This is a genomic window from Hydrogenophaga sp. SNF1 (assembly GCF_034421675.1).
GTDB classification, from domain to species: Bacteria; Pseudomonadota; Gammaproteobacteria; order Burkholderiales; family Burkholderiaceae_C; genus Hydrogenophaga; species Hydrogenophaga borbori.
This window is the reverse complement of the sequence record NZ_CP139793.1, coordinates 4504757-4559207: the sequence shown is the minus strand read 5'-3', so window position 1 is coordinate 4559207 and position 54451 is coordinate 4504757. Positions and strand designations below refer to the sequence as shown.

General features: G+C 70.7%; 56 protein-coding genes (2 of these 56 cut by a window edge). 28 read left to right on the top strand and 28 right to left on the bottom strand.

Annotated elements, in window-relative coordinates:
• From SOM08_RS21945 to SOM08_RS21890, 12 genes are all read right to left on the bottom strand, one after another.
• Positions 1-753, bottom strand: the 5' portion of a protein-coding gene (locus tag SOM08_RS21945; protein WP_322469754.1) for a hypothetical protein. It extends 42 nt beyond the left edge of the window; only the first 753 of its 795 coding nucleotides appear in the window; its start codon is at positions 751-753; its stop codon lies beyond the left edge, outside the window.
• Positions 754-775: 22 nt separating this feature from the next.
• Positions 776-1246 (bottom strand): hypothetical protein, encoded by a 471-nt coding sequence (locus tag SOM08_RS21940; RefSeq protein ID WP_147326247.1) that lies wholly within the window; start codon positions 1244-1246, stop codon positions 776-778.
• Positions 1243-1899, bottom strand: coding sequence for a hypothetical protein (locus SOM08_RS21935; protein ID WP_116960067.1), 657 nt, complete (start codon positions 1897-1899; stop codon positions 1243-1245). Before SOM08_RS21935 ends, SOM08_RS21940 begins: the two co-directional genes overlap by 4 nt.
• Positions 1900-2068: 169 nt before the next feature.
• Positions 2069-2668, bottom strand: a complete 600-nt coding sequence (locus SOM08_RS21930; RefSeq protein WP_116960066.1) for a hypothetical protein — start codon at positions 2666-2668, stop codon at positions 2069-2071.
• A gap of 321 nt (positions 2669-2989) precedes the next feature.
• Positions 2990-3307, bottom strand: a complete 318-nt coding sequence (locus SOM08_RS21925; RefSeq protein WP_322469753.1) for a hypothetical protein — start codon at positions 3305-3307, stop codon at positions 2990-2992.
• Between the two features lie 193 nt (positions 3308-3500).
• Positions 3501-4355 carry a hypothetical protein gene (locus SOM08_RS21920; RefSeq protein ID WP_322469752.1) on the bottom strand — a complete coding sequence of 285 codons (855 nt, stop codon included), beginning with the start codon at positions 4353-4355 and terminating at the stop codon, positions 3501-3503.
• 17 nt (positions 4356-4372) lie between these two features.
• Entirely contained in the window at positions 4373-4993 is a 621-nt protein-coding gene (locus tag SOM08_RS21915) for a hypothetical protein (protein ID WP_322469751.1), read from the bottom strand.
• Positions 4990-5385, bottom strand: coding sequence for a hypothetical protein (locus SOM08_RS21910; RefSeq protein ID WP_322469750.1), 396 nt, complete (start codon positions 5383-5385; stop codon positions 4990-4992). Before SOM08_RS21910 ends, SOM08_RS21915 begins: the two co-directional genes overlap by 4 nt.
• Positions 5386-5503: 118 nt before the next feature.
• Complete coding sequence (locus SOM08_RS21905) at positions 5504-6040, bottom strand: hypothetical protein (RefSeq protein WP_322469749.1); 537 nt, start codon at positions 6038-6040, stop codon at positions 5504-5506.
• A 223-nt stretch (positions 6041-6263) separates the two neighbouring features.
• Positions 6264-6869, bottom strand: coding sequence for a hypothetical protein (locus tag SOM08_RS21900; RefSeq protein WP_116960061.1), 606 nt, complete (start codon positions 6867-6869; stop codon positions 6264-6266).
• Positions 6870-6993: 124 nt separating this feature from the next.
• Positions 6994-8136: an SdrD B-like domain-containing protein gene (locus tag SOM08_RS21895; RefSeq protein WP_322469748.1), complete on the bottom strand. Its 1143-nt coding sequence runs from the start codon at positions 8134-8136 to the stop codon at positions 6994-6996.
• Positions 8137-8423: 287 nt separating this feature from the next.
• Complete coding sequence (locus tag SOM08_RS21890) at positions 8424-8918, bottom strand: Lrp/AsnC family transcriptional regulator (RefSeq protein WP_116960142.1); 495 nt, start codon at positions 8916-8918, stop codon at positions 8424-8426.
• A gap of 177 nt (positions 8919-9095) precedes the next feature.
• On the opposite strand from SOM08_RS21890, the gene SOM08_RS21885 reads away from it, so the two are divergent.
• The 5 genes from SOM08_RS21885 (at position 9096) to SOM08_RS21865 (ending at position 18611) form a co-directional block, all read left to right on the top strand.
• The gene (locus SOM08_RS21885) at positions 9096-12695 is read left to right on the top strand and encodes an indolepyruvate ferredoxin oxidoreductase family protein (RefSeq protein WP_322469747.1); all 3600 of its coding nucleotides are present in this window, start codon (positions 9096-9098) and stop codon (positions 12693-12695) included.
• A 91-nt stretch (positions 12696-12786) separates the two neighbouring features.
• Entirely contained in the window at positions 12787-13104 is a 318-nt protein-coding gene (yajC, locus tag SOM08_RS21880; RefSeq protein WP_070399784.1) for a preprotein translocase subunit YajC, read from the top strand.
• A gap of 120 nt (positions 13105-13224) precedes the next feature.
• On the top strand, positions 13225-15108 hold the full coding sequence (secD, locus tag SOM08_RS21875) for a protein translocase subunit SecD (RefSeq protein WP_116960058.1): 1884 nt from the start codon (positions 13225-13227) through the stop codon (positions 15106-15108).
• 21 nt (positions 15109-15129) lie between these two features.
• Entirely contained in the window at positions 15130-16080 is a 951-nt protein-coding gene (gene secF, locus SOM08_RS21870) for a protein translocase subunit SecF (protein WP_116960057.1), read from the top strand.
• 95 nt (positions 16081-16175) lie between these two features.
• Positions 16176-18611 (top strand): DUF1631 family protein, encoded by a 2436-nt coding sequence (locus tag SOM08_RS21865; RefSeq protein WP_116960056.1) that lies wholly within the window; start codon positions 16176-16178, stop codon positions 18609-18611.
• Between the two features lie 24 nt (positions 18612-18635).
• On the opposite strand, the gene dprA is transcribed toward SOM08_RS21865, so the two are convergent.
• Positions 18636-19742: a DNA-processing protein DprA gene (dprA, locus tag SOM08_RS21860; protein ID WP_322469746.1), complete on the bottom strand. Its 1107-nt coding sequence runs from the start codon at positions 19740-19742 to the stop codon at positions 18636-18638.
• Between the two features lie 5 nt (positions 19743-19747).
• Entirely contained in the window at positions 19748-20980 is a 1233-nt protein-coding gene (locus tag SOM08_RS21855; protein WP_116960054.1) for a LysM peptidoglycan-binding domain-containing protein, read from the bottom strand.
• A 273-nt stretch (positions 20981-21253) separates the two neighbouring features.
• Here SOM08_RS21855 and def point away from each other — a divergent pair, with 273 nt between their 5' ends.
• The 5 genes from def to SOM08_RS21830 are packed head-to-tail and all read left to right on the top strand — an operon-like array spanning position 21254 to position 24341.
• Positions 21254-21775: a peptide deformylase gene (gene def / locus SOM08_RS21850; RefSeq protein WP_116960053.1), complete on the top strand. Its 522-nt coding sequence runs from the start codon at positions 21254-21256 to the stop codon at positions 21773-21775.
• Positions 21776-21782: 7 nt separating this feature from the next.
• Positions 21783-22277 carry a hypothetical protein gene (locus SOM08_RS21845; protein WP_116960052.1) on the top strand — a complete coding sequence of 165 codons (495 nt, stop codon included), beginning with the start codon at positions 21783-21785 and terminating at the stop codon, positions 22275-22277.
• Between the two features lie 36 nt (positions 22278-22313).
• Complete coding sequence (fmt, locus tag SOM08_RS21840; RefSeq protein ID WP_116960051.1) at positions 22314-23273, top strand: methionyl-tRNA formyltransferase; 960 nt, start codon at positions 22314-22316, stop codon at positions 23271-23273.
• Entirely contained in the window at positions 23270-24013 is a 744-nt protein-coding gene (locus SOM08_RS21835; RefSeq protein WP_116960050.1) for an AzlC family ABC transporter permease, read from the top strand. Before fmt ends, SOM08_RS21835 begins: the two co-directional genes overlap by 4 nt.
• A complete protein-coding gene (locus SOM08_RS21830) occupies positions 24006-24341 on the top strand; it encodes an AzlD domain-containing protein (RefSeq protein ID WP_116960049.1) in 336 nt (111 codons plus the stop codon). Before SOM08_RS21835 ends, SOM08_RS21830 begins: the two co-directional genes overlap by 8 nt.
• 25 nt (positions 24342-24366) lie before the next feature.
• Here SOM08_RS21830 and SOM08_RS21825 read toward each other — a convergent pair whose 3' ends face one another.
• Positions 24367-25098 (bottom strand): phosphatase PAP2 family protein, encoded by a 732-nt coding sequence (locus SOM08_RS21825; RefSeq protein WP_116960048.1) that lies wholly within the window; start codon positions 25096-25098, stop codon positions 24367-24369.
• A 114-nt stretch (positions 25099-25212) separates the two neighbouring features.
• Here SOM08_RS21825 and SOM08_RS21820 point away from each other — a divergent pair, with 114 nt between their 5' ends.
• The 4 genes from SOM08_RS21820 (at position 25213) to SOM08_RS21805 (ending at position 30287) form a co-directional block, all read left to right on the top strand.
• On the top strand, positions 25213-25929 hold the full coding sequence (locus SOM08_RS21820; protein WP_322469745.1) for a response regulator transcription factor: 717 nt from the start codon (positions 25213-25215) through the stop codon (positions 25927-25929).
• The gene (locus tag SOM08_RS21815; RefSeq protein WP_116960046.1) at positions 25926-27248 is read left to right on the top strand and encodes a sensor histidine kinase; all 1323 of its coding nucleotides are present in this window, start codon (positions 25926-25928) and stop codon (positions 27246-27248) included. Before SOM08_RS21820 ends, SOM08_RS21815 begins: the two co-directional genes overlap by 4 nt.
• A 66-nt stretch (positions 27249-27314) precedes the next feature.
• Positions 27315-29021, top strand: a complete 1707-nt coding sequence (locus SOM08_RS21810) for a phosphoethanolamine--lipid A transferase (RefSeq protein WP_322469744.1) — start codon at positions 27315-27317, stop codon at positions 29019-29021.
• 66 nt (positions 29022-29087) lie between these two features.
• Entirely contained in the window at positions 29088-30287 is a 1200-nt protein-coding gene (locus SOM08_RS21805) for a phosphoglycerate kinase (protein WP_116960045.1), read from the top strand.
• 7 nt (positions 30288-30294) lie between these two features.
• On the opposite strand, the gene SOM08_RS21800 is transcribed toward SOM08_RS21805, so the two are convergent.
• Genes SOM08_RS21800 through SOM08_RS21785 form a run of 4 tightly spaced genes read right to left on the bottom strand, consistent with a single transcriptional unit; the run spans position 30295 to position 33720 of the window.
• Positions 30295-30687: a YbaN family protein gene (locus SOM08_RS21800; RefSeq protein ID WP_116960044.1), complete on the bottom strand. Its 393-nt coding sequence runs from the start codon at positions 30685-30687 to the stop codon at positions 30295-30297.
• Between the two features lie 39 nt (positions 30688-30726).
• Positions 30727-31428, bottom strand: a complete 702-nt coding sequence (locus tag SOM08_RS21795; RefSeq protein WP_322469743.1) for a fumarylacetoacetate hydrolase family protein — start codon at positions 31426-31428, stop codon at positions 30727-30729.
• A 13-nt stretch (positions 31429-31441) separates the two neighbouring features.
• Positions 31442-32500, bottom strand: coding sequence for a cupin domain-containing protein (locus tag SOM08_RS21790; protein WP_322469742.1), 1059 nt, complete (start codon positions 32498-32500; stop codon positions 31442-31444).
• 17 nt (positions 32501-32517) lie between these two features.
• Positions 32518-33720, bottom strand: a complete 1203-nt coding sequence (locus SOM08_RS21785; protein WP_322469741.1) for a 3-hydroxybenzoate 6-monooxygenase — start codon at positions 33718-33720, stop codon at positions 32518-32520.
• Positions 33721-33827: 107 nt separating this feature from the next.
• Here SOM08_RS21785 and SOM08_RS21780 point away from each other — a divergent pair, with 107 nt between their 5' ends.
• Positions 33828-34304, top strand: a complete 477-nt coding sequence (locus tag SOM08_RS21780; RefSeq protein WP_070399803.1) for a MarR family winged helix-turn-helix transcriptional regulator — start codon at positions 33828-33830, stop codon at positions 34302-34304.
• A gap of 21 nt (positions 34305-34325) precedes the next feature.
• On the opposite strand, the gene SOM08_RS21775 is transcribed toward SOM08_RS21780, so the two are convergent.
• Both SOM08_RS21775 and SOM08_RS21770 read right to left on the bottom strand, forming a co-directional pair.
• Positions 34326-35213, bottom strand: a complete 888-nt coding sequence (locus SOM08_RS21775; protein WP_322469740.1) for an alpha/beta hydrolase — start codon at positions 35211-35213, stop codon at positions 34326-34328.
• A 71-nt stretch (positions 35214-35284) separates the two neighbouring features.
• A complete protein-coding gene (locus tag SOM08_RS21770) occupies positions 35285-35887 on the bottom strand; it encodes a TetR/AcrR family transcriptional regulator (RefSeq protein WP_070399805.1) in 603 nt (200 codons plus the stop codon).
• Between the two features lie 116 nt (positions 35888-36003).
• Between SOM08_RS21770 and SOM08_RS21765 the strand changes: the two genes are divergently transcribed.
• Together SOM08_RS21765 and SOM08_RS21760 are read left to right on the top strand one after the other, a co-directional pair.
• Positions 36004-36495, top strand: coding sequence for a hypothetical protein (locus SOM08_RS21765; RefSeq protein WP_322469739.1), 492 nt, complete (start codon positions 36004-36006; stop codon positions 36493-36495).
• 10 nt (positions 36496-36505) lie between these two features.
• Positions 36506-37876 carry a GAF domain-containing protein gene (locus SOM08_RS21760; protein ID WP_116960038.1) on the top strand — a complete coding sequence of 457 codons (1371 nt, stop codon included), beginning with the start codon at positions 36506-36508 and terminating at the stop codon, positions 37874-37876.
• Positions 37877-37884: 8 nt separating this feature from the next.
• Here the strand turns inward: SOM08_RS21760 and SOM08_RS21755 are convergent, their stop codons facing one another.
• The 4 genes from SOM08_RS21755 to SOM08_RS21740 form a co-directional block, all read right to left on the bottom strand.
• Positions 37885-38628 carry a hemerythrin domain-containing protein gene (locus tag SOM08_RS21755; protein WP_116960037.1) on the bottom strand — a complete coding sequence of 248 codons (744 nt, stop codon included), beginning with the start codon at positions 38626-38628 and terminating at the stop codon, positions 37885-37887.
• Positions 38629-38803: 175 nt separating this feature from the next.
• Positions 38804-39214 (bottom strand): alternative ribosome rescue aminoacyl-tRNA hydrolase ArfB, encoded by a 411-nt coding sequence (arfB, locus tag SOM08_RS21750; RefSeq protein WP_322469738.1) that lies wholly within the window; start codon positions 39212-39214, stop codon positions 38804-38806.
• Positions 39215-39249: 35 nt separating this feature from the next.
• Positions 39250-39780, bottom strand: coding sequence for a cytochrome b/b6 domain-containing protein (locus tag SOM08_RS21745; protein ID WP_322469737.1), 531 nt, complete (start codon positions 39778-39780; stop codon positions 39250-39252).
• On the bottom strand, positions 39777-40040 hold the full coding sequence (locus SOM08_RS21740; RefSeq protein ID WP_116960034.1) for a PepSY domain-containing protein: 264 nt from the start codon (positions 40038-40040) through the stop codon (positions 39777-39779). Before SOM08_RS21740 ends, SOM08_RS21745 begins: the two co-directional genes overlap by 4 nt.
• A 127-nt stretch (positions 40041-40167) precedes the next feature.
• On the opposite strand from SOM08_RS21740, the gene mnmA reads away from it, so the two are divergent.
• Together mnmA and SOM08_RS21730 are read left to right on the top strand one after the other, a co-directional pair.
• Positions 40168-41385 (top strand): tRNA 2-thiouridine(34) synthase MnmA, encoded by a 1218-nt coding sequence (gene mnmA, locus SOM08_RS21735; RefSeq protein WP_322469736.1) that lies wholly within the window; start codon positions 40168-40170, stop codon positions 41383-41385.
• Between the two features lie 178 nt (positions 41386-41563).
• Positions 41564-43582: a sensor histidine kinase gene (locus SOM08_RS21730; RefSeq protein WP_322469735.1), complete on the top strand. Its 2019-nt coding sequence runs from the start codon at positions 41564-41566 to the stop codon at positions 43580-43582.
• Here SOM08_RS21730 and SOM08_RS21725 read toward each other — a convergent pair.
• Entirely contained in the window at positions 43469-43942 is a 474-nt protein-coding gene (locus tag SOM08_RS21725; protein WP_116960031.1) for an NUDIX hydrolase, read from the bottom strand. The genes SOM08_RS21730 and SOM08_RS21725 overlap by 114 nt on opposite strands.
• A gap of 88 nt (positions 43943-44030) precedes the next feature.
• On the opposite strand from SOM08_RS21725, the gene SOM08_RS21720 reads away from it, so the two are divergent.
• Genes SOM08_RS21720 through SOM08_RS21695 form a run of 6 tightly spaced genes read left to right on the top strand, consistent with a single transcriptional unit; the run spans position 44031 to position 49786 of the window.
• On the top strand, positions 44031-45176 hold the full coding sequence (locus SOM08_RS21720; RefSeq protein WP_322469734.1) for a Re/Si-specific NAD(P)(+) transhydrogenase subunit alpha: 1146 nt from the start codon (positions 44031-44033) through the stop codon (positions 45174-45176).
• A complete protein-coding gene (gene panD, locus SOM08_RS21715; protein ID WP_116960029.1) occupies positions 45173-45547 on the top strand; it encodes an aspartate 1-decarboxylase in 375 nt (124 codons plus the stop codon). The genes SOM08_RS21720 and panD overlap by 4 nt, the downstream gene beginning before the upstream one ends.
• A gap of 9 nt (positions 45548-45556) precedes the next feature.
• Positions 45557-45877, top strand: coding sequence for an NAD(P) transhydrogenase subunit alpha (locus SOM08_RS21710; RefSeq protein ID WP_070399816.1), 321 nt, complete (start codon positions 45557-45559; stop codon positions 45875-45877).
• Entirely contained in the window at positions 45874-47295 is a 1422-nt protein-coding gene (locus SOM08_RS21705) for an NAD(P)(+) transhydrogenase (Re/Si-specific) subunit beta (RefSeq protein ID WP_322469733.1), read from the top strand. Before SOM08_RS21710 ends, SOM08_RS21705 begins: the two co-directional genes overlap by 4 nt.
• 38 nt (positions 47296-47333) lie before the next feature.
• Positions 47334-49019 (top strand): long-chain-fatty-acid--CoA ligase, encoded by a 1686-nt coding sequence (locus SOM08_RS21700; RefSeq protein ID WP_322469732.1) that lies wholly within the window; start codon positions 47334-47336, stop codon positions 49017-49019.
• A gap of 14 nt (positions 49020-49033) precedes the next feature.
• The gene (locus SOM08_RS21695) at positions 49034-49786 is read left to right on the top strand and encodes a 5'-methylthioadenosine/adenosylhomocysteine nucleosidase (protein ID WP_116960026.1); all 753 of its coding nucleotides are present in this window, start codon (positions 49034-49036) and stop codon (positions 49784-49786) included.
• On the opposite strand, the gene corA is transcribed toward SOM08_RS21695, so the two are convergent.
• Positions 49778-50764 carry a magnesium/cobalt transporter CorA gene (gene corA / locus SOM08_RS21690; protein ID WP_070399820.1) on the bottom strand — a complete coding sequence of 329 codons (987 nt, stop codon included), beginning with the start codon at positions 50762-50764 and terminating at the stop codon, positions 49778-49780. The two genes, SOM08_RS21695 and corA, sit on opposite strands and share 9 nt — an antisense overlap.
• A 195-nt stretch (positions 50765-50959) precedes the next feature.
• The gene (locus SOM08_RS21685; RefSeq protein WP_322469731.1) at positions 50960-52210 is read right to left on the bottom strand and encodes a patatin-like phospholipase family protein; all 1251 of its coding nucleotides are present in this window, start codon (positions 52208-52210) and stop codon (positions 50960-50962) included.
• 299 nt (positions 52211-52509) lie between these two features.
• On the opposite strand from SOM08_RS21685, the gene SOM08_RS21680 reads away from it, so the two are divergent.
• The 3 genes from SOM08_RS21680 to SOM08_RS21670 form a co-directional block, all read left to right on the top strand.
• Complete coding sequence (locus tag SOM08_RS21680; RefSeq protein ID WP_245981041.1) at positions 52510-53742, top strand: MFS transporter; 1233 nt, start codon at positions 52510-52512, stop codon at positions 53740-53742.
• A 147-nt stretch (positions 53743-53889) separates the two neighbouring features.
• Positions 53890-54219, top strand: a complete 330-nt coding sequence (gene hpf / locus SOM08_RS21675; RefSeq protein WP_070399823.1) for a ribosome hibernation-promoting factor, HPF/YfiA family — start codon at positions 53890-53892, stop codon at positions 54217-54219.
• A gap of 143 nt (positions 54220-54362) precedes the next feature.
• Positions 54363-54451, top strand: the start of a protein-coding gene (locus tag SOM08_RS21670) for a PTS sugar transporter subunit IIA (protein ID WP_116960023.1). Its footprint extends 382 nt past the window's final position; the window shows 89 of its 471 coding nt (coding positions 1-89); its start codon is at positions 54363-54365; its stop codon lies beyond the right edge, outside the window.

Here is a 54451-nt window from a genome sequence, read left to right as displayed (position 1 = left end):
CCACTCCAGTTGGCCCTTGACCGTCAGCGGAAAGCGCAACTCGGGCGCGGGCTTGCCGTTCTCCGGCACCGGGAGGATCGCCACCGCGCGCGTCTCGCCCGGCAGGATGGGCAGGTCGGCCGGCGCCATCTCCACGCGCGTGCCGAGGGCGTCGGTGCCATTGACGAAGCCTTCCAGCCGGCCGTGGGCATTGCCGCTGTTGCGCACGTCGACCACGGCGGTGGGCTGGCCCTGCACCGTGACCACGCGCGTGCCGGTGATGGCCAGCTGCGGCGCGGCGTCGCCGATGCTGGCGTAGACGATCACGCCGATGCGCCCGCCCACGGGGAAGTTCAGGTCGCCCTGCACGCGCGTGGTGTCCAGGCCTTCGATCATCAGCGCGAAGCGGCACTCGCGCGCCGGCGTGCCTGGCGGCGGCGTGATCTCGAAGCGGTAGCGGTAGCGTGCGCCGGGCTCGATGGTGAGCTCGCGCCGCTCGATGGCGACCCAGGGGCGGCAGCTGTCGGGCGCCAGGGCGTCGCTGAAATCCACGGACTGGTCGGCGCGCAGGCTCCAGTCGTTCGTGTAGAGGCGGTAGCTGCCCTTCTGCAGGCCCGCGTGCTGGATCTCCACCACCTGGCGCGAGGCCTCGCCGGCGTTGAGCCGCAGCTCGAAGCGGGGCGGTGTGATGTAGGCGGCGAAGCCCTGCGCCCCGGCGGGGGCGGCCTGGAGGGTGAGCGCGCCGGCCCCGGCGGCGAGTAGCAGGCGTGTCAAGGAGGCGATGCGCATGGGGCGTTCAGTCCACGTCCAGTTCGAAATGGAAGTCCAGGCGGCGGCTGTTGGAGGTCCAGTCCGGGTTGGCGCGCAGGCGCACCTGCAGCTGGTCCTGCAGCGTCGGTCCGGGGATGGGGCCGGCGTAGACCAGGGCCCGCTCGCCGGACAGCAGCCGCCCGGCCAGCAGCCGGCCCTGGGTGGTCCAGACGGCCTCGACGCGGGAGGCCTGGTCCGAGGGCAGCACCATGTAGACGCGCCCGCTGCGGCCCGCCCACGGGCCCGTGTCGATGCGCACGTTCACGCGCAGCCAGGCCTCCATGCCCTGCCCGAAGGGCTGGCCGGGCTTCAGCGGCAGCCACTGCATCTGCACATTGGGCGGCACGGTGTAGCTCTGGCTGTCGTCCAGGCGGTGCGGGTTGGCCGCCGCCGGCAGGGCCAGGGCGGCGCCCAGCAGGGCGCTGGCCAGGCAGGCCATGGGTCGCGCGCGGCTCATGGCGCGCTCAGGGTGTAGGTCACCCGCCCGTTGTAGGTGCCCGCCGCGCGCACGGCGTTGTTGGCGTAGCTGAAGGTGTGGCAGTTCTCGATGTAGGTGTTGCCGGGCACCGTGGCGAGGGTCTGCGTGGCGCCGCTGAAGGTGCCGGCGGGGATCACGTTGGGCACGCCGCTGCCCGGGGCCGAGACGGTCCAGCTGATTTCGGTGAAGGGGATCGTGTCGCCCGCGGCGCTGGTGAGGTTGGCGGGCGAGGTGACGCCCAGCGTGGCGCTGGCCGAGCCGCCGTTGCGGCGGTAGCCGGCGCCCACCATCACCTGGCTGGACGGCGTCGGGCAGGTGTTGTTGCCGTCACCGTACAGGCTGGTGGACTGGGTGCTGTTGCTGGTCATGGCCAGGTCGGTGCCGTTGCCCAGCTGGGCCGCCGGCACCGTGACCTGCACCAGGTTGATCGCGCCGTTGGTGCCCGTGGCGCCGTTGAAGTTGCCATTGGCATTGCTCACCGAGCCATTGCCCACGTGCAGGAACAGGCGGCGGCTGCCGGAACTGACGCTCAGCGACCAGGCGTGGGCGGCGGCCATTTCCGCCAGGCCCAGCAGCAGCAGGCCGGCTCCGGCAGCGGTTCTCAGGGTGCGCGAGGGCGCGGCGCGCGGCATGGTGTCTCGGGGCCTAGGGCTTCCAGGGCGGCTCGTGGAGCGTCCCATCGGGGGGCGGATCGGGTGGGGAGGCCGGGCGAAGAGGGATGGTGTGCCCCCTTCGTTCGCCGGCGCTGGCCGGGGGCCAGGCGTCACAGCGTGGTGAACCGCTGCGGCCGGGCCCGCGCCTTCAGGGCATGGACGCGGTGTAGGTGACGCGGCCGTTGGTGGTGCCGTAGGTGCCGGGGGCCACCACGGCCGAGTTGGCGTAGCTGAAGGTCCAGTTGGCCGAGCGGTCCGTGACCTTGGTGCCGGAGGACAGGGAGACGTTGCTCGCCGCGCCCGCGCCGGTGTTCGGGATGACCGGGCTGGGCAGCGTGGCGGCCTGGTTGCTGGTGGCGGTGATCTCGGACCACGCGATGGTGTCGGCGCTGGCGTTGGTCAGGGCGCCGGTGGTGGAGGCCGCCAGGGTGATCTGGCCGTTGTTGCCGATCACCCGCACCGGCACCACGTTGCCGGTGATGGTGCCGGCCGCCGCGCCGGTACCGACGGCCGCCGGGTTGGCGGTGAAGTCGAAAGTGACCGTGTCGATGGTGGTGTTGTTGGCCGGGGTCGCGGCGGCGGCGCCGGTGCCCACGCCCAGGAACAGCACGCGCGGCACGATGACGCGGAAATCCAGGCGGGCGGCGGCGTTGCCGGCGCCGGTGACCAGCTGGGATTCGGCCGAGGCCATCAGGGGGGTGGCCAGGGCCAGGGCCAGGGCCGAGCGGAGCAGCAGGGAGTTCTTCACAAGGGTTCCTTCAGGTCTGAAAGATGGAGTACTTTATGGCGTACCACTTTGGTTCAATGTTGGGCCGAATACTAGGCGCCGAAACTCCCTGTGACAATTCATCAGACAGGAAAAAGTCACGTTTTTCAAGCACTTGAGGCACATAGGTGACTTAGCGGTCGAAATTCGACCACAGGTGGGTGACGGTTGTGCTCAAGTTTTGACGGGTATTGCCGTGTGCGTACCTTTGTCCGGCAGGCCGTCAGGCAAAGGCAGTGCGCCACCGGCCGGGGCCTCGGCCCGCCAACGGCCGATCCCGTCGCGCTGGCGCGCGTGACCGGGCTACAGCAGCACGGTGTCGGTGCGCAGCGGCCAGCGCCCGGCGAATTCGGCGCCGAACCGGTGTTCGATCTGCACCGCATAGGTGCCCTGGCGCAGCGTGCACAGGCGCCAACCGTCCCCGTGGGCCTGCAGCGACACCGCCTCGCCGCCGACCGCGCGCAGTTCCCAGGCGGCGGAGGAGGCGCCGGGCACCCGGCGGGTGAGCTCGACGCAAGCGCCCTGGCGGACATTGGTGTGCAGCACGATGCGCTGCAGGGCCGTGATGGGCCCCGACCCCGCCGCCAGCGTGGACGGGTGGCTGTTCTCGAGGAGGTTCACCACCGGAGGAACCGTCACGCGGATAGTGACCCGGGCCGACGCGCTGGGCCGGTTCCGGGCGACGGTGGATTCCGGCCAGGCGGCCGGCGACAGCAGGGACAGGGCCAGCAGGACGGCCTGCGCGTGAACTCGGCGAGGGTGTGCCATGTCCCGGTTCTCGACCCGCCGGCCGAGAACTTGAACCTGGCCGGGCTCACGGCAAGGTGGCCTCGATCTTGAAGGCGCCCTCGTCCCAGTCCAGGGTGCCCGACACCCGCAAGGGGAAGCGCAGCGGCGCGGTGGCGCCGTCCTTGCCGCGCGCGGCCAGGGCCAGGGTGCGCGTCTGGCCCGGCAGCACGGGCGCGCCCTCGGGCACCAGTTCCAGGGCCTTGTCGTCGGCATCGCGCACGGTCAGCGCGCCGTCGAGCCGCCCATGGGCGTCGCCGAGGTTGCGCACCACCAGCACCGGGCGCCGCTGGTTCTTCAGGCTGTCGGTGCCGATGCGCACCAGCTCCAGCTGCGGCCTGGCGCCGCCCACGGCCACGTACACGGTGATCGCGATGCGCCCGCTGATGGGCAAGCTGAGCGCCGAGCCGCCGCTGTTGAGGGCCGTCACCTGGGCCGGGTCCACGCCCTCGATGGCGATCATGAAGCGGCACTCGCCCCGGGGCGCGTCGGCCGGCACCGACACCTGGAAGCGGTACGGCTCGTTGGCGCGCGCGCCCAACTGCCGCGTTCGGCGCTCCAGCGCCACCCAGGGCCGGCAGCTGCCGGGCAGCAGCTCGGGGTGGAACTGCAGTTCGCCAGCCTCGGTCAGCGACCAGTCCATGGTGCGAAAGGCCAGCGTATTGACCTGGGTGCCGACGTTGTAGATGCGCAGGGACTGGCCCAGGCGCTCGCCCGGCTGGGCCTGCAGCTCCAGCCGGGACGGCGAGGCGGCGACCTCGAAAGGCGCCGTCGCCGGCTGGGCCAGCGCAGCGCCGCACAGCAGCGGCGCCGCCAGGCCCAGGGCGAGGCGCCCGGCCCCGAGGGGCCGCCGACGCCAGAGGGGGGGACAAGCGGTGGGCATGGAGAACTCCTGGGCGTCTAGGGCGTGGCGGCCGAGAACGTGATCCGGCCGGTGTAGACACCGGCGACCGGCGAGGCGGCGGGGGTGTAGCGGAAGGTCCAGTTCGCGGCCCGGTAGGTGAGCAGGGCGGGCGCGGCCGAGGTGCCGCTGCCCCCGGGGCTGACGTTGACGCTGCTGCCGATGCCACTGTCGGGGATGGGCGGCGCGGGCAGGCTGGCGTTGTCGGAGCTCAGGCCGATCCGCGACATCGGGATATGGTGCGGGCCGTTGGCCAGCGGGCCGCTGGTTTGGGCGCTGAGCTGGATCTGGCCGACGTTGCCACGCACCTCCACCGGCAGGGCGACGGCCTCGGGGGCGCCATAGGTCGGCGCGGCGCCGGGAACGTGCCAGGGGGTGAGCGTGAAGTCCACGCCGCTCAGGGTGGCGCTGGCCGAGGGCCCGCCGCCGTTGTCGGTGCCCGCGTGCGAGCCGCCGGCGCCGACGCGCAGGAAGATCATGCGGTCGATGCCGAGCTCGAAATTCAAGCGGGCGCCGGTGGTGATGCGGCCGCCGGCGCCTTGCGACTGCGTTTGTTCGGCCTGCACCGCCGGCGGTGCCAGCAGGCTGGCCGAGACGGCGAGGCAGGGCCAGAGCCTCATGGCAGGGTCACCAGCTCGAAGCCGGGTTCGATGCCGAAGGCGCCCCCGTTCCACGGGCCCAAGGCGTCGAGCTCGAGTTCCAGTTCGAGGTCGATCGCCAGCGGCGTCAGCGGGGCCGTGATGGTGCCGCTCCAGATCGGCTGGCGTTGGCCAGGCCCGAGCTGGCCGTCCAGGGCGCCGTCCAGGCCGCGCCAGCGAAAAACCAGGCCATTGCTGCGCTGCAGGCCGTTCACCAGGGGCGGCAGCACGATGTCGATGCGCGCGCGTCGCTGCAGGAAGCCGCCGGTGCCCAGCCGGTACTCGACCCGGCCGAAGCGGGCCAAGGCCCGCCGCGCGAAGGGATTGAGCGCGAGCGCCTGGCCGTTTTCGTCGGTGACCTGCCGGGCGGCCACGCGCTGTCGCGGCGAGGCGGCGCTGTCCAGCCGGTGGGGGACTTGCGCCCGCGCCAGACCGGGGGCGCCGCAGACGATCGCGGTCGCGATGCAGAGGGCGTGGCAACAGCGCTTCACGCTACTCGATCACGGCGGTGAAGGTGACCGTGCCGCGGTAGCGGCCGGCCGGGTACAGGGTGGTGTTGCCGTAGCTGAACACCAGGGTGTTGGCGACCTCGACCGACCGGTTGGTGAAGCAGCAGATCATGCCGACCAGCTGCTGCGCGGTGCCGCCATCGAAGCCGCCGCTTTGAATGTCCCAGCCGGCATAGCCTGGCGCGGACTCCCGTTCGTGCGAAACCCAGCGGACGGTGGTGAACGGGATCACGGTGCTGCCGCAGCCGCTGCCGGCCACGCAGGCCATGCCGGCGGCCGAGTCGACGAGCAGCCTGAGGGTCTGGTTGCCGGAGGCCCATTGGCCGCGCAGGCGCACGCGCACGCCGCCGCTGGGCGTGGTGGCCGGGGCCAGCGCGTCGGGCACACCCGGCACGGCCTGGGGCGTGGGGCTGGTGTGGGCCCCGGTGACCCGAAAGCCGACGGTGTTGACGGTGCCGCCGCTGGCGCCCACCTGCAGTTGAATGAAGCGCGGGCTGGCCAGGTCAAAGAAGGTGAGCACGGCCGACGCCGGACCACAGGCCAGCGCGAGGCCGAGCAGGGTCAGCGCGCCGCGGACGCGCGACAGGCGGGCGCCGGGGCGGGGCTTTAGGGCGCGGAGCCCCCGGGGTGCGGATGGCAGGCACTGCATGGCCGGATCACGGGAAGAGGGCCAGCCGGACCCGCGGGCGCCGGCTGGCCGATGGTCGGATCCGGGCGGCGCGGGATGCGCCGCCCGGGCCCGATCAGAGCGCCGAGGCGGTGTAGGTCACCGTCTGCGAGAAGGCACCGGCGCTGGCGGCCGCGGCGGCGGCGGCGTCCACGCTGTAGGTCCAGGTGCCGGTCTGCAGCGTATTGGCCGGGATCGGCTGGGTCGTGAAGCCGCCGGTGTTGGCGCCGGGGTGCTGCAGCGAATCGGCCGCGTTGGCGCTGACCAGGATGCTGGCGGCGGTAAGGCCGGTGGTGCCGGTGTCGGGCGTGCTCACCGCGCCGGTGAGGGTGGCGCCGCTGGCGTTGGTCCAGGCGAAGGCGTTCAGGCCGGCGACGGTCGAGGCGGTGAAGGTGGGCGCGGAACCGTCCCAGGCGAAGCCTTGGCTGTCGCCGTTGCCGAAGGTGCTCGAGCTGGGCGTGAGCGCGATGTCGACGTTGTCGACGGTGGCGCCGGCGGAGCCGACGCGCAGCATGATCAGCTTCGGGATCGAGACGTTCACGTTCACGCGGGCGGTGGCGCTGACCGCGCCGGTGCCGGCCGAGTTGTAGCCATAGGTGCTTTCGGCGTGCAGCGCCTGGGTGCTGAGCAGGGCGGCGGCTGCGGCGGCGGTGGCGGTGAGCAGTCGGGCGGGAGATTTCATGGATGTCCTATGAAAAGCAGGAAGGGAAACAAGAAACCAGCGGGGCTGGCGACGAACCGGACAAGCCTCCGGTGGGCATGGGCGCTTGGGTGAACTTCATCGCGGCGGCCTCATTCGGGGGTGCTCACTGGGGGCTGACCACCCCCAGCGGGGCGATGGCCTCGCCGCGCAGCGGCACATCGACGACGGTGCGGCTCTGCGGGCCTTCGCCCCAGGGCAGCGGTATGGATTCGGGGCGCAGGCTCAGGCGCTGGCTGCCGGTGCGCACCTGCGCGAATTCGAAGCGGCCGCGCGGATCGGTGACGGCGCGCTCGCGGTTGTTGAGCAGCACTTCCACGCCCGGCACGCCGGCCTCGTTGGCCTGCTGCACGCCGTCCCGGTTGGCGTCGAGAAAGACCACGCCGCCGATGCGGCCCGCGCCCGCGCCGTGCGCGGCGCCGGCGGTGTCGGAGAACCCCCGGCCGCGCTGGCCTTCGTAGCGCAGGTAGACGAGGGCGGTGCGCTCATGGCTGCGGCTGACCTGGGCGGCGGCATAGCGCTGGTCCTCGAAGCGCCGTGTCAGCCCCAGCCAGGAGAGTGCGCCGCCCAGCGGCTCGACGCTGGCGTAGGGGCCGCCTTCGAACTGGCCCCGCCGGCCCCAGCCGGCACGCACATCGGTGCTGTCGGTGAACACCCGCAGCGAAGCGCCACGCAGCACGCTGTTGCCCAGGCTCAGCCGCTGGCCGCGGGTCAGGCCGTCGGTGACCTCGCTGTGGAGATCGCCCAGGCCGATGTCGGCGAAGCTGGACGGCGAAAGCGGCAGGCCCAGGTTGCGCAGGGTCAGCCGGGCGCCGCTGGTCGATTGGGCCGCGGCGTTGAACGCGCCCCAGGCGCCCAGGGCCGTGTCCCCGCTGTGGCGTCGCGCATCGGCGGACACCTGCCACTGGCCGTGGCTCAGCGTTTCCTGCTGGTATTGCAGGCGCAGGCCCGACTCGCTCAGGTGCTGCGGCGCGGCGCCGGATGGCTGCCGCTGCGTCCAGTTCAGCTGGGTTTCCACCAGCCAGTACCGCAGGCCTGGGGGTTCCGCGTCGGTGGGGTTCGCCTCGCCACCCAGCAAGGGCCCGTCGTCGGCGCTCAGAAACTGGTCGTCGTAGGCGGGCGGTTGGCGGCGCGCGAGCTCGCGCAGGCGCTCCTGTTCGGCCTGGAGGCGGTCAAGCGATTGGATCTGCGCGCCACCGCCCGGTGCGGCCTCGGGCGCGGGGGCCTGGCCCCAGGCGGCGGTGCTCACCAGTGCCCCCACGGCGAGCGAGCGCCATCGCCCCGGCCGTGGGGCCAGGCGACCAGGGCGCGGTGCGGCGGCACGGGCAAGGCGGGGCATGAAGTGTGGCGGCACATGGGGCGCGGACTGTGTGGGGGGCCCTGGGCGCCCGGGCGACAGCCGGAGGCGGCCAGGTGGCGCACAAAGAAGACGGCGGCGACGATGCTTCAAAAGTAGTCATTTAGACCCCATTTTTTGATTGGGCGGCGTGTTTTCTGGGCTGAGAGTCGCGGGGATCGTGCCTGGGCATTAGGTCTTTAGGCTGAGTTCTTCGGCAGGGTCGCGAAGTGGCTCAGGGGCAGCGCGCCGCCCGCCTTGACCTCTCCCAGGGAGAAGCTGGTGTGCAGGTCCTTGACGTTGGGCAGGTTGAGCAGGACCTCGCGCGCGAAGGCGCTGAAGTGGTGCAGGTCGCGACTCACCACCTGCAGCTCGAAGGTGCCGGAGCCGCTGATGTAGTGGCAGGCCACCACCTCGGGAATGGCGCGGATGGCCTGTTCGAGCTGGCGCGTGGTGTCGCCGTTGTTGCGGTCGGCGTCCAGCCGCACGAAGGCCAGTACCCCCAGGCCCAGCTTGTCGCGGTCGAGCACGGCGCGGTAGCCCTGGATGAAGCCCCGCTCTTCCAGTGAGCGCACGCGCCGCCAGCAAGGCGCCGGCGACAGGCCCACGCGCTGCGCGAGCTCGGCGTTGGTGAGGCGGCCGTCGGCTTGCAGTTCTTGCAGAATCGCGAGGTCGAACTTATCCAGTGTTTCCATGATGGGCAGAAAGAAGAAATATTCTTTCTGGATGATGCGAATTCCGGGCATGAAAAGCAAACACCTATCGGAAGCTGGGGCATACACTGCGCGGCAGACTGGGGGCCGGCCCCTACCCGGGGCCGGCCCCCGCACGCCTGCGTCCACGAGACGCCCCGCCCACGAAGGAGACAGAACATGAACGCGCCGCTGCCCGAGCACATCCGCCAGGCCCTGGAAACCGTCACCCTGGACGACAAATACACGCTGGACCACGGTCGCGCCTTCATGAGCGGGGTGCAGGCCCTGGTGAAGCTGCCCATGCTGCAGCGCCAGCGCGACGCGCTGATCGGCAAGAACACGGCGGGGTTCATCAGCGGCTACCGTGGCTCGCCGCTGGGGGGCTACGACCAGTCCCTGCAGAAAGCGGCGCCGCACCTCAAGAAGCAGAACATCGTCTTCCAGCCCGGCGTGAACGAGGAGCTGGCGGCCACGGCGCTGTGGGGCACGCAGCAGCTGGGCTTCGCGCCCCCGGGCACGAACCGCTTCGATGGCGTTTTCGGCATCTGGTACGGCAAGGGCCCGGGCGTGGACCGCTGCTCCGACGTGTTCAAGCACGCCAACATGGCCGGCACCAGCCCCTGGGGCGGCGTGATCGCGGTGGCCGGCGACGACCACGTGGCCAAGAGCTCCACCGCGGCGCACCAGAGCGACCACATCTTCAAGGCCTGCGGCCTGCCGGTGTTCTTTCCGGCCAGCGTGCAGGACATCCTGGACCTGGGCCTGCACGCCTTCGCCATGAGCCGCTTCTCTGGCGTGTGGACGGGCATGAAGACCATTCAGGAGATCGTCGAATCGAGCTCCACCGCGCTGATCGATCCCGAGCGTGTGCAGATCGTGGTCCCCGAGTTCGAGATGCCGCCCGGCGGCCTGCACATCCGCTGGCCCGACCACGCGCTGGAGCAGGAGGCCCGCCTGTTCGACCACAAGTGGTACGCGGCCCTGGCCTACGTGCGCGCCAACAAGCTCAACCACAACGTGGTGGCCGGCCCCAACGACCGCTTCGGCGTCATCGCCAGCGGCAAGGCCTACAACGACACGCGCCAGGCGCTGGTGGACCTCGGCCTGGACGACGCCACCTGCCGCCGCATCGGTTTGCGCGTGCACAAGGTGGCGGTGGTGTGGCCGCTGGAGGCACAGACCACGCGCGAGTTCGCCACCGGCCTGCGCGAGATCCTGGTGGTGGAGGAAAAGCGCCAGGTCATCGAGTACCAGCTGAAGGAAGAGCTCTACAACTGGCGGCCCGACGTGCGCCCCAACGTGCTCGGCAAGTTCGACGAGTCCGAGGGCGACTTCAGCGGCGGCGAGTGGTCGCGGCCCAACCCCAGCGCCAACACCCTGTTGCGCGCCAAGGCCGACCTCAACCCCGCGCTGATCGCGCGCGCCATCGCCCGGCGCCTGAAGAAGCTGGGCAATGTGCCCGAGGACGTGATGGCGCGCATCGACGCGCAGCTGGCCATCCTCGACGCCCAGGAGCGTTCGCTGCAGACCCTGTTGACCCAGGGCGTGCCCGGCGCCGAGCGCCAGCCCTGGTTCTGCTCCGGCTGCCCGCACAACACCAGCACCAAGGTGCCCGAGGGCTCGCGCGCCATGGCCGGCATCGGCTGCCACTTCATGAGCATCTGGATGGACCGCGCCACCGTGGGCTTCACCCAGATGGGCGGCGAGGGCGTGCCCTGGGTGGGCCAGCAGCCCTTCAGCACCGACAAGCACATGTTCGCCAACCTCGGCGACGGCACCTACTTCCACTCGGGCATCCTGGCGATCCGCCAGAGCATTGCCTCGGGCGTGAACATCACCTACAAGATCCTCTACAACGACGCCGTGGCCATGACCGGTGGCCAGCAGGTGGGCGAGCGCCCCGAGGGCCACAGCGTGGTGCAGATCGCGCAGAGCATGCGCGCCGAGGGGGTGAAGAAGATCACCATCGTCACCGACGAACCCGAAAAATACGATGGCGTGACGGGCATTCCCGACGGCATCGCCATTCAGCACCGCGACACGCTGGACGCCGTGCAGCGCGAGTTCCGCGAGATCGAGGGCACCACGGTCATCATCTACGACCAGACCTGCGCCACCGAGAAGCGCCGCCGCCGCAAGCGCGGCACGATGGCCGAGCCGAACCAGCGCGTGGTCATCAATGAGCTGGTGTGCGAGGGCTGCGGCGACTGCGGCGAGAAGTCCAACTGCCTGTCGGTGGAGCCGCTGGAGACGCCCTTCGGCCGCAAGCGCCAGATCAATCAGAGCACCTGCAACAAGGACTTCTCCTGCGTGAACGGCTTCTGCCCGAGCTTCGTCACGGTCGAGGGCGGCCAGCTGCGCAAGAAGAAGGGCGCGGCCAATGCCGGGTGGGAGGGCGGCGCGCTGCCGCACCCGACGCTGCCCGCGCTGGGGCACGACGCCTGGGGCATCATCGTTGCCGGCGTGGGCGGCACGGGCGTCATCACCATCGGCCAGCTGCTGGGCGTGGCCGCGCACCTGGAAGGCAAGGGCATCGTCACGCAGGACGCGGCGGGCCTGGCACAAAAAGGCGGCGCCACCTGGAGCCACGTGCTGATCGGCGACTCGCAGGAGCGCATCCGCACCACGCGCGTCTCGGCCGCCTCGGCCGACCTGGTCATCGGCTGCGACCCCATCGTGGCCGCCAACAAGGAGACCTGGCAGCGCCTGCGCGAAGGTCGCACGCACGTGGCCCTCAACAGCAGCGCCACGCCCACGGCGGCTTTCGTGAAGAACCCCGACTGGATGAGCCCCGCGCAGGCCTGCGTGGACACCCTGGTCAACCACCTGGGCGGCGAAGCGGTTGGTGTGGTCGATGCCGAAACCATCGCCACCCGGCTGCTCGGCGACAGCCTGTACACCAACCCGCTGATGCTGGGCTACGCCTGGCAGAAGGGCTGGATCCCGCTGGGCCAGGCCGCGCTGATGCGCGCGATCGAACTCAACGCCGTGGCGGTGGAGCAGAACAAGGCCGCCTTCGAGTGGGGCCGCCGCGCCGCGCACGACCTGCCGGCCGTGCGGGCCGCCTGCGGTCTGGCCGGTTCGGCCGCCCAGGTCATCCAGTTTCAGCCGCGTGAGACGCTGGAGCAGCTCATCGCCCGCCGGGCCGACTTCCTCACCGGCTACCAGAACGCGTCCTATGCCCGCGAGTACCGCGACTTCGTCGAGCGCGTGCGCCAGGCCGAGTCGCAGGCCCTGGGCAAGACCGCGCTGAGCGAGGCGGTGGCGCGCTCGCTGTTCAAGCTCATGGCCTACAAGGACGAGTACGAAGTGGCGCGCCTGCACACCGACGCCGCCTTCCACGACAAGATCGCGGCCCAGTTCGAAGGCGACTTCTCGCTCAAGGTGCACCTGGCGCCGCCGCTGTTCGCCAAGAAGAACGAGCGCGGCGAACTGATCAAGCGGCCCTACGGTCCCTTCATGTTCACGGCCTTCCGCTGGCTGGCGAAGTTCAAGGGTCTGCGCGGTGGCGCGCTCGATCCCTTCGGCCGCACCGCCGAGCGCCGCATGGAGCGCGCCCTGATCGCCCAGTACCGCGCCGACGTCGAGGCCCTGCTGTCCGGGCTCACGCCCGACAGCCAGGCGCTGGCGCTGGAGATCGCGCGCCTGCCCGAGCAGATCAAGGGCTTTGGCCACGTGAAGGAGCGCCACGCCCAGGCCGCCGCCGCGCGGCGCGAGGCGCTGCTGGCGCGCTGGCGTGAGGGCGCCGCCGCGGCGCCGGCGCGCCAGGCCGCCTGAGGCGGCGGCGGCTTCAGCGGTTGGGAAACCCGCCTCTGTCAAGGGGGCGGCATACAATCGCCGGTTGTTCTGAACCCGCTGGAGACCGCCTGTGTTGATTTCCCCCGCCTACGCCCAAGCCGCCTCTGGCGGCACCGAGTCCACCCTGCTGGGCCTGCTGCCCCTGGTGTTGATGTTCGTGGTGCTGTACTTCGTCATGATCCGCCCGCAGCTCAAGCGCCAGAAGGAGCACAAGGCCATGATCGAGGCCGTGGCCAAGGGCGACGAGATCGTCACCGCCGGTGGCTTCCTCGGCAAGGTGTCCAAGATCGGCGACACCTACATCGGTGTGGAACTTGCCGCCGGCCTGGAAGTCCAGATGCAGCGCACCGCCGTCGTGCAGGTGCTGCCCAAGGGCACGATCAAGTAAACCCCGCACGGGCCGGCTGACACCGGCCCGTGTCCCCGTCAAGGGGGCCACGCGAGCGGACCGGCGCAGGCCGGTCCGCCGCGTTTCTGACCAAGACCTCGCGAGCGCCGAAGGCCCTGTATGAACCGATACCCGCTGTGGAAGTACGCGATCATCGTGATCGCCCTGTTGGTCGGCGCGATCTACGCGCTGCCCAACCTGTTCGGCGAGGCGCCGGCGGTGCAGGTGTCGGCGGCCAAGGCCACGGTGCGCGTGGACACGGGCACGGTCGCGCGGGTCGAGCAGGCGCTGTCGGCGGCCTCGATCACCCCCAGCGCGCTCTCGCTCGAAGGCGGCTCGGTGCGCGCGCGCTTCGATGACACCGATACCCAGCTGAAGGCGCGCGATGCCATCGACCGCGCGCTCAACACCGACGCCGCCGATCCCAGCCATGTGGTGGCGCTGAACCTGGTGCCGCGCACGCCGGCCTGGCTGTCGGCCCTGCACGCCCGCCCCATGTACCTGGGCCTGGACCTGCGCGGCGGCGTCCACTTCATGCTGCAGGTGGACATGAAGGCCGCGCTGGAGCGCCGCGCCGACGTGCTGGCCACCGACCTGCGCAACGCCCTGCGCGAAAAGAACATCCGCCACGGCGGCATCCAGCGCAGCGGCCAGACCATCGAGCTGCGCGTGCGCGACGAGGCCACGCGCAACGCGGTGGTCGACCTGGTGCGGGCGCAGTTCACCGAGCTGGTGCTGAACGAGACGGCCGAGGGCAGCGACACGCGCATCACCGCGACCATCCGCCCCGAGGCCGCGCGCGCCGTGCAGGACCAGGCGCTCAAGCAGAACATGACCACCCTGCACAACCGGATCAACGAGCTCGGCGTGGCCGAGCCGGTGATCCAGCAGCAGGGCGCCGACCGCATCGTGGTGCAGCTGCCGGGCGTGCAGGACACCGCCAAGGCCAAGGACATCCTGGGTCGCACCGCCACGCTGGAGGTGCGCCTGGTCGACGAGAGCGCCGATGGACTGGCCGCCGAGCGCGGCACGGGGCCGGTGCCTTTCGGCTCCGAGCGCTACCTGGAGCGCAACGGCCGTCCCGTCATCGTCAAGCGCGAGGTGCTGCTCACCGGCGAGAACCTCACCGACGCGCAGGCCGGCTTCGACGGCCAGTCGCACGAGCCCGCGGTGCACCTCACGCTCGACAGCAAGGGCTCGCGCATCTTCCGCGACGTCACGCGCGACAACGTGGGCAAGCGCATGGCCATCATCCTGTTCGAGAAGGGCAAGGGCGAGGTCGTGACGGCACCCGTGATCCGCACCGAGATCGGTGGCGGGCGCGTGCAGATTTCCGGCGCCATGACCACCATGGAGGCCAGCGACACCGCGCTGCTGCTGCGTGCGGGCTCGCTGGCCGCGCCGATGGAGATCATCGAGGAGCGCACCATCGGCCCCAGCCTGGGCGCCGAGAACATCTCCAAGGGCTTCCACAGCGTGACCTGGGGCTTCTTGGTGGTGGCGGCCTTCATGTGCGTCTACTACATGATGTTCGGCGTGTTCTCCGCCATCGCGCTGGGCGTCAACGTGCTGCTGCTGGTGGCCGTGCTGTCCATGCTGCAGGCCACGCTCACCCTGCCCGGCATGGCGGCCATGGCGCTCGCGCTGGGCATGGCCATCGATGCCAACGTGCTCATCAACGAGCGGGTGCGCGAGGAGCTGCGCCGTGGGGCCACGCCGCAGGCGGCCATCAACGCGGGCTATGACCGCGCCTGGGCGACCATCTTCGACTCCAACGTGACCTCTCTGATCGCGGGCCTGGCGCTGCTGCTGTTCGGCTCGGGCCCGGTGCGCGGCTTCGCCGTGGTGCATTGCCTGGGCATTCTCACCAGCATGTTTTCCGCCGTGTTCTTCTCGCGCGGCCTGGTGAACTTCTGGTACGGCCGCCAGAAGAAGCTCAAGACCATCTCCGTCGGCACGGTGTGGCGCCCCGAGGGCGACGCCACCCCCGCCAAGGCCGACTGACCCCCGCACCCGGAGCCCACGATGGAGTTCTTCCGCATCCGCCGCGACATCCCGTTCATGCGGCACGCGATCGTGCTGAACGCGATCTCGTTCATCACTTTCCTGCTGGCCGTGTTCTTCCTCGTGACGCGCGGCCTGCACCTGTCGGTGGAATTCACCGGCGGCACCGTGGTCGAGGTGGCCTACGAGCAGCCGGCCGACCTCACCGCCGTGCGGCGCGTGGTCGAGGACCTGGGCTACCTCGAGGTGCCCGTGCAGAACTTCGGCAGTTCGCGCGACGTGCTGCTGCGCCTGCCCGCCGTGCAGGGACAAAGCTCCGGTCAGCAGGCCGAGGCCCTGTTCGCCGCGCTCAAGGCCCAGAACCCGGCCGTCACGCTCAGCCGCACCGAGTTTGTCGGGCCCCAGGTGGGCGAGGAGCTGCTGCACAACGGCCTGATCGCCCTGGCCCTGGTCATCGGGGGCATCATCATCTACCTGGCCGTCCGCTTCGAGTGGAAATACGCGGTCTCGGCCATCATCGCCAACCTGCACGACGTGGTCATCATCCTGGGCTTCTTCGCCTTCTTCCAGTGGGAGTTCTCGCTGGCCGTGCTCGCGGCCACGCTGGCGGTACTGGGCTATTCGGTCAACGAATCGGTGGTCATCTTCGACCGCATCCGCGAGACCTTCCGGCGCCAGCGCAAGATGACGCCCCAACAGGTGGTGGACCACGCCATCACGTCCACCATCAGCCGCACCATCATCACGCACGGCTCGACCCAGATCATGGTGCTGTCCATGCTGCTCTTCGGCGGCCCCACGCTGTTCTACTTCGCCCTGGCGCTGACCATCGGCATCCTGTTCGGCATCTATTCCTCGGTGTTCGTCGCGGCGGCCATGGCCTTGTGGCTGGGCATCAAGCGTGAAGACCTGGTGAAGCCATCCAAGAGCGAAGGCGATCCGGACGACCCGAACGCCGGCGCCGTGGTGTAGTCCGTGGCGTAGTTGCCATACCAAGGCCGCCCAACGGCGGCGTCCGGGGGTTTCGCGGGCATGGAACGCAGGGTCTTCGTGTCATACTGAAAAGCATGGTGTCGCCTTCCCAACCGACGGGGTTTGCCCTTGCCCAGCAGGCGCGTGAGCGCCATGTGCTGCACGTGGGGCGGTCGCTGCCGGACCTGGCCAAGGCCATCGAACAGCGCCTGACCGTGCTGCTCGACCAGCCGGGCACCTCGAGCGACGTGCAGATCCGCCGCGACACCTGGGCCGCCTTCAAGAAGCGCCAGACCATCTGGGTCGAGGACTGCCGCAACGCGCTGCGCAAGCACCTGGCCGCCCGCGCCGGCCTCACCGAACCCGCCAGCCTCTCGGGCCAGCTCGAACTGGTGACCGAAGGCGCCATCGACGACCAGATCCTGGCCTCGCGCATGGCCATGCGCGTGCTCGACAAGACCTCGTCCGAGCTCAACGACCTGCGCCTGCGGGTGCAGCACCTGGAGCGGCGCACCGAGCTGTCCAAGAGCGACATCCTGCTGCCCGACGTGCTGGCGCGGCTGCTGGTCGAGCAATGGAAATCCGCCGGGCTCGAGCGCGAGGGCCTGGGCCTGGTCCAGGACCACATCGCGCCCATGCTGGGCGCCATCCTGCTCGATGGCTACAAGGCCGCCAATGGGCACCTCGTGGCCAACGGCGTGATGGAGAAAATCGACCTGCAGGCGCTGGTGCGCCGCAGCCCGTCCGGCACGACGGCGCCCGCGCCGCCCACCACCCGGCCGGGTGCGCCCGGCGGGCCCACCACGGGCGGGGGGTTGCACACCCCGTTCCGGCGGGTGCAGGAGCCGGGCCGCCCTGGCGGCCCCGGCGCGGGGCCCGCCAGCCAGGCCGGCGGTGCCAGCGGCCTGTCCGGCCATGGCCAGGTCCACACGGGGGGCCGGGCCGCCCCGCACAGTGGCTACCCTGGCTCCTCCGGCATGGGCGTGAACGACGAAACGCGCATGCTCACCGGCACCTCGCCCCTGGCGCGCGCGCGCATGCGGGCCCAGGGCGTGGTGGGCCGTCTGCGGCGCATGCTGATCGACCGCGTGGGCCCCGAATTCGAGGCGACCGAGATCCTGCCGCCCTCGCCCGCCCTGCAGCAGGTCATGGCGCGCCAGGTGTCCTTTCCCAGCACCGGTTCCGGGTTGGGCGGGGTGGCGCCCACCGGCGGCGGTGCGGTGTACGTGGATGCGGGCACGGTCGAGCGCACGGCGGTGGCGCTGCGCGAACGCACCCAGGAGCTCAAGCAGGCCGCGTCCACGCCCACCGAGAAGGCCACCATCGAGGTGGTGGCGCTCATGTTCCAGGCCATCCTGGCCGAAGAGCGCATCCCGCCGAGCGTGCGCGTGTGGTTCGCCCGCCTGCAGATCCCCGTGCTGCGCGTGGCCCTGGCCGAACCCGAGTTCTTCAGCGCCCTGCAGCATCCCGCGCGCCGGCTGATCGATCGCATGGGCTCCTGCGTGATGGGGTTCGAATCCAACGTCGGCTCGGTCGCGCTGGAGGCCGAGATCAAGCGCGTGGTGCAGGTGATCGAACAGTACCCGGAGACCGGGCGCCGCGTGTTCCAGCTCGTCTACGACGAGTTCCAGAAGTTCCTTTCCACCTATCTGAGCGAGCAGAGCAGCGCCAGCCGCTTCGTCAGCGTCGCCCAGCAGGTCGAGCAGAAGGAAACGCTGTCGGTGCAATACACCATCGAACTGCGCAAGCTGCTCGATGACGTGCCGGTGCGCGCCGAGGTGCGCGACTTCCTCTTCAAGGTCTGGGTCGACGTGCTGGCCGTGGCCAGCGTCAAGCACGGCGTCAAGCACCCGGACACGCAGGCGCTCAAGCAGGCCGCGTCCGACCTGCTGTGGGCCGCCAGCGCCAAGCCCAGCCGCGACGACCGCGCGCGCGTCATCCAGCAGCTGCCGGGCATCCTGCAGCGGCTGCGCCAGGGCATGGCCCTGCTCGGTTTCCCGCAAGGCTTGCAAGACCAGCACATCAAGTCGGTGAGCGACACCCTGGCCGACGCCTTCATGTCGCGCACCGAGTCGATCGCGCAAAGCCAGCTCGACGCCCTGTCCAAGCGCCTGGCCAACCTCGAGGACTACCTGCCCGAGGGCGGCGTGGGCGATTTCGATCTCAACGCCGACAGCATCGAGCTCATCACCGGTGTGGACGCGAGCAACATCGAGGTCATCAACCAGGGCGGCAGCCAGCCCAACGAGGCCATGCGCGCCTGGGCGGTGGAGTTGCAGATCGGCGCCTGGTTCGGCCTGGACCACAACGGCAAGCTGGTCAGCGTACAGCTCGCCTGGCGCAGCCAGCATGGCCAGCTCTACCTGTTCGTGAGCAACGCGGGGCGCTGCTTCCTCATGCCCGCTTCGCGCGTGGCCGCCTACCTGCAGGCGGGCCTGCTGGTGCCGAGCGAGGACGAAACGCTCACCGTGCGCGCCACGCGCGAGGCGCTGGCCAAGCTCGACGCCAACCCCGAGCGCCTGCTGGCCTGAGGCCCGGGCCCATGGGGCGCGGGTTCAGCCTTGCGCGACGCGCTGCAGCAGGCCGCCTGGCAGGCGCGCCACCAGACCCTGCAACTCCAGTTCGAGCAGCCGCGCCTGCAGCGCGCTGGTCGGCAGGCCGGTGCGCGCGAGCAGGTCGTCCAGGCCCACGGGGTCGTGGCCCAGGGCGCTGAGCAGCTCGTCGTCCGCCCCGCCGCTGGGCAGGGGCGAGGCCTCCTCGGCCGCGCGGGGGGGCGGATCCGCCAGCCGCAGCTCTTCCAGCACGTCCTGCGCCGACTCCACCAGCTTGGCGCCCTGGCGGATCAGCGCGTGGCAGCCGCGCGACTGTGGCGCATGGATGGAGCCGGGGATGGCGAACACCTCCCGCCCCTGTTCGCTCGCCAGCCGCGCGGTGATCAACGAGCCCGACTGCAGCGCGGCCTCGACCACCAGCGTGCCCATCGACAGCCCTGCGATCACGCGGTTGCGCTGCGGGAAATGGTGTGCCAGCGGCGGCGTTCCCAGCGGGTACTCGCTGATCAGCGCGCCTTGGGCGACGATGCGGTGGGCCAGGTCGCGGTGGCGGCTGGGGTACACGCGGTCGAGACCGGTGCCCACCACCGCCAGCGTGAAGCCGCCCGCGCGCAGCGCGCCCTCGTGCGCGGCGCCGTCGATGCCCAGGGCCAGCCCCGACACGATGGTCAGGCCGGCGGCCGCCAGCGACTGCGCGAAGGCCTGCGCGTTCTGCGCGCCCTGCGGCGTGGGGTTGCGGCTGCCAACGATGGCCAGCCGTTGCGCGTGCGACAGCGCATCCAGGCGTCCGTGCACGAACAGCACCAGCGGTGGGTCGGCCGTGTCCAGCAGCGAGGCGGGGTAGCGCGGGTCGGCCAGCGTGAGCGCGTGGCGCTCGCCGCCCTGCGCCAGCCAGCGCTCGTGGGCCAGCACGGTCTCATCGAAGCCCTGGGGGGGCTGCGCCATGGCCTGGGCCAGGGCGGGCTCCACGACGCGACCCCAGGTGTCGGGCGCCTGGGCCCAGATGGCGTCGGGCAGACCGAAGGCCGCCAGCAACTGGCGGGCGGTGGTGCGGCCCAGGCCGGGTGTCAGGAGCAGCCGCAGCCAGGCGGCCAGCTCATCACGCGGCATGGGGCTCAGGGGTTGAGGAAGCGGTCGCCCACCTGCACGCCGTCGTCGATCTCGAGCACGATGGCATAGGACACGCGGTCGAAGGTGCGGAACACCATCATGAGACCGTTGCGCTCGCCGGGCAGGCGGATGTCGGGGCGCGAGGAATCGGTGGTGTCCTTGACGAGGTTGCTCTCGCGCAGGAGAGCCAGCACGTGGCCGGGTTCCAGGCCGTTCTGCTTGCCGCGGTTGATGGTGACCACCATGTTCTGGGCCGCGTAGTTCACGGCATTGCCGTACACGGAGACCACGTGACCGGATTGCGGGCCCTGTGGCGCGCGCGGCACGAAATTGAGGAACTCGCGCGGCGGCTCGGGCAGCAGGCGGTCGCCCACGCGCATTTCCTCCTTCGCGGCGACGATGTCGATGCCGGCCGGCACGATTTCCTCGACCTTGTTGCCCTTGGCGTCCACGCCTTCGCGGCGGCGTTCGTTGGAGACCACATTGGCCTTGCCCACGTACTGCGCCTCGTAGCCCAGGATTTCGTTGGTGATGGGGTCGCGCAGCGGCGTGGCGTTGCGGAACACGCGGTAGCCGATGGAGCGGCCATCGACCACGGCCAGGGGGTCGGCGTTGGGCTGCTCGCCGGAGATGGCGCGCGCGTAGGCGCGGTCGCCACGGCTGAGCAGCACGCGGTTCTCCTGCGTGGCCACGATGCGCGGCGCGCGCTTGATCGCGTTCTCGTCGACGATCAGGGGCTCGGTCAGGAAGGATTCGATGGTCTGCAGCGAGATCGGCGGGATCGCCGTGTCGGCCAGCGACTCATAGCGGGTGCGCGGCGAGACCTTGATGGTGCCGGGCTCGCCGCTGCCGCCCGGGCGCGTGCTGAGCGTGGCGCGGCCGTCGGTCTTGATGAGGTACAGCGTCTGCCCCGGGTAGATGCGGTGCGGGTTCTTGATGTCGTCGAGGTTCATGCCCCACAGCTCGGGCCAGCGCCACTGGCTGCGCAGGAAGACGCCGGAGATGGCCCAGAGCGTGTCGCCGCTTTTCACGGTGTAGCTGTCGGGGGCGTTGGGCGCCAGTTCGGACAGTGGCACGCCGGCCTGAGCGACCTGGTTGGCGGTGGCGCGCTGGCCGGGGGTGATGGGGTAGCGCTGCTCGGCCGGCATGGGGCCGCTTTGCGCGAGGGCCGCCTGTGCGGCGCAGGCCAGGCCGACGGCGCTGGCGATGGTGGAGATCAGGCGGGTGTTCGATCGCATGTTCGGAGGCCCCTGGGCGGCTGCCGTCGGCCGGTGCGATGACGCCGCGGGAGCCGGCGTCTCAACCACCGCCTGGGGCGCGCGAGTCTTGACAAAACGCGTTTGATTCTGCGCGCAAGCCTTTGATTGCGCAATGTTTATGGCGGCGTGCAATTTCGCGTCGTCGCAAAAGTGGCGAAAATAGCGACATCGGTTTCCGCTCGTCAGCGTGCCACCGCCTGCTGTCGTTCCCGACCCCAACGGAGACCGCTTGAGACCCCGATCCGATCAGCCATGAGCGCCCCCGACACCCTGCCCATCCTGCGTTACCCCGACCCGCGCCTGCACACCGTCGCCCAGCCCGTCGCGGCGGTGGACGGGCGCATCCGCGCGCTCATTCCCCGCATGCTCGCCACCATGTACGAGGCCAACGGCATCGGCCTGGCCGCGACGCAGGTCGACATCCACGAGCGGCTCATCGTCATCGATGTGAGCGAATCGCGCGACCAGCCGCTGGTGCTCATCAACCCGGTGATCGAATGGGCCAGCCCCGAGACGCGCAAGGGCGAAGAGGGCTGCCTGTCGGTGCCCGGCATCTACGACGGCGTGGAGCGCTCCACGGCCGTGCGCGTGCGCGCGCTCGACGGCGAAGGCGCGCAGCGTACGATCGAGGCCGAAGGCCTGCTCGCGGTCTGCATCCAGCACGAAATGGACCATCTCGTGGGCAAGGTTTTTGTCGAGTACCTGTCGCCGCTCAAGCGCAACAGGATCAAATCCAAGCTCGTGAAAGCCCAGCGCGAAGCCCTGCGCGAGTGAGCCCGCCATGAAGCCTGTTGCCGTATTGCGTTGCATCGCCCTGCTGGCCCTGGTATGGCTGGCGGGTTGCGCGGGCATGCCCGAGCGTTTGCCGTCCGGCGCGTCGCGCGAGCAGGTGATCGAGCGCCTGGGCCCGCCGAGCGCCGAGTACGCCCTGGCGGACGGCTCGCGCCTGCTGTACTCGCGCCAGCCGCTGGGCCGCCAGGTCTACAACGTCGACTTCGGTCCCGACGGCCGCCTGCGCCGCGTGGTGCAGGTGCTGGACACGAACTGGATGCTGCAGCACATCGCGATCGACCGCTGGACGCGCGACGACGTGCTGCGCCACCTCGGCCGGCCGGCGCTGGTCGAACGCGTCGCGCGCTTCGACGGCGACATCTGGACCTACCGCTACCTCGAGAACAACAACGAACGCCTTGCGCACGTGCACATCGACCGCGCGGGCGTGGTGCGCAAGCTCCTCTTCCTGGACGAGTTCATCCCGCCGTCCGACCGTTCCTGATCCCGCGCCGGCTCCCGCCGGCCGGTCCCTGTCCTGATGAAACTCATCTTCGCCGGCACGCCGGTTTTCGCGCGTGTCGCGCTCGAACGCCTGCTGGGCGCGGGCTTTGACGTTCCCCTGGTGCTGACGCAGCCCGACCGCCCCGCCGGACGGGGCATGAAGCTGCAGGCCTCGCCGGTGAAGGCGCTCGCGCTGGAGCACGGCATCGCCGTTGCCCAGCCGCGTGGCCTGCGGCTCGACGGCAGGTACGCCGACGACGCCGCGGCCGCGCGCGCCGCGATCGAGGCCGTCGGGGCCGACGCCATGGTGGTGGCGGCCTACGGGCTGATCCTGCCGCGCTGGGTGCTGGACGCGCCGCGCCTGGGCTGCCTGAACATCCACGCCTCGCTGCTGCCACGCTGGCGCGGCGCGGCGCCCATCCACCGCGCCATCGAGGCCGGCGACGCCGAGACCGGCGTGACCATCATGCAGATGGACGAGGGCCTGGACACGGGCGGCATGCTGCTGCGCGAGCGCCTGCCCATTCGCGGCGACGACACCACCGAGCGCCTGCACGACCGCCTGGCCGCGCTCGGCGGACGGCTCATCGTCGAGGCGCTGGAGCTCGCCGCCTGCGGTGGTCTGCGCGCCGAGCCCCAGCCCGCGGAGGGCGTGACCTATGCGCACAAGATCGAGAAGGCCGAGGCCGTCATCGACTGGGCCCAGCCGGCGGCGCTGATCGAGCGCCGCGTGCGCGCCTTCGACCCCTTCCCCGGCGCGCACACCACCCACGCCGGCGAGGCCATCAAGGTCTGGGCCGCCGAGCCCGTGGCCGGCGCGGGCCGAGCGGGCGAGGTGCTGGCCGTCGGGCCAGAGGGCATCACCGTGGCCTGTGGCGAGGGCGCGCTGCGCCTGACGGTGCTGCAGCGCGCGGGCGGCAAGCGCTTGCCCGTGGCCGACTTCCTGCGCGGCTTCGCGCTCGCGCGCGGCGAGTCGCTGGGGGGCGGCGGCGCATGATCCTCTTCCTCAAGCGCGAGCACCGCGCGCGCCCCGAGTATTTCGAGGGCATCCGCGACCAGTTCTCGGTGGCCATGGGCATCGGCGCCTGGGGCCTCATGACCGGCGTCGCCATGGTGCAGTCCGGCCTGTCGCCGCTGGAGGCGGTGCTGATGACGCTGATCGTCTACGCCGGCAGCGCGCAGCTCGCGGCCATTCCCATGATGGCCGCGGGCGCGCCGCTGTGGGTGATCCTGGTGGCGGCTTTTTGCGTCAACCTGCGCTTCGTGGTGTTCTCGGCCCACCTGCGGCCCTACCTCATGCACCTGCCGCGCTGGGAGCGCCTGGCCAGCGGCTACGTCACGGGGGACCTGAGCTACGTCTTCTTCGCGCGCCGCTACCCGCACCCCAGCGACAACCCCGAGCAGCGCGCCGCGCAGCAGGCCTATCTGATGGGCAACTGCGCCGTGAACTACGCCGCCTGGATGGGCACCAGCCTGCTCGGCGTGGCGCTGGCCAACGCCATCCCGCTGGCCTGGGGCCTGGGCTTTGCGGGCATCCTGGCGCTGCTGGGCGTGATGTGCTCGCTCGCCACTTCGCGCCTGCGCGTGGTCTCGGCGGGCGTGGCGGGCGCGGCCGCGGTGGTGGCCTGGGCGCTGCCGCTCAAGCTCAACATCCTGGTGGCCATTGCCTGCGCGGTGGCGCTGTGCCTGCTGCTCGAGCCCCTGCGCCCCGCGCGCGAAGGGACCGGCCGTGTTTGACCTCGATCCCTGGACGCTGCTGACCATCCTGGCCCTGGGCGCGGTCACCGTCATCGCGCGCGGCTTCTTCTTCCTGTCCGACAAGCCCTGGACGCTGCCGCGCTGGGCGCAGCGCGGCCTGCAGTACGCGCCCATTGCCGCGCTGTCGGCCGTGGTCGTGCCCGAGGTGGTGATGAGCCACGGCGCGCTGGTGAGCACCTGGCAGGACGCGCGCCTCTACGCCGCCGTGGCGGGCGCGGCCTGGTTCTTCTGGCGCGGTGGCGTGCTGGGCACCATCGTGGCCGGCATGGTGGTGTACCTGCCGCTGCGCATCGGCCTGGGCTGGTAGCGCCGCGCGCGGCGCCTCGGGGGTGCTATTCGCCAAGGCGCGCGCGCGCCTTGGCCGTGCCCAGGTGGGACCGCACGAACTGCCAGCCCGCGAGCGACACACTGGCGCAGATCAGCAGTGTCCACATCGTGTGGCTGGGAAAGTGCGCGCCGCGCAGCGTCTGCACCACGCCCGAGAGCAGGCCCACGCCCAGCGCGGCGGCCAGCCAGCGCAGGCCGACCACGCGCCGCCGCTGCACCCCTTCGGGCGGCAGCAGCCAGGGCAGGCACAAGGCGAGGAACGCGAAGCCGCTGGACGCGTGGCCGCCAGGGAAGCAGCGGCCGGTGCCGCCGTCGGCCTGACCCCAGGCCCAATGCGACACCCATCGGGCGTTGCGGCCGAAGGCCTCCAGCTCCCAGGGGCAACTGGTCAGGCTGTTGTACTTGACCAGGTTGACCGCGAGCAGCGACAGCACGGCCAGCGCCAGCACGGCGACCCGCTCGCGCCGCGGCAGATGGGCGCGCGGCCACAGGGCCCAGCCGCACAGCAGCACGAAGGCCGCGACCATGGTCTTGTGCAGGCCGTCGTGCAGCACACGTTCCAGCAGCCAGTCGTGGCGCAGCGCAAAGCCCTGGGGGCTGCCCACGGCGCGCATCACGGCCATGTCCAGGCCGGACAGGTCCCACAGCAGGGTGAAGGCAAGAAAGCCGCCCAGCCACAGGAAGGGGCGGGGCAGGGCGAAGACGGGGGTGGTTGCTGACGGGGGCGTGGTGGGCATGGCGCGGCACTGTTGGGCGCCACCGTTAACCCCAGCTTAAATTGCTTAATTTGCGGCTAAGGTGGCTGCCCATAATCGATGGCCTCGATCCCCAGAACCTCAGGACGGTCCGATATGCGCGCACTCGTGGTGGAAGACGACCCCGGCATCGCCAGCGGCTTGGAGCTGGCCTTGCGCCGCGCGGGCTATGCGGTGGACCTGTGCGCCACGCGCGACGCCGCCTGGCACGCGCTGTCGGTCGAGCCCTTCGACGTGCTGCTGCTCGACCTGGGGCTGCCCGACGGCGAGGGCATGGACCTGCTGGTGCGCCTGCGCCAGCAGCCGGCGCCGGTGGCCGGTCGCCAGACGCTGCCGCACAAGGACATGCCGGTGCTCATCATGACCGCGCGCGACGGCGTGAGCGACCGCGTCGTCGGCCTGGACGGCGGCGCCGACGACTACCTCGTCAAACCCTTTGACGCCAACGAACTGCTCGCGCGCCTGCGCGCCATGCTGCGGCGCGCCGGTGGGCGCAGCAACCCGCTCATCGAGCACGGCGAACTGGTGATCGACCCGGCCGCGCACACGGTGCTGCGCGCGGGCCAGCCGGTGGCGCTGGGCGGCAAGGAGTTTGCGCTGCTGCTCACGCTCATGCAGGCGCGCCCGCAGGTGCTGTCCAAGACGCGGCTGGTGTCGGCGCTCTACGGCTTCGGCGAGGAGCTGGAGAGCAACGCCATCGAGGTGCACATCCACCACCTGCGCCGCAAGCTCGGCGAATCGCTGATCCGCACGGTGCGCGGCGTGGGCTACTTCATTCCGCGCGACGACGCGGCGGCGGACGGGCCGCGATGAAGGCGCCGCGCCTGCTGCGGCATTACCTGCTGCGCTGGACCCTGGGCATGCTGCTGATCCTCTGGTTGGCGGTGGTGGCGCAGGCCTGGACCACCGCCTTTCGCGAGGCGCGCAAGTTCTCCGACGGTCAGATGGTGGCCGTGGCCCGGCTGTGGCTGGTCGCGTCGCCCATCGGCGAATCGCGCCCCCTGCCGCAGGCCGGCGCCGACCTCGAGCACGAGTTCCTCCAGGACGTGGCCGTGCTGGCCTGGGAGGGTGGCCGCCTGGTCAGCGACACGCACGGGCTGGCGGACAAGCTGGACCTGGCCGCGTTGCCCGCCGTCGGCTTTTTCTCGGTCGAGCTGAACGCACCGCACCTGCCGACCGCCTGGCGGGCGTTCTCGGTGCAGACCGGCGAAGGCGCCGAGCAGCGCCGCGTGCTGGTGCTGATCGACCGGCGCCAGCGCTTCGAGCTGGGCACCGACATCGCCATGCACGTGGCCGAGCCCGCCTTGCTGGTGCTGCCCGTGGTGCTGCTGCTGTTGGGCTGGGGCGTGCGCCGCGGCCTGCGCCCGCTCGACAGCCTGTCGCGCGAGGTGGCCGCGCTCGACGGCTTCGCTGGCGAGCGCCTGAGCACGGAACGCCGCTTCCGCGAATTCGCGAGCACCGTCACCGCCATCAACGCGCTGGTGGACAGCCTGCAGGCGCGCGCCCAGCGCGAGCGCGAGTTCGCCTCCGACGTGGCGCATGAGTTGCGCACGCCGCTGGCCGCGCTGACGCTGCAGGCGCGCGCGGCGCAGCACGACCCCTCGCCGCAGCGGCTGGAGCAGCTGGAGCAGGAGTCGCTGCGCGCCGGGCGCATCCTGCAGCAGCTGCTGGACCTGGCGCGCGCCCAGCGCAACCAGGGCGCCGAGGATGGCGTGCCGGTGGCCCTGGGCGAGCTGGCGACCCGGCTCGTCGCTTCGCATGCGCCGGCGGCGCTGGAAAGCTGGCAGGAGATCTCGCTGCAGCAGCCCGACGAACCCGTGGTGGTGACCGTGCAGCCCATGCTGCTGGAGCTGGCCCTGCGCAACCTGATCGAAAACGCGCTGCGCCACACCCCCCCGGGCACCCAGGTGCTGGTCGAGGTATGGCGCGACGCCGCCTCGGTCGGGGTCTCGGTCAGCGACGACGGCCGCCGCCCGACCGCCGCCCGGGTGCGGCCGGCCGAATCGGGCGGCCTGGGGCTGGGCTTGCGCCTGGTCCAGCGCATTGCCGAGCAGCTGGGCGCCCGCCTCGACACCGACGGGGCCCAAGCCCCCATGACCACGCGTTTCGCGCTGCGCTGGCCGCGCGCCTAAGGTTCAGCTAATCCGGGGCGCACACGCTCTCGGGGGCCGCGACAAGCGGCTTCCCGAGAGCCGTTCATGCCCACCCCGTTTTCCTTCCCTTTCGCGCGCGCCCTGCGCTTTTCAACCGCCGCGGCGCGCGCGCGGGTGCCGCGTGCCGCGGCCATGGTGTGGGGCCTGGCGCTGTGGCTGGCCCTGGTGGGCAACCTGCCGCTGTGGCAGCGCATCCAAGGCCTGGGCGGCTCGCTGGGGTACCGCGTGGCGCTCATCGCGGGGCTGGGGGCGCTGCTGACCTGCGCCATCGCCGCGCTGCTGTGGTTGTTCGCCTGGCCACGGGTGTTCCGGCCGGTGGCGAGCCTGCTGCTGGTGGTGGCCGGCGCCAACTCCTATTTCATGTGGCGCTACGGCGTGGTGATGGACCCGACCATGCTGGCCAGCACGCTGCACACCGACGTGCGAGAGGTGCGCGACCTGATGTCGTGGTCGCTCCTGGGAGCGCTGCTGCTGGTGGCGGGCCTGCCGCTGTGGGCGCTGTGGCGCCAGCCACGCTTTCTGCACGGCGGCTGGCGCCGCGTCGGGCACAACGCCGCGGGCCTGCTGGCCGCCGTCGCGCTGCTGGTGTTCACCGCGCTGATGAGCTACCAGGGCCTGGCCTCGCTCATGCGCAACCACAAAGACCTGCGCTACATGGCCAACCCGCTGAACAGCGTCTATGCCGCCACCTGGGTGGCGGCGGAGCGCCTGCCGCGCCAGGCCAAGCCCCTGCTGCCGGTGGGCGAGGACGCCCGTCTGGGCGCCAGCTACGACCACCAGGCCCGGCCGCCCCTGCTGCTGCTGGTGATCGGCGAGACGGCGCGCGCACAGAACTTCGGCCTCAATGGCTATGCGCGCGACACCACGCCCGCGCTGGCGCGCTGGCGCGCGGGCGGCGACCTGGTCAACTTCAGCCAGGTGCGCTCCTGCGGCACCAATACCCTGGTCTCGGTGCCCTGCCTGTTCTCGCCGCTGTCGCGCGCCCAGGGCGGTGACCAGCCGGCCGACCGGGAGAACCTGCTCGACGTGCTGCAGCGCGCCGGCCTGGCCGTGCTCTGGATCGACAACCAGGCGGGCTGCAAGGGCGTGTGCAACCGCGTGCCCCACGTCTACACCAACGAGCAGCCGGTGCCCGCCCTGTGCCCGGGCGGCGAATGCCTGGACGCGGCCATGCTCGACGGCCTGGACGCACGCCTGGATGCGCTGGATCCGGCGCGCCGCGCGCGTGGCGTGGTGCTCGTGATGCACCAGATGGGCAGCCACGGACCCGCCTACGCCGCCCGCTCGCCCGACGGCGCCAAGCCTTTCCTGCCCGAGTGCCGCAGCAACGCGCTGCCCGAGTGCTCGCAGCAGGAGCTGGTCAATGCCTATGACAACTCCATCGCCTACACCGACCGCTTCCTCGACCAGGCCCTGCAATGGCTGAGCGCGCGCGCCGCGCAGGGCCGCAACGACACCGGCCTGGTCTACGTGTCGGACCACGGCGAGTCGCTCGGCGAGAACGGCCTGTACCTGCACGGCGTTCCCTACGCGCTGGCGCCCGATCAGCAGACCCACGTGCCCATGGTGGCCTGGTTCTCGTCCGGCCTGCGCCAGCGCGCGGGCCTGTCCCTGGACTGCCTGCGTGCGCGCTCGGCCGAGCCGCTGTCGCACGACAACGTTTTCCACACCGTGCTGGGCCTGATGGACGTGCGCACCCGCGTGCGCGAGCCCGCGCTGGACGCGCTGGCGCCCTGCTCCAGCGCTGGCTGAGCGCCGGCGGGCGCGCGCGCTTTCCTACAATCCCGGGGTTTGTCCACAGAACCCGGGATTGCCGCCATGACCGCCTTCATCCGCTTCGCTGACCTTTGCGCGCAGGGCCGCGCCAAGGGCCAGCGCGTCTTCATCCGCGCCGACCTCAACGTCCCCCAGGACGAACAGGGCCGCATCACGGAAGACACGCGCATCCGCGCCAGCGTGCCCGCCATCCGCCTGGCGCTGGACGCCGGCGCGGCGGTGATGGTCACCTCGCACCTGGGGCGCCCGACCGAGGGCCAGTTCAAGCCCGCAGACTCCCTGCAGCCCGTGGCCACGCGCCTGGCCGAACTGCTGGGCCAGCCGGTGCGCCTGATCACCGACTGGGTCGACGGCGACTTCGCCGTCTCGCCCGGCGAGGTGGTGCTGTTGGAGAACTGCCGGCTGAACGTGGGCGAGAAGAAAAACAGCCCCGAACTGGCCAAGAAGCTGGGCGCCCTGTGCGACATCTTCGTGCACGACGCCTTCGGCACCGCGCACCGCGCCGAGGGCACCACCTATGGCATCGCCGAGACCGCGCCCGTGGCCTGCGCGGGCCCGCTGCTGGCGGCCGAGATGGACGCCATTGCCAAGGCCCTGGCGCAGCCGAAGCGCCCGCTGGTGGCCATCGTGGCGGGCAGCAAGGTCAGCACCAAGCTCACCATCCTGCAGAGTCTGGCGAGCAAGGTCGACCAGCTCATCGTGGGCGGCGGCATCGCCAACACCTTCATGCTGGCCGCGGGCCTGAAGATCGGCAAGAGCCTGGCCGAGCCCGACCTGGTGGGCGACGCCAAAGCCGTCATCGAGGCCATGAAGGCGCGCGGCGCCGAGGTGCCCATCCCCACGGACGTGGTGGTGGCCAAGCGCTTCGCCGCCGATGCGGAGGCGACGGTGAAAAAGGCCACCGACGTGGCCGACGACGACCTGATCCTGGACATCGGTCCCGAGACCGCCGCGAAGCTGGCGGCCCAGCTCAAGCAGGCCGGCACCATCGTGTGGAACGGCCCGGTGGGCGTGTTCGAGTTCGCGGCGTTCGAAGGCGGCACCAAGGCCATCGCCCGCGCCATCGCCGACAGCGCGGGGTTCTCCATCGCGGGCGGCGGCGACACGCTCGCGGCCATCGCCAAGTACGGCATCGAGAAGGACGTGGGCTACATCTCCACCGGCGGCGGCGCCTTCCTGGAGGTGCTGGAAGGCAAGACGCTGCCGGCGTTCGAGGTGCTCGAACGGCGCGCGAAGGCCTGAATATCCTTCAGGGCCCGCGCGTGGGAATGCGCGCGACCACCCACACGCCGATCGCGGCCGCCACCAGCACCACGCCCAGCAGCACGGGCCGCTCGCGCAGGCCCCAGGCCGACAGCGACACCATCAGCAGCATGGTGATCTGCGCGAAGCGCTTGGTGCGCCGGCTCAGGCTGCGGTGCTCTTCCCAGTCGCGCACCATGGGGCCGAAGAAGCGGTGCCCGCGCAGCCAGCCGTGCAGGCGCGGCGAGGCCCTGGCGTAGCAGGCCGCCGCGAGCAAAACGAACGGGGTGGTGGGCAAGCCCGGCAGGGCCACGCCCAGGATGCCCAGGCCCAGCGACACCGTGCCGGCCAGCCAGAGCAGCCAGCGCAGGGCGCGCGGGGTTTCGTCGGGAGAGGGCATGCGCCGGCATGATAGCCAGCGCCCCGCGCGCCGTGGGGCTCAGGCCGCCGCGCCGATCGTGAGCGACACGCCGCCCACGCCTTCGACCCGGCCCTCGAGCCGGTCGCCCGGCACCACCGCGCCCACGCCCTCGGGCGTGCCGGTGTAGATCAGGTCGCCGGCCTGCAGGTGGTAGAAGCGCGAGAGGTCTTCGATGATCTCGCGCACGTTCCAGATCAGCTTGTCCACATCGGACTTCTGTTTCGTCGCGCCATTCACCGTGAGCTCGACGGCGCCGCGCTCGATCACGGTGAACGGCAGGGGCACGATGTCGCTGCACACCGAGCCTTGCTCGATGTCCTTGCCCAGGTCCCAGGGGCGGCCCTTGTCGCGCGCCACCAGCTGCAGGTCGCGCCGCGTCATGTCCAGGCCGGCGGCGTAGCCGTAGATCAGCTCGTGCGCGTCGGCCGCGGCCACGCGAAAGCCCGCGCGGCCGATGGCCACCACCAGCTCCATCTCGAAGTGGTAGTTGTTGGTTTCGCTCGGGTAGGGCACGGTGCTGCCCGAGGGCGTGAGCGTGGTGAGCGACTTGGTGAAATAGAAGGGCCGCTCGACCGACTTGTCCACGGGCTTGCCCATTTCCACCGCGTGCGCGTGGTAGTTGCGGCCGACGAAGAACAGTCGGTTGACGGGGAACAGCTCGCTCTTGCCCTGGATGGGCAGGGCGGCGACGGCGGGCGGATTGAAGAGGTACTGGGGCATGGTGGATCCGGGGTCAGGGCATCTGCGGTTGGTTGTCGGGGCGCACCTCGTAGACGCCGAGCTTGCGGTGCAGCGGCGACTCGTCGGCGACGAAGAGGAAGGCGGGCTCGCTGGCCGAGGCATTGACCAGCGTGGTGGGTGTGTAGCCCGGGATGCAGCAGGTGTCGGCCTCCTTCAGGTCGAAGTCGTGCCCCTGCACGCTGACGCGCGCGCGCCCTTCGATGGCGTGGTACACGCAGGCCGGCGAGCGCGCGGGCAGCGTGAGCGTCTGTCCGGGGCGCAGCATCAGCGCGTGGAAGCCGAGCACGTTTTCGGCGTCCTCGCCGGTCTCGGGGTTGGTGTAGGTGACCTGCACGTGCTGCAGGTCGGCCCGGTCCTCGGCGATGGACAGCAGCGCGGCCTTGGCGTCGGCCCAGGGGTAGCGCAGCATGGGGTAGCGCTGGCCGGCGCGGCCGAACACGGGCGTGGGCACCACGCCGGCGCGCGAATAGGCGCGGTCGCCGCGGCCGGGCTTGACCGCCTGCCGGCCGCCATTGAGGTGGTAGCTCACCTCCAGGTAGTACATGAGCGGCAGGTCCAGCACGTCGAGCCAGACCACGGGCTGGTCGCCGTCGTGGCCGTGCTCATGCCAGCGGCCGGTGGGCGTGAGGATCAGGTCGCCGCGGCTCATGGGGCACTTCTCGCCGTCCACCGTGGTCCAGGCGCCCTCGCCTTCCACCACCATGCGCACCGCGTTGGGCGTGTGGCGGTGGCTGGGCGCCCATTCGCCGGGCAACAGCAGCTGCATGCCCAGGTAGAGCGCGGCGCTGGCCTGCATCTTCTCCAGCGTGTGGCCGGGGTTGGCCAGCACCAGCACGCGGCGCTCGGCCTTCTCGATCGGCGTGAGCTCGCCGGCCTTCAGCAGCAGCGGCTTGATGTCGGCGTAGGCCCAGTGCGTAGGCCTCGTCTGGCGCGTGGGAATCTGCGGCGGCAGCACGCCGCGCAGGCTGGGCCACAGCGGCACCAGGTTGCGCTCGCGCAGGGCGGCCACGTAGTCGGCGGGCAGGTCTTCGAGGCGTCCGAGGTCGTTCATCGAGGTCTCCGTGGGATTCAGTGCGGGGCGAGGCAGTTGTCGACGCGCCAGCCGTACAGCCATTCCACGGCATCGTAGAAGCGTTCGGGCGAGCGGCCGCGCCACAGGTCGTTGCGCACCAGGCGCTCCACGCCCTTGGCGTGGTAGATGCGGCCCATCTCGCGCGAGCTGAGCACGATGCGGGCCGTGCGCGCGATGCGCGAGCGCTGGTACAGGTTCAGGGCCTTTTCGAAGTCGCCCTGGTGCACGCGCAGGGCCTCGCCCAGGGTCACCGCGTCCTCGATGGCCATGCAGGCGCCCTGCGCCATGTACTGCGTGGTGGGGTGGGCCGCGTCGCCCAGCAGCGTCACGCGGCCAAAGCTCCAGCGCTCGATCGGGTCGCGGTCGGCCGTGGCCCAGCGCTTCCAGCTCTTGGGCAGCTCGATGAGCTTTCGCGCCTTCGGGCAGATGCCCTGGAAGTAGCTCAGCACCTCTTCCTTGCTGCCGTCCTTCACGCCCCACTCTTCCGTCTCGCGGCTGTGGAAGGTGACGACCACGTTGTACTGCTCGCCGCCGCGCAGCGGGTAGTGCACCAGGTGGCAGTTGGGGCCGGCCCACAGGCTGGCGGCGTTCCAGCGCAGGTCTTCGGGGAAGTCGGCCTTGTCGACCACGGCGCGGTAGACCACATGGCCGGTGACGCGCGCGGGATCGCCCACGTACTGCTCGCGCACCACGGACTTCACGCCGTCGGCGCCGATCAGCGCCAGGCCGCGGTGCGCCTGGCCGTGCTGGTCATGGGCCGTCACGCCGTCGGCGTCCTGCTCGATGCGCTCGATGCGCGTGGCGGTATGGAAGCTCACGCGGTCGCTGGCCTGCACGCCCTCCAGCAACGAGCCGTGCGCGTCGGCGCGGTGGATCACGGCGTAGGGGTTGCCGAAGCGCTGGCGGAAGGCCTCGCCCGTGGGCACGCGGCCGATGGTGTACTCATCGATGGCGTCGGTCATCACCATCTCGTCGATGTAGACCGCGCGCGAGCGCGCCGCCTCGCCCACGCCCAGGGCGTCGAAGGCCCAGAAGGCGTTGGGGCCGAGCTGCATGCCGGCGCCGATCTCGCCGATCTGCGGCGCCTGCTCGAACACCTGGACGCGAAAACCCTGGCGCACCAGCGCCAGCGCCGCGGCCAGGCCGCCGATGCCACCACCGGCCACGAGGACGGGGAGGTCCTTGTCTTGTGTCGCCATGCCTGTCTCCTTCACAAGATTTGCATACTGATGATCAGTACACTCATCATAAGTGTCCTGATAGCATGCTGTCCACTCCCTCCCGTCGTCCTGTCCCGCCGCCCTTCATGAAACGTTCCGAGCCGTCCAACGTCAGCATCGACGACCAGCCGGGCCACTACATCCGGCGGCTGCACCAGATCTCGGTGGGCATCTTCCTGCAGGAACTGTCCGAGTTGGGCGTCACGCCGGTGCAGTACGCGGCGCTGCAAACCGTGGCCAATCAGCCGGGCATCGACCAACGCACCCTGGCGCGCACCATCGCGTTGGACGCGTCCACCACCGGGGGGGTGGTCGACCGGCTGGAGCAGCGCGGCGCGCTGGAGCGGCGCACCGCGCCCACCGACCGGCGCGCGCGCCAGCTCTGGCTCACGGCCGCGGGCGAGAAGCTGCTGGCCGAGGCGGTGCCGGCCATGCTGCAGGCGCAGCAGCAGATCCTGGCGCCGCTGACCGAGCGTCAGCGCGCCGAGTTCATGCGCCTCATGCGCATCGTGGTGGATGAGAACAACGCGCTGAGCCGCGCGCCGAGCGAAGCGGCGAAGTGAAGGGGGCGCGCCGCCGCGCGCTCAGCCCTGCAGGTGCGCCACCACCGCCTGCACCACGGCCTCGTCGCGCAGCAGGCGTGTGTGGCCCAGGCCGCGGGTCTCCATCAGTTGGGCGCCGGGGATCGCATCGCGGAAGGCCTCGGCGTCGGCGAAGCGGTTGATGCGGTCTTCGCGGTCGTGGACGATCAGTGTGGGCTGGGCCACGCGCGGTCCCACGGCGGCGGGCTCGAACTGGCGCATCAGGATGCCCTCGCGCGCTTCCACGCGCTGCTGCAGGCGCGCGCGGGTGTCTTCGCTCAGGCCGAACACGGAAGCGAACAGCCGCGTGTAGGCATGGGGCGAGGCCGGCGGCGCCAGCAGCGCCAGGCGCGGCACGGCCAGGCCGCGCGCCGCCGCATAGGTCAGCGCGTTGGCCGCCAGCGAATGCGCCACCACCGCGCGCACCTCATGGCCCTGCTGCTGCTGGCGCGCGACGAGGTAGTCGATGGCGCGCGCGAACTGCGGCAGGTTGCTGGTGCTGCCTTCGCTGCGCCCATGCGCCGGCAGGTCCACCAGCAGGGGCCGCAGGCCCTGCGCGCTCAAGGCCTGCGCCAGCGGCAGCATCTGCGCGGCGTAGCCGCCCCAGCCGTGCAGCAGGACCACCACGGGACCGTGCGGGCCGGCAGGCGGCTGGTAGAGCGTGAGGCTGGCGTCCTCGAAAGGCAGGCGCGCGATCCGCCAGCGCGCCAGGTCCGGCTGGCGCCGGTGCAGCCACTTGGACGGCAGGGGGGTGCCGAACACGCGGTAGGCGCCGCGCACGGCGAGCGCCGGCCACACGCGCTCGGACACGGTGAGCGCCCAGCGCAACCAGCGCGTGCCGCGGTTGGCCTGGTAGTAGGCCGAGGCGGTTTGCAACGAGGTGCTGTTCATCGTCGATCTCCTGAAATCGCACGGGTGTGCGAAATGTAGTCAAACAAAAAGTAGCGGCAAGGCACCGCTTCTCAGCTTTCGTAGGTCTTGAGCAGCCGCGCCCAGGTGGCCTGGGCGCGCTCGGCGGCACGGGGATCGCGCAGGAAGCGCACGTCGTGGACCAGCCCGATCGCCAGGCTGCAGATCTCTCCAACCAGCTGCTCCGGGTCGGTGTCGGCCTTCAGGTGGCCGGCCTCGATGGCCTGCAGCACGGTGCGACGCAAGGCGGCGCGCCAGCGCGTCACCTCGCCCAGCAGCAGCTCGCGCAACTCGCCCTCGCGGTCGTCGAGTTCGAAGGCGCCGGAGGTATAGAGGCAGCCCGTGTGCGCCTCCACGTCGCGCAGGCGGATCAGCCAGCGCCGCACGATCTCGCCCAGGCGCGGCAGGCCCTTGGGTGATTGCATGGCCGGCACGAAAACGTCGGCCAGAAAACGGCGGCCGAATTCCTCGATGACGGCCTTTTGCAGCGCCTCGCGCGAACCCACGCGCGAGAACACGCCGCTCTTGGACAGGCCGATGCGGTCGGCCACCGCCTGCAGGGTGATGGCCTCCAGGCCCTCGGCCGAGGCGAGGTCGAGCGCGGCGCCGACGATGGCGGCGCGCGTCAGTTCGCTTTTCTGGGTGCGGGCGTCCATGGCGGCGAAATTTAGCACGTCCGTGCGAAATTCGGAACACCCCCCGCTGGCTGTGGCCTGGCTTGGTCGATGAAAGGTCGCTGGCTATGATCCGCGCGTCCCGCGCCGCTGGCCCCATGAACCCCTCCCTGCCCCCGCTCAAGCCCGAGTTCCTGACCATGCTGGTCAAGGGGGTGTCGCTCATGCTCAGCAGCTGCGACCTCGAGCTGACGCCCAGCGTGATGCGGGCCGTGGGCAGCCGCATGGACGACGGAGGACGGCGCATCACCGCCTATCTGGGGCGCGCCCAGTCGCGCCAGCTGTTGGCCAATATCGCGGCCAGCGGGCGGCTCGCGGCGGTGTTCAGCCAGCCCAGCACCCACCTGACGGTTCAGTTCAAGAGCCGGCGCGTCCGGTTGCGCGAGCCGCGGGCCGACGACCAGCCCTACCTTGAGCGCTACCGGCAGTCGCTGGAGCAGGAGCTCTCGGTGCTCGGTTTCGCGCCGCTCTATGTGCAGGCCTTGCTGGCGCATGCGCCGGACGATCTGGTGGCCGTCGAGTTCGAGCCCGACGAAGCCTATGACCAGACACCCGGCTCCCGTGCGGGCAGCCCACTGATGGCCGCTTGAACCCTTCTTCATGAACGCCACCGCCGCCATCGGTCCCGAGCAGCTCGCCACCATGGCCGAACTCAGGCCCTGTCTGGAAGGCGCGATCCCTGCCGTGATGGCCACCGTGGCGGCCGATGGCACGCCCAACGTGGCTTACCTCTCCCAGGTGCACCATGTGGACGAGCACCATGTGGCGCTGTCCTTCCAGTTCTTCAATCGCACCCGGCAGAACCTGCTGGCGCATCCGCGCTCCACGGTGCTGGTGACCAACCCCCTGAACTTCCACTTCTACCGCCTGCACCTGAAGTACCTGCGCACGGAAGACGAGGGGCCGGTGTTCGAGCGCATGAAGGCGCAGTTGGCGGGCATCGCCTCGCACGAGCGCCTGGAGGACGTGTTTCGCCTGCGCGGCGCCGACATCCACCAGGTGCTGGCCATCGAGCGCGTGCCGGTGGGCAAGGCGCCGCCCTTGCCCGCACCGCGCCAGCGCCCCGAGCCCCTGGCGGTGCTGCGTCGCCTCAGCGGGCGTTTGGCGCGTGCGCGCACGCTCGACGCACTGCTGGACGCCGCGCTGGATGGACTGCAGCAGGAACTGGGCCTGTCGCAAGCCATGGTGCTGATCGCCGACACCGCCTCGGGGCGGCTCTACACCGTGGGCAGCCGGGGGTACCCGACCTCGGGCGTGGGCTCGGAAATCGCGGTGGGCCACGGTGTCATTGGCGTGGCCGCGCGCGAAGGCACGCCGGTGCGCATCAATCACATGACGAGCGCCGCGCGCTACAACCAGGCCCTGGCCGTCAGCCTGGGCCGGCGCGAAGCGGGCGCCGAGATTCCTTACCCCGGCCTGGCCCGGCCGGGCAGCCAGCTCGCGGTGCCGCTGCTGTCCGCCGGCCGGGTCCTGGGGGTGCTGTTCGTGGAAAGCGAGCACGAGATGCACCTGAACCACGACGACGAGGACTTGCTGGTCGCGCTCGCCGGCCAATTGGCGGCCGGCATCGACCTGATGCACGAGTCCGAGGAGCCTTGCGGCGACGACGGCGTCGCGGCCGCCAGCGCGGCCGTCGCCGCCAGCGCGGCCCCCTTGCTGCGCGTGCGCCGCTACCGGCGCGACGACAGCATCTTCGTCAACAACGCCTACCTCATCAAAGGCGTGGCCGGCGCCATCCTGTGGAAGCTGCTGAACGACCACCGCGGCGGCCGCAGCGAGTTCACCAACCGCGAGCTGCGGCTGGACACCACGCTGGGCTTGCCCGACGTGAGCGACAACCTGGAGGCGCGCCTGCTGCTGCTGCACCGCCGCCTGGGCGAGCAGTGCCCGGCGCTGCGGCTGCAGAAGACCGGGCGCGGCAGTTTCCGCTTCGATGCCTTGGCGCCGGTGGAGCTGACCGAGAGCCCCTAGCGCGCGGTTCAGGCGCTCACCAGCCCGGGCACCGGCGGCAGGTTCATGCCACGCGCCAGCTTGGCCCAGTCGCGTGGGCCCAGGTGGGCGCGCGCCAGGTCCAGCACGGCGGCCACCGCCGGCGCGGGCGCCTTGGCCTGCATGTCGTTCACCATCAGGCAGCGCTCCATGGCGTTCGACGCGGGCAGCATCCAGCGCGCGACGGTCATCATCTCCTGCGGCGGGATGCTGGCCACCAGCTCGTCGTGCAGGGCCAGCAGCTCGAAATCGTTGTAGGTGGCCCAGAGCGCGCCGTTGTGCACCGTTTCCTCGGCGTGCATGTGCCGCAGGTTGTCGGCCACGAACAGGGCCAGCGCCAGGTACAGCGCGTGCATCGCGCCGGCGCGTTCGTCGGCCGGCACGGCGGCCAGGGCGCGCGCGGCCCCGCGCAGCTGGGCGGTGTGGCGCAGGTGGTCTTCGTGCTCCTCGGCGACGGCATCGCACACGCCGGGGCAGCGCGCCCGCAGCGCGGGGTGGATGAACCGGTTCTCGTGCTCCAGGTGGCGCTCGAACATCTCCATCAGTTCGATGGTGCGGTCACCGGCGTCGTGCACCTCGGCCTCGTCGGTGGGGTCGGCGCGGCCGAGGGCGAGCAGGGTGTCGGCCATCATGGCGCGCAGCGCCTTGTGGATGCCGGCATACAGGTTGAAGCGGCCTTCGCCCGCGCGGGCGGCGGCGGCGATGGCCGCGATTTCGATCGAATGGGAATGCATGGTGGGAGGTCCTTGGGCACCGGTGACGCCCGGCGCTCGGCGGTGGCGGCGGCGCCCCATGCGCCGCTCGTCCATGCCCGCCAGTCTCGTGAAAGCCCCCCGGTCGCGCCGCTAAATAGCGCTTAAGCGCTTCCTAAAAGGACCTTAAGCCTCCCCCAGGCGGGGGGCGAAACGCTCAGTCCAGCCCGCGCGGGCGGCCGCGCGCCTGCTTGATGGCCGATCGCTGCGCCTTGCCTTCCAGGCGCCGTTCGCGCGAGGCGCGCGTGGGCCGCGTGGCGCGGCGCGCCTTGGGGGGCACGGCCACCGCGTCCACCATGGCCTGCAGCCGCGCCAGGGCCTCGGCCTTGTTCTGCTCCAGGCTGCGGCTGCCCTGGGCCTTGATAACGATCACACCGTCCTGCGTCAGGCGGGTATCGCTGAGCGCCAGCAGGCGCGCCTTCACCGCCTCGGGCAGCGAGGAGGCGCGCACCACGAAGCGCAGGTGCACGGCGTTGCTGACCTTGTTGACGTTCTGGCCGCCCGCGCCCTGGGCGCGGATGGCGGTGAAGGCCACCTCGTCGGGGGCGATGGTCGGGCGCTCGGGCATGGCGGCAGTCTAGGCCCTGGGCCGCCGCGACCGGCTCAGTAGCGCTCTTTGACGCCGGTGACCATGGCCTTGATCAGGCGGGTGCGTTCCAGGCGGCCCATCACGAGGGCCGCCGCGGCGTGCAGGCCGGCCAGCCCGATCAGGCCGTCGGCCAGGCTTTCATGCGCGTCGCGCAGGGCCTCGTTGCCCCAGAAGCGGTCGGTGCCCTGCAGCCAGCCCGTGAGGGCCAGCAGCAGCACCAGCAGCATGAGCGCCAGCATCATCAGCGCGCCCAGGGGGTTGTGACCGGGAACGTGCATTTCATCGCCCCGGAACCAGGCGCGCAGGTGGTGGCGCAGGCGCGTGGGCGTGGGCCAGAAGTCGCTGAAGCGCGCGTAGCGCGGGCCGATGAAGCCCCAGACCACGCGCAGCAGCACCAGGACCGCGGCCGCATAGCCCAGCCAGCGGTGGGGCCCTTCGCCTTCTTCCAGCACCCATTGGTTCAGCACCACGGTGCTCACCAGGGACCAGTGGAAGACGCGCACGAACGGGTCCCAGACCCGCTCGGCGCTCGGCGGCGTGCTCATTGGGACTTGACCGGTTTGCCCGACACCGGGTCGAAGTAGATCTCGACCTTCTTGCCGGCCTTGTCGTGGCCGTAGATTTCGTAGCAGTTGCCCTTGGTGACCTTGAAGGTCTTGATCTGGTAGCCCTGGGCCTGCAGGTCCTTCTTGAAATCGGCCTCGGGCTTCCAGCCCTCTTTGCTGGGCGCGCAGGTGGGGCCAGCGAGGGCGTTGCCGGCGGCGAACAGGGCCAGGGTGGTGGTGGCGATGGCGAGAGCTTTCATGGAGGTGCTGAGAGTGACGCCCGCACATGCGGGCGCCGCCATTGCAGCCGGGCCGGCTGAAATGCGCCTTAAGCGGCGCGGCCCCGCGCGCGCCAGGGTTGCCGGGCCGCTGGGATAATCCCGCCCCATGGCAGCGAAGCATCGGGTGGTGGTGGGTTTGAGCGGGGGCGTGGACTCCGCGGTGAGCGCGTACCTGCTCAAGCAGCAGGGCCACGAGGTCGTCGGCATCTTCATGAAGAACTGGGAGGACGACGACGACAGCGAGTACTGCTCCAGCCGCCAGGACTGGCTGGACGCCGCCAGCGTGGCCGACGTGATCGGCATCGACATCGAGCACGTCAACTTCGCCGCCGAGTACAAGGACCGAGTGTTCGCCGAGTTCCTGCGCGAGTACCAGGCCGGGCGCACGCCCAATCCCGACATCCTCTGCAACGCCGAGATCAAGTTCAAGGCCTTCCTGGACCACGCCATGCGCCTGGGCGCCGAGAAGATCGCCACCGGGCATTACGCCCGTGTCCGCCGCGTGGCCGCCGACACGGGCGAGCCCCTGGGGTCGGACGGCACCTCGCGCGCCAACGCGCGCGATGGCGCCGGTGTGCGGCACCAACTGCTCAAGGGCCTGGACCCGCTGAAGGACCAGAGCTACTTCCTGCACCGCCTCACCCAGGCCCAGCTCGCCAGGACCATGTTCCCCGTGGGCGAGCTGCCCAAGACCGAGGTGCGCCGCCTCGCGGCCGAGATCGGTCTGCCCAACGCCAGGAAGAAGGACAGCACCGGCATCTGCTTCATCGGCGAGCGGCCCTTCCGCGAGTTCCTCAACCGCTACATCGCCAGCGCGCCCGGCCCCATCAAGGACGAGCGCGGCCGCACCATCGGCGAGCACGTGGGCCTGAGCTTCTACACCCTGGGCCAGCGCCAGGGCCTGGGCATCGGCGGCGTGCGGGCCAAGGGCGCGCAAAAGGGGGGCAGCGAGCACGAGCCCTGGTTCGTTGCGCGCAAGGACATCGCGCGCAATACCTTGTGGGCCGTGCAGGGGCACGACCACCCCTGGCTGCTGACGCCGCGCCTGCGCGCGCACGACGCGAGCTGGGTGGCCGGCGAGCCGCCGCCGGCCGGGGCCATGGCCGCCAAGACGCGCTACCGCCAGGCCGACGCGCCCTGCGCCATGGAGCCCCTGGGCGGGACCGGTTTCGTGTTGCGCTTCGAACAGCCGCAGTGGGCGGTCACACCCGGCCAGAGCGCGGTGCTGTATGACGGCGAAGTCTGCCTGGGTGGTGGCGTGATCCTCACCGAGGCGGCCTCGGGCGACGAGGCCTACGGCCCGGCCGCGGCACTGGCGGCCTGAAGCCCCATCCGCCCGGCGCGCATACTCCCCCCGGAACTAGTGCCGTCGCAGTATTGAGGCGGCCGCGCGCGGCCCGAATACTGGTCCCTGCTCGGTCGGCCCGCCCCCCGCGGGCCGCGCGTGTCGCGGGGTGACGATGCACGGTGGGGCGCCAGTCGGTCAGGGATGGCGGCGGGGCATGGCCTGGGTCTGGCTGTGGCTCATGCTGCTGCCCTGCGCCGCCTCGCCACCGCCTGAGCGGGTGGCGCTGGGCGCCCCGGACAACGCCGTCGCCCTCACGCCCGCACTGCAGTTCCTCGACAACCGCACGCACCCCTGGCGCCCCGACGCCGCCGACGCGGCCAGCGCCGACTTCAAGCCCCTGCCGCCGGCCTGGCAAGCGGGCAACCTGGGCCAGGGCTCCTTCGATCTGTGGTTTCGCGTGGTGCTGCACGCCAGCGCCGACGCGCCCGCCCATTGGATGTGGGTGGTGGACAACGCCAATCTGGACCTGGTCGAACTCTGGTCCGGCCCACCGGGCCAGGCCGTGCGCCTGGGCCTCAGCGGCGACAGCCTGCCGCCCGGGCGGCGCGCCCACTCACACCGCCTGCCGGTGATCCCGCTCACCCTGGCGCCCGGCGCCGACACCCCGGTCTACATGCGCGTGCGCACCGACGGCATGGCCCAGTTGCCGGTCAAGCTGTGGCCGCGCGAGGCGCTGGCCCGTCAGGACCAGTGGGTCTATGGCCTGCACGGTGTTTTCTTCGGCCTGCTCGCCGGCCTGATCCTCTACAACGCCATGCTGTACTTCAGCATCCGCGACCGCGCCTACCTCTACTACGTGGGCCTGGTCAGCGCGTTGGGGGTCTGGCAGTTCGGCAACCAGGGCTTCCTGGCCCAGTACCTGTGGCCCGGCGGGGCGCTGCTGCAGCACTACGCGGTCAACCTGTCGCTGGCGCTGGGCGGCGGCCTCTTGCTGCCCTTCGCGCGCCGTTTCCTGCAGACCGCCGCGCACGCGCCGCGGCTGGACCGCGCCGCGCGCCGGCTCACCTGGGGCTGGGTTGTGGTCTTCCTCCTCAACCTGCTGCCGCCGCTGTCGCCCGGCCAGCGCCTGGTGCCCTGGGCGGTCGCCGTGACCACGCTGATGCTGGTGGCCATGGCGTACGACGGGCTGCGCGAGCGCCGCCCGGCCGCGCTGCCCTTCACCGTGGCCTGGGCCTGCCTGTGGGTGAGCGCGCTGCTCTACGTGTTCTACCGCCTGGGCTGGCTGCCGGGCCATCCCCTGGTCGTCAACGCGCTGCCCATGGGCGCCGCGCTCGAGATGGTGCTGCTGTCCTTCGCGCTGGCGGACCGCTTCCGCGTCGAGCGCCAGGCCGCCGAGCGCGCGCAGGCCGACCGCCTGCGCACGGAGCTCGAGCGCGACATGGCGCGCCGCGCCACCGATGAAAAGTCGCGCTTCCTCGCCGCCGTGAGCCACGACATGCGCCAGCCGCTCTACGCCATCACGCTCGCGGCCGAATCGCTGGAGCGCCAGCGCCCCCTGCGCCACCCGGGGCCCATGCTGCAGCAGATGAAGGCCGGGCTGGAGACGGCCGATCGCCTGCTCGACGCGGTGATGACCGTGGCCCGGCTGGAGACCGGTTCGCTGCGGCCGCAGTCCGCGACCTTTTCGCTGGAGCCCCTGCTGGAGCAGGTGGACGGCACCTTCGGGCCGCGGGCCCGGGCCAAGGGGCTGCGCTGGTCGGTCACGCCCTGCCTGGCCTTGGTCAGCACCGACGCGCCGCTGCTGCAGCGCATGGTCTTCAACCTGGTGAGCAACGCCGTGGCCTACACCGAGGCGGGTGGCGTGCTGGTGTCGTGCCGCGTGCGGCGCCGGGGCGCCTTGCTGCAGGTGTGGGACACCGGCGGTGGGCTGCCGCCGGAGCCCGAGGCGCAGGTGTTCCAACGGCACTTCCGGGGCGAGCCCGGCACCGAAACCGACAGCGGGGTCGGCCTGGGCCTGGTCATCGTCAAGCAGACCGCACTGCTGCTGGGGCTGGAGCTGTCGGTGCGCTCGCGCCCCGGGCGCGGCAGCTGCTTTTCCCTCTGGCTGCCGCTGGCGCCGTCAGCCGCCGAACACGCTGGGGTGGGTGTGCAGTCCGTCCAGTGGCAGCCGGCGACCGGCCAGGTGGTCCTCGATGCAGCGCAGCACCAGGGGGCTGCGGTGCCGCGCGGCTGACGCGCGCACCTCGTCCGGCGTGAGCCAGCAGGTGCGCACGATGCCGCGGTCGAGCGCGCGGCCGGCCACGGCCTCGCCCACGGCGCCGCAGAACGCGAAACGCAGGTAGGTGATGGGCTCGCCGGCCCGCTCGAAGCGGGCCAGGTACACGCCCACCAGCGCCTCGGGCGTGAAAGGGTGCGCGGTCTCCTCCAGCGCCTCGCGCGCCGCGGCCTGCACCAGGCTTTCGCCCGGCTCCAGGTGGCCCGCCGGGTTGTTCAGGCGCAGGCCTTCGGGGGTGTGCTCTTCGACCAGCAGGTAGCGGCCGTCGCGCTCGGCGAGGCAGGCCACGGTGACGCTCGGTGCCCAACGGGAAGTCATGGGCGGCGATTATGGGCGGGGGCCGTTGGGGACGGGCTTTCAGTTAAGCTCGCCCGTTGATTTCTGAACCGAGCGCGAGGAGACACCCATGCTCATTGGCGTACCCGCCGAAACCCTGGCGGGCGAGACCCGTGTGGCCGTGACGCCGGAGACGGCAAAGAAACTGGTGGCCCAAGGCCATGTGGTGCGAGTGCAGGCCGGCGCCGGCTTGCACGCCAGCGCCACCGACGCCGCGTACGAAGCGGCGGGCGCGCAGATCACCGACGCCGCCGGCGCCTTGGGCGCCGACCTCGTGCTCAAGGTGCGCAGCCCGCAGGCCAGCGAGCTGCCGCTGATGAAAGCCGGCGCCACCCTGGTGGGCATGCTCAACCCCTTCGACGCCGAAGGCCTGCGGGCCCTGGCCGCCGCCGGGCTCACCGGCTTCGCGCTGGAGGCCGCGCCACGCACCACGCGCGCGCAGAGCATGGACGTGCTGTCCTCGCAGGCCAACATCGCCGGCTACAAGGCCGTGATGCTCGCGGCCAACGCCTACCCGCGCTTTTTCCCCATGCTCATGACGGCCGCCGGCACCGTGAAGGCCGCGCGCGTGGTCATCCTGGGCGTGGGCGTGGCGGGCCTGCAGGCGATCGCCACGGCCAAGCGCCTGGGCGCGGTCATCGAGGCCAGCGACGTGCGCCCCAGCGTGAAGGAGCAGATCGAGTCCCTGGGGGGCAAGTTCATCGACGTGCCCTACGAAACGCCGGAGGAGAAGGAAGCGGCCGAGGGCGTGGGCGGCTACGCCAAGCCCATGCCGCCGAGCTGGCTGCAGCGCCAGGCCGCCGAGGTGGCCAAGCGCGTGGCGATGGCCGACGTGGTGATCTCCACCGCGCTCATTCCCGGCCGCGCGGCGCCCACGCTGATCACCGAAGAGATGGTCAAGAGCATGAAGCCTGGCTCGGTGATCGTGGACATCGCGGCGGGCAAGGGGCCCGCCAATGCCGATGGAAGCGTCGGCGGCAACTGCCCGCTCACCGAAGCCGACAGGACGGTCGTCAAGCACGGCGTGACGATCATCGGCGAGACCAACCTGCCCGCGCTGGTGGCGGCCGACGCCTCCGCGCTGTACGCGCGCAACGTGCTCGACTTCCTGAAGCTCGTGCTGCCCAAGGACGCCAGCGCCGTGCAGGTGCCGATGGACGACGACATCGTGGTCGCCTGTCTGATGACCCAAGCCGGCGAGGTCAAGCGCAAATGAGCGATGCCGCCAGCCGCGTGATGCTGCGGGCCAAGCTGCACCGCGCCACCGTGACCGAAGCCGACCTGCACTACGAAGGTTCCTGCGGCATCGACGAAGACCTGCTGGACGCCGCCGACATGCGTGAGTTCGAGAAGATCGAGCTCTACAACGTCAACAACGGCGAGCGTTTCTCCACCTACATCATCAAGGCCGCGCGCGGCTCGGGCGCCATCTCGCTCAACGGCGCGGCCGCGCGCAAGGCCCATGTGGGCGACCTGCTGATCATCTGCACCTACTCGCCGGTGGCCGACAGCGCGGTGCCGGGCTGGAAGCCGCGCGTGGTGCTGCTGGGTGAAGGCAACCGCATCACCGAGATCAAGAAAACCTAGGAGCCGCCCATGGACGCCGTCTCTCCCACCCTCATCAACCTCATCATCTTCGTGCTGGCCATCTACGTGGGCTACCACGTGGTGTGGACGGTGACGCCCGCGCTGCACACGCCGCTCATGGCCGTGACCAACGCCATCTCGGCCATCGTGATCGTGGGCGCCATGCTGGCCGCCGCGCTCACCGAAACCCCGCTGGGCAAGACCATGGGCGTGCTGGCCGTGGCGCTGGCGGCGGTCAACGTCTTCGGCGGCTTCCTGGTCACGCGCCGCATGCTGGAGATGTTCAAGAAGAAAGAGAAGAAGGCCCCGGCCGCGGGAGACAAAGCATGAGCATGAACCTGGTCGTCCTGCTGTACCTGATCGCTTCGGTCTGCTTCATCCAGGCCCTGAAGGGTCTGTCGCACCCCACCACCTCCATCCGGGGCAACGTCTTCGGCATGACGGGCATGGCCATCGCCGTGCTCACCACCGCCGCGCTCATCGTCGAACTCTCGGGCGGCAAGGCCCAGGGCATGGTCTACGTGCTCGGCGGCCTGGTGGTCGGCGGCGGCGTCGGCGCCTATATGGCCAAGAAGGTCGAGATGACCAAGATGCCCGAGCTGGTGGCCTTCATGCACAGCATGATCGGCCTGGCGGCGGTGTGCATCGCGGTGGCCGTGGTGGCCGAGCCCTGGGCCTTCGGCATCGCCGCGCACGCCCAGCCCATCCCGGGCGGCAACCGCATCGAGCTGGCCCTGGGCGCCTTCATCGGCGCGGTCACCTTCAGCGGCTCGGTCATCGCCTTCGGCAAGCTCTCGGGCAAGTACAAGTTCCGCCTGTTCCAGGGCGCGCCGGTCACCTTCGCCGGGCAGCACAAGCTCAACCTGCTGCTGGGCCTGGCCACGGCCTTCTTCATCTTCGGCTTCTGGCACTCGCAGAGCTGGATGGACATCGTGCTGGTGATCGCCCTGGGCTTCATCCTGGGCGTGCTCATCATCATCCCCATCGGCGGCGCCGACATGCCGGTGGTGGTGTCCATGCTCAACAGCTACTCGGGCTGGGCGGCGGCGGGCATCGGCTTCAGCCTGAACAACAGCATGCTGATCATCGCCGGCTCGCTGGTGGGCAGCTCGGGCGCGATCCTGAGCTACATCATGTGCAAGGCCATGAACCGCTCGTTCATCAGCGTCATCCTGGGTGGCTTCGGCGGCGAGGCCGGCGCGGTGGCCAGCGGCGGCGTGCAGCGCACCGCCAAGAGCGGCAGCGCCGACGACGTGGCCTTCATCCTGGGCAACGCCGAAACCGTGGTCATCGTGCCGGGCTACGGCCTGGCGGTGGCGCGCGCGCAGCACGCGGTGAAGGAGCTGGCCGAGAAGCTCACGCACAAGGGCATCACGGTGAAGTACGCCATCCACCCCGTGGCCGGGCGCATGCCGGGCCACATGAACGTGCTGCTGGCCGAGGCCGAAGTGCCCTACGACCAGGTGTTCGAGATGGAGGACATCAACGGCGAGTTCGGGCAGGCGGACGTGGCCATCGTGCTGGGCGCCAACGACGTGGTCAACCCGCTGGCGCTGCAAAAGGGCAGCCCCATCTACGGCATGCCCATCCTGGAGGCCTACAAGGCCAAGACCGTGATCGTGAACAAGCGCTCCATGGCCGCGGGCTATGCGGGCCTGGACAACGAACTGTTCTACATGGACAAGACCATGATGGTCTTCGGCGACGCCAAGAAAGTCGTCGAGGACATCACCAAAGCCGTGGAGTGAGACCTCGCCCATCGGGCGCACAACGAGAGGAGACCTGCATGCCGACCGCCACCGCCGACCGTCCTTGGCTCGCCGCTTACCCCGAAGGGGTGCCCGCCGACATCGACGTGAACCAGTACCCCTCGCTGGTGCACCTGATGGAGGAGAGCTTCCGGCGCTTCGGCGATCGGACCGCCTACAGCTTCATGGGCAAGGACGTGAGCTTCGCGCAGACCGACGCGGCCTCTCAGTCCGTGGCGGCCTACCTGCAGGGCCTGGGCCTCGTGAAGGGCGACCGCGTGGCGATCATGATGCCCAACGTACCGCAGTACCCGGTGGTCGTCGCGGGCATCCTGCGCGCGGGCCTGGTGGTGGTGAACGTGAACCCGCTGTACACCGCGCGCGAACTGGAGCACCAGCTCAAGGACTCGGGCGCCAAGGCCATCGTCATCATCGAGAACTTCGCCCGCACGCTGGAACAGTGCATCGCGGCCACGCCGGTGAAGCACGTGGTGCTTGCGGCCATGGGCGACATGCTGGGCTTGCTCAAGGGTGGCCTGGTGAACTACGTGGTGCGCAAGGTCAAGAAGATGGTGCCGGCCTTCAACCTGCCGCAGGCCGTGCGCTTCAACGACGCCCTCGCGCGCGGCGCGCGCGGCGCGTTCAAGAAGCCCGAGATCAAGGCCGACGACATGGCCGTGCTGCAGTACACCGGCGGCACCACGGGCGTGAGCAAAGGCGCGGTGCTCCTGCACCGCAACATCATCGCCAACGTGCTGCAGTCCGAGGCCTGGAACGACCCGGTGATGAAGAAGGTCCCGGCCGGCGAGCAGCCCACCAGCGTGTGCGCGCTGCCGCTGTACCACATCTTCGCGTTCACCGTGAACATGATGCTGAGCCTGCGGGTGGGCGGCAAAACCATCCTCATCCCCAACCCGCGCGACCTGCCGGCGGTGCTCAAGGAGTTGAGCAAGCACCGCTTCCACAGCTTTCCCGCGGTGAACACGCTGTTCAACGGCCTGGCCAATCACCCCGACTTCAACACCGTGGACTGGAGCCACCTGAAGGTTTCGGTGGGCGGCGGCATGGCGGTGCAGGGCGCGGTGGCCAAGCGCTGGCTCGAGAAAACCGGCTGCCCGATCTGCGAGGGCTACGGCCTGTCCGAAACCAGCCCCTCGGCCACCTGCAACCCCACCACCAGCACCGAGTACACCGGCACCATCGGCGTGCCCCTGCCCAATACGCGCCTGAAGTGCCTGGACGACGAGGGCCACGAGGTGCCCGTGGGCCAACCCGGCGAGATTGCGATCCACGGCCCGCAGGTGATGGCGGGCTACTGGCAGCGCCCGGATGAGACCGCCAAGGTCATGACGCCCGACGGCTTCTTCAAGAGTGGCGACATCGGGATCATGGACGAGCGCGGCTACTTCAAGATCGTGGACCGCAAGAAGGACATGGTGCTGGTCAGCGGTTTCAACGTCTACCCGAACGAGGTCGAGGACGTGGTCGCGCAGCTGCCCGGCGTGCTGGAGTGCGCCGTGGTGGGCGTGCCGGACGACAAGACCGGCGAAGCCGTGAAGCTGGTGATCGTGAAGAAGGACCCGTCGCTCACCGAAGAGCAGGTGCGCGAGTTCTGCCGCGCCAACCTCACGGGCTACAAGCAGCCGCGCGTGATCGAGTTCCGCACCGATCTGCCCAAGACGCCGGTGGGCAAGATCCTGCGCCGCGAGCTGCGCGACAAGTGAAGGTCTGAGCCGGCATGACGCTTGCGCTGGTCAGCGCCCTGCCGCAGGAGCTCGAGGCCGTGCTCGCGCTACTGCCCGACGAGCAGCGCACCGCGTTCGCCGGGCGCGGTTTCTGGCGCGGCCACCTGCATGGGCAGGAGGTGGTGGCGGTGCTCTCGGGCATCGGCAAGGCCGCGGCGGCCACCACCACCGCGCTGCTGATCGCGCGCTTCGGCGCCAGCGCGGTCGTGATGACGGGCGTGGCCGGTGGCCTGGGCGCGGGCGTGAAGGTGGGCGACGTGGTGGTGGCGGCCGAGCTGCTGCAGCACGACATGGACGCGTCGCCGGTCTTTCCGCGCCATGAGGTGCCGGGCTACGGGCGCTCGCGCTTCGCTTCCGACGGGGCCCTGAGCGATCGACTGGCGCGCGCCTGCGAGGCCACGCTGCGCGAGGCCCCGGCTGCCCTGGGCGCCGCGGCGGTCGAGGCCTTCGGCCTGGGCGACTCGCGCGTGCACCGGGGCCTGCTCCTGACGGGCGACCGCTTCGTTTCGCGCACCGCCGAGAGCGAGGCCCTGCAGCGCGAACTGCCGGACGCGCTGGCCGTGGACATGGAGAGCGCGGCCGTGGCCCAGGTGTGCGCGGATTTCGGCGTGCCGCTGGCGGTGGTGCGCACCATCTCCGACCGCGCCGACGACGCAGCCCACGTGGACTTCCCGCGCTTCCTCACGCAGGTGGCGAGCCGCTACAGCGCGGCCATCGTCGAGCGCCTGCTCGGCGAGTCAGCGTAGCCAACCCCTTTTCCTGAAGTAAAGCATCGGCACCACGGCCGACAGCACCATCAACCCGATCGCCAGCGGGTAACCGAAGCGCCAGGTCAGTTCGGGCATGAACTGGAAGTTCATGCCGTAGCTGCTGGCCACCAGCGTCGGTGGCAGCAGGGACACGCTGGCCACCGAGAAGATCTTGATGATCTTGTTCTGGTTGATGTTGATGAAACCGACCGTGGCGTCCATCAGGAAGTTGATCTTGTCGAACAGGAACGCGGTGTGGCCGTCGAGCGAGTCGAGGTCGCGCAGGATCTGGCGCGCGTCCTCGAACTGCTCGGCGCTCAGCAGGCGGCTGCGCATCATGAAGCTCACCGCGCGGCGCGTGTCCATGACGTTGCGGCGGATGCGGCCCGACATGTCCTCGTGGCGCGCGATGGCCGACAGTGCCTCGCCCAGGGCCGAGTCGCTGGCCTCGCTGGAGAGCACCTTGGCGCTCACCGTTTCCAGGTCGTCGTAGATGTCCTCCAGCGTGTCGGCGCAGTACTCGGCGTCGGCGTCGAACAGCATCAGCAGCACGTCCTTGGCGTCGTCGATCAGGCCGGGCATGCGCCGCGCGCGCATGCGCAGCAGGCGGAACACGGGCACGTCTTCGTCGTGGATGGAGAACAGCACGCCGCGGCTCTTGAGCGAGTCGTTGTGCTCGTTGAGGATGAAGGCCACGCGCACCGCGCGCGGGTCTTCGTCGTCGTCGATGAGGAAGTCGCTGCGCACGTGCAGCTCGCCGTTGTCCTCCTCGAAGAAGCGCGCCGACTCCTCGATGTCCTCGTCCATCGCGTCTTCCGGGATGGACAGGCCGAAATGCTGCTTGACCCAGCGGCGTTCTTCGGGGGTGGGGTCTTCCAGGTCGACCCAGATGGGCTTGAACTTGGCGAGCTCTTCCAGGGACTCGATCTCTTCCTGGAAGAGGCGGCCGTTGGCCAGGGTGAAGACATTGAGCATGGCGCGCTCCTGCGTGTCGGTGGCGGTCTGGCGGTGGCCGGGAATCCGGCCGGCGGGTTCGGTGGCGCTTTCAGCCAGCCGCCCGTCCAGGCCGCAGCGTCAGGGCGCTGCTCAGACGGTCGCGGGGAGGGCTGAAAGCACACGACTGGGGGGTGTGCTGTCCATCAAGGGCTCCGTGTGCAAAAACGGCCGCGATTATCGCACCGGGCCTGGTGCGGCGGGGCTGCCAGCGGGCGCCAGGAAGGCCTTCAGCTCGTCCGGGCGGCGCCAGGCGTCGTGCTCGCCCAGGGCCATGAGCGCGTGCACGAAGCCGGGCTCGAACAGCAGGTAGCTGGCGAGGGCGGCGGCGCTGGCGTTGGCGCCGCGCCGCGTGTCCAGCGCGCCCAGGCCGATGAGCGTGTGGCGCGTGGTCACGGGCAGTTCGTTCACGTGCTTGAGCGCGAGTTCGTCGAGCGACACGCTGGGCTGGATGGCCATCACCTCCACCGGGTGGTAGGGCAGAAGGGTCGAGACCTCCGGCGGCAGGCGCGCCAGGGTCTGGCTCACGCGCATGGTCTGCTCCACGTCGGCCTGAAGGGTGTCGTGGAAGACGCTGGCCATGGCGTGGCCGGCGATGGTGCCCGCCGTGAGTTCGGCGGTGTCGTGCCGCCCGGCCAGGCCCGCGCGCTGCGGCTGGCCCACGCCCACGACCAGGATGCGGCGCGCGCCGAACTGGATGGCGGGCGACAGGGGCGAGAGCTGGCGCATGGAGCCGTCGCCGAAGTGCTCGCGGTGGCCGCTCACCCACAGGGGCACGGCCGGAAACAGGAAGGGAATGGCGCTGGAGGCCATCAGGTGTTCGATGGTGATGGGCTGGAACTCGGCGCGTCGCCCGGGCCGGTGCCAGGCCGGCACGGTGCTGTCGGCGCGGGTCTGGCAGAAGGTCCAGTGCTCGCCGGTGGAGTAGCTCGACGCGGTCACGCCGAGCACGTCGATCGCGCCGCGCTCCAGCGCCGTCTCCAGCCCTTGCAGGTCGATGTGGCGGTGCAGGGTGTTCACCAGGGGCAGGGTGTCGAGCAGGGCGCGGTGGCGCTTGACCTGGCGCGCCAGCGTCCAGCCCGCGAGCACGCGGCTGGCGCGCACCCAGTTGGGTGCGTCCAGGCGGTAGACCTGGTCGGAGCGCAGCTTCAGCCAGAACTCGCCGAGCGCGGGCAGCGCGGCGGCACCATCGCCCGCGCGGCAGGCCAGGAAGCTGGCGTTGAGGGCGCCGGCCGAGGTGCCGAACAGCCAGCGGAAGGGAAAGGCCGCGCCGCCCTCGGGCAGCATGGCGGCCACGGCCTTGAGCACGCCGGCCTGGTAGGCGGTGCGCGCGCCGCCGCCCATGAGCACGAGGGCGCAGCCGTCGGCCCTGGGCCCGCCGGGGTGGCGCAAGGGAATGCTGTGGCTGAGGACGGTGTCGAGCGACATGCCGGGCCCGCGGGTCGTGCTCAGCGTGACCGGGAGGAGGGGGCCTGCAGGGCCAGGCGGGCGCGGCGCGCGACCGGCGCGGCGAGGGGGCCATGGGTGGGGGGCATGCGGGGCTCCTGTCGAAGTCGTTCGGCCCGCTACGCTATCACGGCGATTCGGCCGGCGGCTGGGTGGGCAGGGCCTCCTTGATCGCGCGCGATGCGCCGCCAGGGCGTTGTCCATGGGCGGGAGCACAGGGGCGCATGGGCGCCGCGACACGGCATCGGCGACACTCGGCCACCCTGCCTCGACCGCTGCCCGTGACCGATCCCTCGCCCCTCAGTCCCACGCGCGAACGCTGGCTGCTGCTCACCGTGGCCGGCATCCAGTTCACCCACATCCTGGACTTCATGATCGTGATGCCCCTGGGGCCGCAGTTCACGCGGCTCTTCGGCATCAGCGACGCGCAGTTCGGCCTGCTGGTGTCGGCCTACACGCTGTCGGCCGGTGCCTCGGGCCTGCTCGCGGCCACCTACGTCGACCGCTTCGACCGCCGCACGCTGCTGCTGGGTCTTTATGGCCTGTTCGCCCTGGCCACGCTGGCCTGCGGCCTGGCCCCGGGCTACGGTTTTCTCATGGGCGCGCGCATCGCCGCCGGCGTGTTCGGCGGCGTGCTGTCGGCGCTGGCGCAGACCATCGTGGCCGACGTGGTGCCTTTCGAGCGGCGCGGTCGCGCCATGGGCATCGTCATGTCCGCCTTCTCGTTTTCCACGGTGGCCGGGGTGCCGCTGGGCCTGTGGCTGGCCGGCTGGGCGGGCTGGCACGCCACCTTCATCGCCATCGCGCTGCTGTGCGCCGTGTGCCTGGCCGCCGCCAGCCTGACCCTGCCGCCGCTGCGCGGCCACCTGCGGGCCGGCCCGCCCACGGTCTGGCGCGGCCTGGCCTCGGCGCTGGCCGAGCGCAACCACTGGCGCGCCTTTGCGATGTCGGCGCTCATGATGTTCACCGGCTTCACGGTGATCCCCTTCATCACCATCTACATGCAGGCCAACGTGGGTTTGGGCGACGCCGACATCCCATTGCTGTACCTGGTGGGCGGCGCGGTCACCCTGCTGACGGCGCGCTGGTTCGGCCGCATGACCGACCGGCACGGCAAGGTGCCCACCTTCACCCGCCTGGCCCTGCTCGTGGCGCTGCCGCTCATGGCCACCACGCTGCTGCCGCCGGCGCCGCTGTGGGTCGCGCTGCTCGTGTCCACCGGCTTCTTCGTGCTCATGTCGGGCCGCATGATCCCGGGCATGGCCATCATCACCTCGGCCGCCGAGCCGCGCCTGCGTGGCACCTTCATGGCGCTCAACGCCGCGGTGCAGTCGGCCGCCATGGGCCTGGCTTCGCTCGTCGGCGGGCTGATCATCGTGCGCGACGCCGCCGGTCGGGTGGAGCACTACTGGGTGGCGGGCCTCATCGGCGTGGTCGCCAGCTGCGCCAGCGTGGTGGTGGCGCGGCGGCTTCGCCTGCACGGCGCGCAGCAGGGGCCCGACCGCCGGTCCTGAAGGCGATCCGGAAGTCACGATTTCTGACGGTTTCGGCTTGCGTGCTCAGGGCATCGTCGGCATAGTGGGTCTCAAGCCATCCCGTGGTCGCCGGATGGCCCTGCCGCCGGCGGCCTGTGTCAACCCGGAGCAATTGGAGGCTCATCCATGAACCTGACGATCAACGGTCACGACCTCGAGGTCACCCCCGCCCTGCGCGGCTACGTCACCAGCAAGCTCGAACGCATTTCCCGACACTTCGACCAGGTCGTCGACATCCGGGTGCTGTTGAAAGTGGACAACCTCAAGGAAAAGGCCCTGCGGCAGCGTGCGGAATGCAACATCCACGTGAAAGGCCGGGACCTGTTCGCCGAGAGCGCCCATGCCGATCTGTACGCCGCCGTCGATGAGTTGGCCGACAAGCTCGACCGCCAGGTGCTGCGTTACAAGACCAAGACCCAGGAACACAACCACGAAGCCGTCAAACGCCTGATGTGAAAACGGTCACAACCCGCGCCGTTAGCGGGTTCCCGGTCGTGCTGCACTGCAACAAGCCGCTTGAATTGTCAAGCGGCTTTTTTGTCCTTTTCATCTAGGCGTAGGAAAGCAGAAGCGCATAATCCGCGCCCGAAAGGGCCCCCATGAACCGACTGTCTGCCATATTGCCCGCCGCGCAGGTGCTCGTCGCCGTCGACGCCAGCAGCAAAAAGCGCGCCTTCGAGGAAGCGGG

Excerpts from the sequence above, each read along its gene's own strand:
- SOM08_RS21940 (WP_147326247.1), bottom strand. The coding sequence starts at position 1,246 with ATGAGCCGCGCGCGACCCATGGCCTGCCTGGCCAGCGCCCTGCTGGGC.
- SOM08_RS21935 (WP_116960067.1), bottom strand. The coding sequence starts at position 1,899 with ATGCCGCGCGCCGCGCCCTCGCGCACCCTGAGAACCGCTGCCGGAGCC.
- SOM08_RS21920 (WP_322469752.1), bottom strand. The coding sequence starts at position 4,355 with ATGCCCACCGCTTGTCCCCCCCTCTGGCGTCGGCGGCCCCTCGGGGCC.
- SOM08_RS21915 (WP_322469751.1), bottom strand. The coding sequence starts at position 4,993 with ATGAGGCTCTGGCCCTGCCTCGCCGTCTCGGCCAGCCTGCTGGCACCG.
- SOM08_RS21900 (WP_116960061.1), bottom strand. The coding sequence starts at position 6,869 with ATGAAATCTCCCGCCCGACTGCTCACCGCCACCGCCGCCGCAGCCGCC.
- SOM08_RS21890 (WP_116960142.1), bottom strand. The coding sequence starts at position 8,918 with ATGGAAACACTGGATAAGTTCGACCTCGCGATTCTGCAAGAACTGCAA.
- SOM08_RS21885 (WP_322469747.1), top strand. The coding sequence starts at position 9,096 with ATGAACGCGCCGCTGCCCGAGCACATCCGCCAGGCCCTGGAAACCGTC.
- secD (WP_116960058.1), top strand. The coding sequence starts at position 13,225 with ATGAACCGATACCCGCTGTGGAAGTACGCGATCATCGTGATCGCCCTG.
- secF (WP_116960057.1), top strand. The coding sequence starts at position 15,130 with ATGGAGTTCTTCCGCATCCGCCGCGACATCCCGTTCATGCGGCACGCG.
- SOM08_RS21865 (WP_116960056.1), top strand. The coding sequence starts at position 16,176 with ATGGTGTCGCCTTCCCAACCGACGGGGTTTGCCCTTGCCCAGCAGGCG.
- dprA (WP_322469746.1), bottom strand. The coding sequence starts at position 19,742 with ATGCCGCGTGATGAGCTGGCCGCCTGGCTGCGGCTGCTCCTGACACCC.
- SOM08_RS21855 (WP_116960054.1), bottom strand. The coding sequence starts at position 20,980 with ATGCGATCGAACACCCGCCTGATCTCCACCATCGCCAGCGCCGTCGGC.
- def (WP_116960053.1), top strand. The coding sequence starts at position 21,254 with ATGAGCGCCCCCGACACCCTGCCCATCCTGCGTTACCCCGACCCGCGC.
- SOM08_RS21845 (WP_116960052.1), top strand. The coding sequence starts at position 21,783 with ATGAAGCCTGTTGCCGTATTGCGTTGCATCGCCCTGCTGGCCCTGGTA.
- fmt (WP_116960051.1), top strand. The coding sequence starts at position 22,314 with ATGAAACTCATCTTCGCCGGCACGCCGGTTTTCGCGCGTGTCGCGCTC.
- SOM08_RS21835 (WP_116960050.1), top strand. The coding sequence starts at position 23,270 with ATGATCCTCTTCCTCAAGCGCGAGCACCGCGCGCGCCCCGAGTATTTC.
- SOM08_RS21825 (WP_116960048.1), bottom strand. The coding sequence starts at position 25,098 with ATGCCCACCACGCCCCCGTCAGCAACCACCCCCGTCTTCGCCCTGCCC.
- SOM08_RS21820 (WP_322469745.1), top strand. The coding sequence starts at position 25,213 with ATGCGCGCACTCGTGGTGGAAGACGACCCCGGCATCGCCAGCGGCTTG.
- SOM08_RS21815 (WP_116960046.1), top strand. The coding sequence starts at position 25,926 with ATGAAGGCGCCGCGCCTGCTGCGGCATTACCTGCTGCGCTGGACCCTG.
- SOM08_RS21810 (WP_322469744.1), top strand. The coding sequence starts at position 27,315 with ATGCCCACCCCGTTTTCCTTCCCTTTCGCGCGCGCCCTGCGCTTTTCA.
- SOM08_RS21805 (WP_116960045.1), top strand. The coding sequence starts at position 29,088 with ATGACCGCCTTCATCCGCTTCGCTGACCTTTGCGCGCAGGGCCGCGCC.
- SOM08_RS21800 (WP_116960044.1), bottom strand. The coding sequence starts at position 30,687 with ATGCCCTCTCCCGACGAAACCCCGCGCGCCCTGCGCTGGCTGCTCTGG.
- SOM08_RS21795 (WP_322469743.1), bottom strand. The coding sequence starts at position 31,428 with ATGCCCCAGTACCTCTTCAATCCGCCCGCCGTCGCCGCCCTGCCCATC.
- SOM08_RS21790 (WP_322469742.1), bottom strand. The coding sequence starts at position 32,500 with ATGAACGACCTCGGACGCCTCGAAGACCTGCCCGCCGACTACGTGGCC.
- SOM08_RS21785 (WP_322469741.1), bottom strand. The coding sequence starts at position 33,720 with ATGGCGACACAAGACAAGGACCTCCCCGTCCTCGTGGCCGGTGGTGGC.
- SOM08_RS21780 (WP_070399803.1), top strand. The coding sequence starts at position 33,828 with ATGAAACGTTCCGAGCCGTCCAACGTCAGCATCGACGACCAGCCGGGC.
- SOM08_RS21775 (WP_322469740.1), bottom strand. The coding sequence starts at position 35,213 with ATGAACAGCACCTCGTTGCAAACCGCCTCGGCCTACTACCAGGCCAAC.
- SOM08_RS21770 (WP_070399805.1), bottom strand. The coding sequence starts at position 35,887 with ATGGACGCCCGCACCCAGAAAAGCGAACTGACGCGCGCCGCCATCGTC.
- SOM08_RS21765 (WP_322469739.1), top strand. The coding sequence starts at position 36,004 with ATGAACCCCTCCCTGCCCCCGCTCAAGCCCGAGTTCCTGACCATGCTG.
- SOM08_RS21760 (WP_116960038.1), top strand. The coding sequence starts at position 36,506 with ATGAACGCCACCGCCGCCATCGGTCCCGAGCAGCTCGCCACCATGGCC.
- SOM08_RS21755 (WP_116960037.1), bottom strand. The coding sequence starts at position 38,628 with ATGCATTCCCATTCGATCGAAATCGCGGCCATCGCCGCCGCCGCCCGC.
- arfB (WP_322469738.1), bottom strand. The coding sequence starts at position 39,214 with ATGCCCGAGCGCCCGACCATCGCCCCCGACGAGGTGGCCTTCACCGCC.
- SOM08_RS21745 (WP_322469737.1), bottom strand. The coding sequence starts at position 39,780 with ATGAGCACGCCGCCGAGCGCCGAGCGGGTCTGGGACCCGTTCGTGCGC.
- SOM08_RS21740 (WP_116960034.1), bottom strand. The coding sequence starts at position 40,040 with ATGAAAGCTCTCGCCATCGCCACCACCACCCTGGCCCTGTTCGCCGCC.
- mnmA (WP_322469736.1), top strand. The coding sequence starts at position 40,168 with ATGGCAGCGAAGCATCGGGTGGTGGTGGGTTTGAGCGGGGGCGTGGAC.
- SOM08_RS21730 (WP_322469735.1), top strand. The coding sequence starts at position 41,564 with ATGGCCTGGGTCTGGCTGTGGCTCATGCTGCTGCCCTGCGCCGCCTCG.
- SOM08_RS21725 (WP_116960031.1), bottom strand. The coding sequence starts at position 43,942 with ATGACTTCCCGTTGGGCACCGAGCGTCACCGTGGCCTGCCTCGCCGAG.
- SOM08_RS21720 (WP_322469734.1), top strand. The coding sequence starts at position 44,031 with ATGCTCATTGGCGTACCCGCCGAAACCCTGGCGGGCGAGACCCGTGTG.
- panD (WP_116960029.1), top strand. The coding sequence starts at position 45,173 with ATGAGCGATGCCGCCAGCCGCGTGATGCTGCGGGCCAAGCTGCACCGC.
- SOM08_RS21710 (WP_070399816.1), top strand. The coding sequence starts at position 45,557 with ATGGACGCCGTCTCTCCCACCCTCATCAACCTCATCATCTTCGTGCTG.
- SOM08_RS21705 (WP_322469733.1), top strand. The coding sequence starts at position 45,874 with ATGAGCATGAACCTGGTCGTCCTGCTGTACCTGATCGCTTCGGTCTGC.
- SOM08_RS21700 (WP_322469732.1), top strand. The coding sequence starts at position 47,334 with ATGCCGACCGCCACCGCCGACCGTCCTTGGCTCGCCGCTTACCCCGAA.
- SOM08_RS21695 (WP_116960026.1), top strand. The coding sequence starts at position 49,034 with ATGACGCTTGCGCTGGTCAGCGCCCTGCCGCAGGAGCTCGAGGCCGTG.
- corA (WP_070399820.1), bottom strand. The coding sequence starts at position 50,764 with ATGCTCAATGTCTTCACCCTGGCCAACGGCCGCCTCTTCCAGGAAGAG.
- SOM08_RS21685 (WP_322469731.1), bottom strand. The coding sequence starts at position 52,210 with ATGTCGCTCGACACCGTCCTCAGCCACAGCATTCCCTTGCGCCACCCC.
- hpf (WP_070399823.1), top strand. The coding sequence starts at position 53,890 with ATGAACCTGACGATCAACGGTCACGACCTCGAGGTCACCCCCGCCCTG.